Raw genomic sequence first — 57,671 nt, forward strand, 5'->3', positions numbered from 1 at the left:
AGTTCCTTTAAAACTACGTCATCAAAATTTTGCTTCTGAAGATACATTGGTACTTCATAGATCGTTTCAAGGTCTTTACATTCGATAACGTTTTCCAAAGCTACGTTACAGAATTGGGCTAATTTCGCTCTCTGATCTTTTGGAATTTTATGTTCTGTTCTGCACACTAAAACATCCGCCATAATTCCACTTTCCATCAACTGACGTACGGAATGTTGAGATGGTTTTGTCTTTAATTCTCCACTTGAAGCCAGATAAGGCAATAACGTAAGGTGAATTACCATAGAATTACTCTCGCCCAGCTCCCATTTCAACTGACGAACAGTTTCAATGTATGGTAAAGATTCAATGTCCCCAACTGTTCCACCGATCTCAGTAATAATGATATCGTAGTTTTGCTTTGAAAGGATTTTAATTCTACGTTTAATTTCGTTCGTAATATGAGGAATTACCTGAACTGTTTTTCCAAGGAAGTCTCCTTTTCTTTCTTTTTCAATTACAGTCTGGTAGATTTTTCCTGTAGTAACGTTGTTGTTTTGGGATGTAGGCGCATCCAGGTAGCGCTCGTAGTGACCTAAATCCAGATCTGTCTCCGCACCATCTTCAGTCACATAACACTCTCCGTGTTCATAAGGATTCAATGTTCCCGGGTCGATATTGATATAAGGATCAAGTTTTTGGATCGTTACGTTAAAACCGCGTGATTTTAGCAATAGTCCCAGAGAAGCAGACACGATTCCTTTTCCCAAAGATGAAGTTACACCTCCTGTCACAAAGATGTACTTTGTATTCTTTTTACTCATTAGATTAGGTTTGTGCAAAGTTAGGGGAAAAAGAAATACAAAGCAATTTTTAGATTTTGAAAATGAGAAAACAGGCTTCAAACAACCATAAAATCTAACTTTTTTTATTTGATTTTATTTTTTTTAAAACTATTCCGTTTTGAGCTTATACGAAAAAAGGGTTCTATTTACAGTAACCCTTTTAAAAGTATGATAAGTATCAACCTATTTTTTTACCAGCTCAAGATATACACTCACCTCTGCATCTTTGGCAATACCTGTCTCTTTTGAATCATAGTTGATGTTATAATCCAGACGGTCTATGATAAATTTCGCCTGCAATCCCATTACTTCCTTTCCATCTTTATTTTTCGTTATTCCGCCAAATATCACCGGAATATTCACTTCTTTGGTAATATCCTTAATGGTTAATTTTCCATGAAAAACATAAGCTCCGTTTTTATCTTTTGTGCCGGAAGTTCCTTCAAATGTCATTTCAGGATATTTACCTGCTGCAAAAAAATCATCGCTTCTCAGGTGGCTGTCTCTCATTTCTATACCGGTATTGATGCTTTCAGGAGCTATAGAAATACTCAAGGAGGCATTGTCTAAAGTCGTTCCTTTTGCTGTGAGTTTTCCGTTAAACTTATCGAATCTTCCCTGAACGAAACTGATTCCCATATGTTTAATATTGAAATTAAAAGAAGAATGCATCGGGTCTATTTGCCAGTTATTTTGTGCAAAAGCCATCACACCGAATAAGACAAACATAAAGGATAAAAAGATTTTTTTCATTGTAATTATATTTTACATTAAAATTTTATTTGAATAAAACGAAGATATGAAAGATATTCCTAGCACGAACCTATGTATATTGTTAATATTATATCAAGTTAAATTTCGAAAGAAAAATGCTTTTTTATAACTTCGCGGTATGGCAAAACTGAAAACAGCATATTTCTGTCAAAACTGCGGAAGTCAATATTCCCAATGGATGGGACAATGCAAAAACTGTGGACAATGGAATACTTTAGTAGAAGAAATTGTTGAAAAACCTTCTCATAAAACTCCTCCCTTTTCAAAATCCAAGCAACATGTTATTAATATTGTTGAAGTGGAAACCAGTGAGGAACCGAGAATAAAAACACCTTCTGAAGAACTGAACCGTGTTTTGGGTGGAGGAATTGTTCTGGGGTCGGTAACCTTAATTGGAGGGGAACCCGGAATAGGAAAATCTACACTTCTGCTTCAGCTTGCCTTAAAGATGAAGAAAAAAATCTTTTATGTCTCCGGGGAAGAAAGTGCCTCACAGATTAAAATGAGGGCAGACAGACTTACGGACATCCAAAATCCCAATTGTTTTCTTTTTACCGAAACCTCCCTTGAAAAAATACTTCACGAAGCCAAAAAACTGGAACCTGATTTCATAATCATCGACTCTATTCAGACGCTTCAGTCTCAACTGATCGAAAGCTCTCCGGGAACGGTTTCACAAATCCGCGAATGTTCCAATGAAATCATTAAATATGCCAAGGAAAACAGCACTCCCGTGTTTCTGGTAGGTCACATTACAAAAGATGGCCAGATTGCAGGCCCGAAAGTACTGGAACACATGGTTGATGTTGTCCTGAATTTTGACGGAGACAGAAATCACCTTTTCAGGCTTTTGAGAGCCAATAAAAACCGTTTCGGTTCCACTTCTGAAATCGGGATCTATGAAATGATTTCCCAGGGATTGAAAGAAATCAAAAACCCTTCGGAAATCCTGATTACGAAAAAACTTGAGGAATTATCCGGAAACTCGGTTGCTGTTACCCTCGAAGGAAACCGACCTATGCTTCTGGAAATTCAGGCTTTGGTAAGTACAGCGGTTTACGGTACACCACAAAGAAGCTGCACAGGATTTGATTCTAAAAGGCTCAATATGCTTCTTGCTGTTTTGGAAAAACGTGCCGGATTTCAACTTGGTGCAAAAGACGTTTTCTTAAACATTACCGGAGGAATCAAAACAGACGACCCGGCACTGGATCTTGCCGTTATTGCTTCAGTTTTATCATCCAATGAAGATATTGCAATTTCCGAACACTACTGCTTTGCAGGAGAAATAGGATTAAGCGGGGAAATCCGCCCGGTCGCACAAATTGAGCAACGAATTACTGAAGCTGAAAAACTGGGATACGAAAAAATATTTGTATCCAACCTTAATAAAATACCTAAAAGAAAATTTGGAATCAAGATTGAAGAAGTGAGTAAGATTGAGGATTTCCATGAAAGACTTTTTTAATTGAAAATTAATAATTGAAAATTGAAAGTGAAAAGTTGAAAGTTGAAAGTTGAAAGTTGCAAAATCGTAATTGGTATTTATCAAAAGTATCTTTTATCTTTTATCTTTTATCTTTTATCTTTTATCTTTTATCTTTTATCTTTTATTCTTTTAAATTCCTACCTTTAAAGTATGAATTACCTGGCTCATTCTTTTCTTACATATACCGACGGGCAGATTGTGGGACAATTTCTCGAGGATTTTATTCGTAACAAAGATCGTTTTACCTTTCCGAAAGATATTCAGGATGGGATAACCCTGCACCGAGCCATTGATACTTATACAGATTCCCATCCGGCAATTCATGAGGCCAAAAAGTTTTTGCTCCTTTGGTAAGATTATATGCAGGGGCATTTGTGGATGTCTCCATGGATTATTTTGTGGCCAATGACCTTTCTTTGCATTCTCTTGCCGAATGGAAAGCCCACTCTTTAAGGGTTTACAGGGTGTTGAATGCGCATGAAAAATGGCTACCTGAAAATTTTAAAAGAATGCTGGCCAAAATGGAACAGGACGATTGGTTGTATCATTACAGGGAAGACTGGGGCATCAAATTCAGCATTCAGAATGTGTTGAATAAAGCCAAGTATCTGGATAAAGACATGCCTGTTTTTGACGCCTTTCTGGAACATAAAAATGATCTTCAAAGATGTTATCATGATTTCTTTCCCGATCTGATGGACCACGTAAAGGGAATCAATGCATTGCTACAGGATTAATTATAACTGATGATACATATACCGATTGGGATACGAAAGCTTTTCACTCTTTCTCTGCCCGTTTACAATAATATGAACAATATTAATCTGATCATCAAAAAGATTATATAAAAAACTGACTGCTGTTTCTATTTTTTTGGGATTGCTGACAGGTTCTGACTCCATGAATACATTGACAGACTCCTGATCTTCCTCATAGCCCAGATAATTAATTTTTAAAAACTTATTATCGGCTTTAAGCTTAAAGTACTCCTGACAATATTTCTGTAAGGCATCATTGAGTTTCATTTTATATTTTTCATCATTAAAATGAAAAGCTCCACCATATTTCTTTCCAAGTCCATTCTCAAGATCATCTAAAAAAATCTGCCGGTCACTTCAAACGTTTTCGACTTTGAATTGTAATTAATTTCTACAGAACCCACATGATAAGGATGCTTCACTGTGGTAAAAGACAATAAAAAGAAGGCAGGAATCAGAAACAGCCAAAAATTCTTCATAAACCTGAACATAGAAATAAAATTTGTCCGAAATTAATCATTATTTTCGTACGCATTATACTTTTATACCATGATGCAGGATTTTCTTTTTTATTTACACCTCGGTTGGGAGCACATTATTTCATTAGATGCTCTGGATCACCAGTTATTTGTACTGGCATTGATTGCTGTTTATTCTTACAGTGATTGGAAAAAAATTCTGATTCTCATCACCGCATTTACCATTGGCCATTCGATTACCCTGGCTTTAAGTATTCTTGATGTTTTCAGGCTACCTTCCGATTGGGTTGAGTTTTTGATTCCCATGACAATTGTTTTGACCTCCCTGGATAATATCATTATGAAAAATCAAAAACAGACACTGATGCGTGCCAATTATTATCTGGCACTTATTTTTGGACTGATCCACGGGATGGGTTTTGCCAATACGGCAAGAGTGATGATCGCTAAGAGCCAGAGCATTGCCATTCCTTTACTGGGATTCAATATTGGGCTGGAATTGGGACAAATTGTTATTGTACTGGCAATACTGATTGTCCTGTTTATTCTGCTGAAAATTTTTAAGGTTAATAAAAAGGACTGGGTACTGTTTGTATCTTCCGGGGTCTTTGCTTTATCTCTAAAAATGGCATTAGAAAGAATTCCTTTCTAAAATTGAAATATTATGATTATTTCAGGCACTTATTACTATCTTTGACAATTATTAAATCATTTCGGTTATGAAACTAAAAGTTTGTATACTTTCACTTTCTGTATTTGCTTATACAGGTTTCACCGCACAAAATATTCAGAACAATCCCGGCAGTAACCACGGAAACAAGTTTGAACAGCTGGGAAGCATTCTTCCGACACCTAATATTTACAGAACGGCTTCAGGAGCTCCGGGACATGGCTATTGGCAAAACAGGGCAGATTATACTATTACCGCCTTCCTTGATGAAGATAAAAGGAATCTGAAAGGTTCTGAAACAATTACCTACTACAACAATTCACCCGACGAATTGGACTACATCTGGCTTCAACTTGATGAAAATGAACATTCCAGTATAAAGAATGCCGGATATGAGACATCGTCTGTCCTTCGTCCTTCTGTAAGTGATCAGCAGCTTAAAATGACTGAACTTCCTGTAAAAGATAACGGCTATGGTGTGAATCTTGAAAAGGTAACGGATGCTTCCGGTAATGCTTTAAAGTATACCGTGAATAAAACCATGATGCGTATTGATCTTCCTAAAGTCCTTAAAAAAGGAGAAAAATTCATCTTTAAAGTAGACTGGAATTACAATCTCTCCAACAGGATTAAAATGGGAGGTCGTGGCGGCTACGAAAATTTTGCGGAAGACGGCAATGATCTGTACACCATGGCTCAATGGTATCCGAGAATGTGTGTTTACAGTGATTTTCAGGGCTGGCAGAATCATCAGTTTACCGGAAGAGGAGAATTTGCCCTGGTATTCGGTGACTTTAAAGTTTCTATCAATGTACCTGCCGATCATATTGTAGGAGGTACCGGTGAATGTAAAAATTATGATCAGGTATTGACTTCTGATCAGCTTTCAAGATACAGAAAAGCAGAAAACGCTTCTGAACCTATAGAAATAGTAACGTTAGATGAGGCTAAAAAAGCGGAGAAAAACCATTCGAAACAAAGAAAAACCTGGAATTTTGAAGCCAATAATGTAAGAGATTTTGCATGGACTTCTTCAAGGAAATTTGTTTGGGACGGAATGCGTGTAACGATTCCTGAAAACAACAACAAAGTAATGGCGATGAGCTTTTATCCAAAGGAATCTTATGGTCTGTACAGAAAGTTCTCCACAAAAGCAGTAGCTCACACGATTAAAACATATTCAGAATTCACGATCCCGTATCCATATCCTGTAGCCCAATCTGTGGAGGCAGCCAATGGAATGGAGTATCCGATGATCTGCTTCAACTTCGGAAGAACAGAAAAGGACGGAACTTATTCTGAAGGAACCAAAAACGGTATGATCGGTGTAATCATCCATGAGGTAGGTCATAACTTTTTCCCGATGATCATAAATTCAGATGAAAGACAATGGGCATGGATGGATGAGGGACTGAATACATTCACAGAATATCTTACCGAAGAAAAATGGGATAATAAATTCCCTTCTAAAAGAGGACCTGCCTGGACGATTGTCGACTATATGAAACTTCCGAAAGATCAACTGGAGCCGATCATGAGTAACTCTGAAAATATTGTTCAGTATGGCCCGAATGCCTATTCAAAGCCCGCAACCGGATTAAATATTCTTCGTGAAACCATTATGGGAAGAGAGCTTTTTGATAAAGCATTTAAAACATACGCTAAAAGATGGGCTTTTAAGCATCCTGAACCCGCAGATCTTTTCCGTACCATGGAAGATGCCAGTGGTGAAGACCTTGACTGGTTCTGGAGAGGTTGGTTCTACGGTACTGATCCTGTAGATATAGCCATTGATAAAGTAACGATAGCCACTCCTAACCTGGAAGCCGATCCGAAAGCTGCAGCTGAAATAAAATATCAGGTGGAAAAACCGTTGGCAAGCAGTTTTGATGATATTTCAAAAATCAGAAACAGAGAAGACAAGAATATCACTTTTTATGCAGACAAGGATAAAGATGTTCAGGATTTCTATTACCGATATGACAGAGGGCAGGAAAAAGTGGATAACAACAAAGAATATTCTATCAGGACAGAGGCAAGCCTTCCCCTGGATACAAAGGATAAAGATAAATGGAAAAATCTCACTGCTTACCAGATCGACTTTGTCAATAAAGGCGGACTTGTAATGCCGATCATCCTTGAATTTACTTTTGAAGACGGCACAAAATTATACGACAAATCATCTGCGCAGATCTGGAGGTTAAATGAGCAAAAGGTTTCCAAAACCTATTATTTTGGTAAAAAACTGGCATCCATTCAGCTTGATCCGATGAGAGAAACTGCAGATATTGATACTGCCAACAACTTTTGGAGCAATGCAGGAGGAAATGCAGAAGTTTCAAAATTCCAGCTATTCAAGCAAAAGCAGGACGGAGGTTCTGTGAGAGGCGGCTCCACAGGAAAAGTAAATCCGATGCAGGCGGCAGGCAAAAGCTAAGATCCGAATATTGGCCGACATATTAAAAAGTCCACTTTTACTGAAGTGGACTTTTTATTTTCATAGTGACCTGAATCTTAATAATGCTATTGCCCCAGATATTCCTTCAGTAATTTTTTATAGGTCCTGCCAAGCGGGAGTTGTTCTCCCCCATTCAGATGTACGTGAAATGCATCATAGGATTTGATATGAGAAGATAACACGATATAAGATTTATGGATTCTGATAAATCCGAAACGCTGAAACTTTTCTTCAAAATTCGACATCCTTTCCAGGATCATATATTTTTTCAAAGGTGTGATCAGTGTTATATACTCTCCAAATCCCTGTATCCATAGAATGTCTTTCAAAAAGACTTTATTCATCACGTAATTGGATTTAAACATGATATAATCTTCCTGTTGGCTGGCAGAATTTTTAAAGTGTAAAAAATCCTTGGCTTTATGAATGGCTTTTTTAAAAGTTTCAAAGTCCACAGGTTTTACAAGATAATGTACAACATCGAGCTCAAATGCCTTGACAGCATATTTCACCTCCAGTGTCAGGAAAATGCAAAGAGGTTTATAAGGAAGTTGCTGAAGTAGCTCTACTCCATTGATTCTTGGCATATTGATATCGAAAATAACAAGATCTACCGGTTTTTTTGTAAGATATTCCAATGCTTTTTCAGGATCCTGAAATGATTCCAGCAGCTCTACCCCTTCAATACGGGTACAATATTGTCTGACCAGCTGCAATGCAGGATATTCGTCATCAACATTTACTACAGTCAGATTAGCCATTTACCTTAATTTTTAATACTATTTTATACTTATTATTTTCTGCCGGTCCTGAAATAAAATCAAAACTCCCCGGATAAAATTTTTCTAATATATGAATAACTGCATCATTACCCAATCCATGGTAACCGGTTTCTACAGAGTATGCCTGATGCTGAGCTACCGAATTAGTAATAGTAAAAAACAATTCTGATTCTTCTATTCTGCAGGATAACCTTATAAAACTATCCTCAGCCTCTCCTATTGCAGAATGTTTTAATGCATTTTCAAATAACGTAAGCAATACAGAAGGAGGAATTTCTACAATATCAAACTCTTCCAGGTCCGGTACATCAAATACAATATCAAGCCGGTTATTATATTTCAGCTGATATAAAGACGCAAGTGCCTTCAGAGACGAAAATTCCTGGTAGACGGTGATTTTGGTCTTTCCGCTATCGTAAATAATATATTGTAAAAGCTTACTTAACTGCAAAATAGAATCCGATGTTTTCTCGGAATAGCTAAAACTATTGGCATACATATTATTGAGGGTATTCAACAAAAAATGGGGATTCAGCTTAGATTTGAGAAGGTCCAGGTAAAGCTGTTCTTTTTCTTCACCAAGATCGATCACATCCTGTTCGATCAGAAATTTATCCTTTGTAATTCCTAAAAAGGAAGCAACAAGAATGACAATGCCCTGGGAAATATAAACATTATAAAGAAAACCAACATGATAACCTTCTCTGGAAAAATTCATTTCAAATACTGCAGGTTCCCACAAGATCCTAAAAAGGCTGGAAACCAAAAAACAGATTAAAGCGTATAATATAAACTCAGGATATTTATTGGATAAATAAAAATAAGGGACAAGATAATAATATACCAAATAATATAGCCCAATATTAAAAATTACATTCAAAATAATACTCCCGATCAGCTCATAGGAATCCAGAAAGTAATTTTCGGTAAAATAAGTCATCAGGATAAAGACAAATAAGAGAAAAAATATGCTGAAATCTCAGTAAAAATTTCCAACGGTACCGCATCAGACCTTCAAGAATTTTACCGCTAAACAAAACCCTGATAATCAATAATATAATTATAAAATTTATGATTAAAAACATATTTTAACTCCTATTTTGCGCTCAATCAAATATACCATCTTTTTACCGCAAAATGCAGTTCGTTGATAAAAACTGCCATTGATTGAAAAATTCAAAAGCCGCTGTTTCTAATAAATATATTTGAAAGACTTCAATATTAATCAAATATTATATGAAACTTAACACACGATTAACGCTTTTCTTATCATTCTGTTTAATGAGCAATCTCTTATACAGCCAAAGCAAGGATAATTATAATATGTGGTTTCAGTATCTGATGTCTGCAAAGATCACCAATAAAAGTACCTTAACAGCACTTACCCAATACCGGTCCTTTGATCTGGCTTATGATACAAGGCTCTTTCTTCTTAATGCTTATGTAGATTATGAAGTGGTTGAAAATATAAAACCGGCAGCCGGATTTATGTTTTTGACCCTTGAATCTTACAATGCCGACGATTCCAAGAAAATAAGGTATGAAAAAGACCATTCCAGCAAATAACTGCTGATTATTATATTGGCCGGACTTCAATATCCAACAGACTTAGGGTGGAAGAACGTTTTCTCAGCAATCCTGATGAATTCCAGGTCAGGATCCGATACCTGATTTCCGTCAGAATTCCGTTCAATAAAAAAGGGGAAAAAGAAAGACTCTACGGTATTCTTAAAAACGAAATAAGAATGAATATCGAAAAAGAGGAACCTTTTGACAGCAATCGTATTACAGCAGGTTTTGGAATAAAAACCGGAAAAAATTCTGCATTGGAAATTGCTTTTATCAATCAGCTGGAAACAGGAAAAACAAGTAACTACGGATTTCTAGGCTTCCGGAATACATTCGACTGGAGAAAAAAAATCAATAACAACATCATAAACACATAAATAACTATGCTAACATTTCTTGGTTTCATAATGATTTTCATTTTCATGATTCTCATTATGAACAAAAAACTGACTCCCCTTACAGCCTTGGTTCTTGTTCCGGTTCTTATTGCTTTTGTTGCCGGTTTTGGGCCGGACCTTGGCAAAATGATGAAAGAAGGGATAAAAGAAATTGCTCTCACCGGAGTGATGTTGATTTTTGCCATACTCTATTTTAGTCTGATGATTGATACCGGACTCTTTGAGCCACTGGTGAATGCTATTTTAAAAGCTGTAGGAGATAATCCAGTAAAAACAACTATCGGAACAGCCATACTCACTACATTGGTTTCTTTAGACGGAGACGGATCGTCTACTTACATTATTGTAGTAGCTGCCATGCTTCCGCTTTATAAAAAACAGGGCATGAATCCTTTGGTACTGACCTGCATCATTATGCTTTCCGGCGGGATTATGAATATTCTGCCATGGGGCGGCCCTACAGCAAGGGTAATGAGTTCTCTGAAATTGGGGCATACCGAAATCTTTGTACCGATGATTCCCGTGATGCTGATCGGTCTTGTATGGGTTTTCGTTGTAGCTTATATTCTCGGGGTAAAAGAAAGAAAGAGAATCAATACCCATGGCAAATACACCCGATACAGCCAGCAGGATATTGTGGGCAGTGATGATCCTGCATTACGTCGTCCCCAACTGATTATTGTCAACCTGATTCTTACCATCATTCTTTTAGCGGTGATGATCCTCGATATCATTCCGTTGGGCATTGCTTTTATGATTGCTTTCTGTATAGCCTCTGTCATCAACTATCCCAAGCTGAAAGATCAGCAGAAAATTATTTCCAAGCACGCAGGTAATGCATTATCGGTAGCAGGAATGATTTTCGGGGCAGGAATTTTTACGGGAATTCTTAATGGCACCGGCATTATGCAGGCGATGGGAAACAGCATCATTAATGTTGTTCCGCAAAGCTGGGGTGGTTATCTTAATATTATTACCGCTGTATTCAGTGTGCCACTTACTTTTTTCCTGACCAATGATGCTTATTACTTTGGGATCTTGCCGGTGATTACCGCTACAGGACATCAGCTCGGAATTTCACCTGAAATTCTGGGACGCGCGAGTCTTGTCGGCCAGGCATCACACTTGCTGAGCCCGTTGGTTCCTTCCACTTATTTATTGGTGTCATTAGCCGGTGTAGAATTTTCAGATCATTTAAAATTTACTTTAAAATGGGCTATAGGGTCATCCATTGTCATGCTGCTTGGTGCTTTAGTGCTGCAAATCATTTAGAACTAAGACCGGAAGTAGATATTACAATCTAAAATCACTTAAAACTAATTTCATTAAGCTAATCAGAGATTATAATGAATAACTTTCTGCCCACTTACCACCCAATAACTTCCGCTCCTTATCCGAACTATTTATTATTTTCGTAATCTACATTATAAAAAACCTGAATGAGTTCCTTACCCAAGCAAAAGACGTTTACTGATTCTTATCTGAGAAATCTTAGCCTGTATGCATTCACAGCTATTATCTGTGGAGCATTAACCGGGTATTATTTCCCGGAGGTCGGAAGGCATCTGGAGCTGGTAAGCCATTACTTTTTTGTACTTCTTGAAGTTCTTATTGTTCCCATTATTTTCATTGCTGTTACCTATGGCGTAAGCTATATTTTCAGTATTGAAAATGCTTTTAAAATTGTGGGCCGGATGATCCTCTATTTTCTGGCGATTACTTCCGTAAGTATTCTGCTGGGACTTGCCTTTGGTCTTCTCCTGAAACCCGGCGCTGATACGGGAATTTCTACAGCAGTGATCCACAAAGAGATTCCCGGACACTTTTTAAACCATCCTAACAATCCGTTGCAGATCAGTAATTATGTCATTTTCCTTTTGATCTCTATTTCTGCCGGAGTAGCGATTGGTCTTTCAGGGGCGAAAAATAAACTGATCAATATTTTAGATGAGGGTAAGAATTTGTTTTTTAAGCTTATAAAGTATCTGTATATTTTTCTTCCGATTGTTATTTTCTGCAACATCGCCTTTGGGATTTCGGTCTATGGCATCAATACCCTTCTCCCACTAAGCAAAGTGGTGGCTACCGTGTATCTTGCCAGCCTTGTTTTTATTTTCGGAATATTAGGGCTTGTCACTTCCTTATTCAGGATCAGTCTTTGGGATTTTTTAATCAGCATCAAAGAAGAAATTATACTCGTAGTAGCGACTTCTTCCTCCAAAACAGCTTTTCCCATCATTTTTGATAAAATGGAATCTCAGGGATATGACCGGAAAATTCTTCGTTTTGTGATTCCTTTAGGATACAATTTTAATCTTGCAGGAGCCTGTATCTATCTTTCGATCTCCTGTATATTCCTGGTACAGTTTTACAATATTTCTTTAGGTACTTCGGATTATATCTGGCTTTTCATCATTATTTCCATGGCGTCGAAAACAGCATCGGGAGTTCCCGGATCTGGTTTTTTGGCCCTTATGTTTACCTTAAGCAGATTTGGAAAAATTCCCGTTACAGATCTTGCGTTGTTGTACAGTGTAGACCGTTTCATGAACGAAGCACGGTCGGTAACCAATTTTATAGGCATTGCAGTTTCAGCGGCTGTTATCTCAAAGCTTAATCAGCATCATAAAGACATAGTCTGATCGGTTTAGCGATAGTATATTTTCAAAGCGACATCAAAAATAAAATGTAACTTTCTGAATGCTCGTAAAAACAATTCACTAAAAAAGGTCAAAATACCAATACCGGCCTCCCGTCTACCAACAACCTAACTACCTGTTTTAAAAAATATTACCTTTGAAAAATAATAAGACACCAACTGTCAAAAAACCTGATTGACATAAAATGCTCAGGAATCAATCAAAACTATTACTTATGAAAAATGCTAAACTATTAAGCAGAGAAGCCCAAAAATCCATCATTGGAGGAGCTGCTGCAAGACTTGTGTGTTGTGACTATGATGACAACATGAAATGTATCCGTTGGATCGGACCGGGACAATACTGTCCGTGACCTGATTATCCCATAACCATTACAATAAAGGCCGGAAATTTCCGGCTTTCTTTTTTATATTTTTCTGTGCATTGTATTTTTCAGGATCCGGAAAAGGCATACTGCAAAACATTAGAATCTGACAACCAAATAATTATTAAAAAAAGACTTAAAATATTTCACCCTTAAAGGAAAAAGTTTTATATTTGAACTACTTCTTTTTACACCAAATGTCAAGAACCTGGTTGACTTTAAATTTTCAGGAATTTTGTACAAACAAAGATTATTAACTATGAAAAATGCTAATTGATTAGCAGAGATACCACAGGCAACCAATAGTAGTGCTGAATTGCGCTACTTTTGTGAAAGAGACTGCAAAGGAAAATGTGTCCTTTGGCAGAACCTGGAGAAAGTTGCCCCAGTAAAAAATCAATTCATGAGTTAGATAAAAGCCGGAAAATTTCCGGCTTTCATTTTTATTTTTCTGCCAAATTTTCACATTCGGAATAAAAAATCTGCCATTTCAGCCAACACTGTCTCATGGCATACATTTAGAGAATTCCAACACAGAAATAATTAAAAAATAAATATATTATGTCAGTAAACTTTAAACCATTGGCAGACAGAGTTCTGGTAGAGCCAATCGCAGCAGAAACTAAAACAGCTTCAGGTATTATTATCCCGGATACTGCAAAGGAAAAGCCGCAAGAAGGTACTGTAGTGGCAGTAGGTCCTGGTAAAAAGATGAGCCTACAACGGTTCAGGTAGGTGACAAAGTTCTTTATGGAAAATATTCAGGTTCTGAATTGAAGTTAGAAGGGAAAGATTACTTAATTGTAAGAGAAGCTGACTTATTGGGAATCATCGGATAAGATTTCAGATCACAGACATCAGATTTCAGATTAAAAAAAATCAAATTAAAAACTATCGTTAGTTGTCTAGTATCTGACATCTAACATCTAATATCTAATCAAAATGGCAAAAGAAATAAAATTCGATATTGAATCAAGAGACGCTCTAAAGAGAGGAGTAGATGCATTGGCTAATGCAGTAAAAGTAACTTTAGGTCCTAAAGGGAGAAACGTAGTGATTGAAAAATCGTTCGGTGCTCCGCACGTAACTAAGGACGGTGTTTCTGTTGCAAAGGAAATCGAACTTGAAGACAGAGTAGAAAATATGGGAGCGCAAATGGTAAAAGAAGTGGCTTCCAAAACCAATGATATCGCAGGAGACGGTACTACTACCGCTACTGTATTGGCACAGGCTATCGTAAGAGAAGGTCTTAAGAACGTAGCAGCAGGTGCTAACCCAATGGATCTTAAAAGAGGGATCGACAAAGCAGTAACAGCGGTTGTTGAAAATCTTAAAACACAGTCTCAGGCTGTTGGAGATTCTACAGATAAAGTAAAGCAAGTAGCTTCTGTATCTGCTAACAACGATGAAACGATCGGTGCTTTGATCGCTGAAGCTTTCGGAAAAGTTGGTAAAGAAGGAGTAATCACTGTGGAAGAAGCTAAAGGTATCGATACAACCGTTGACGTTGTAGAAGGTATGCAGTTCGACAGAGGATACCAGTCACCTTACTTCGTAACTAACCCTGAGAAAATGTTAGCTGAACTGGAAAACCCATATATCCTTTTAGTAGAGAAGAAAATTTCTTCAATGAAAGAATTGTTACCGGTTCTTGAGCCAATTGCACAAGGTGGTAAGTCTCTATTAATCATCTCTGAAGAAGTTGAAGGTGAAGCTTTAGCTACTTTGGTAGTAAACAAATTAAGAGGTTCTCTTAAAATTGCTGCTGTAAAAGCTCCGGGATTCGGAGACAGAAGAAAAGCAATGTTAGAAGATATCGCGATCCTTACAGGTGGCCAGGTGATCTCTGAAGAGCAAGGTTTCACTATGGAAAACATCTCTTTAGATATGCTTGGAACTGCTGAGAAAGTGACGATCGACAAAGACAATACAACAGTTGTAAACGGTGGTGGTGACGAAGCGAAAATCAAAGGAAGAGTAGCTCAGATCAAAGCTCAGATGGAAACTACAACTTCTGACTACGACAGAGAAAAACTTCAGGAAAGATTAGCTAAGTTAGCCGGTGGTGTTGCTGTATTGTATGTAGGTGCTGCTTCTGAAGTAGAAATGAAAGAGAAAAAAGACAGAGTTGACGATGCATTACACGCAACTAGAGCTGCTGTTGAAGAAGGTATCGTTGCAGGTGGTGGTGTTGCTTTAGTAAGAGCCATCTCTTCATTGAACGAACTTTCCGGTGCTAATGCTGACGAAAACACAGGTATCAAAATCGTGAAAAGAGCGATCGAAGAGCCATTAAGACAAATCGTTGCCAACGCAGGTGGTGAAGGTTCTGTAATCGTTGCTAAAGTAGCAGAAGGAACAGGAGACTTCGGATACAATGCGAAAACTGACGAGTATGTTCAAATGCTTGAAGCAGGTATCATTGACCCAACTAAAGTAACAAGAGTTGCCCTTGAAAACGCAGCTTCCGTATCAGGTATGCTTCTTACCACTGAATGTGTAATCACTGAAGTGAAAAAAGACGAACCAGCTATGCCAATGGGTGGTGGAATGCCAGGAATGATGTAAAAACGTGTCGTTGAGACAATTTAATATATTAACCGTTCTACTTTGTAGGACGGTTTTTTTATTATATTTGATGACTCACTATGACCCCATGAAAAAATCTACAATGAAGATCAGTTTCCTTTCTGGCGTATTTATTTGGTTGCTGCTAACAGCTTTACCCCAAATGGCCTTTTCACAATCCACAGGTTTAACCATTCAGGATGTAAAATTTGAAAGCCAGGGGATCACTCTTGCAGGCTCTATTTTAGAACCTGAAAAACCAGTGGCAGCCGTGGTAATTGTTCACGGGTCTGATCCCGTAAAAAGGGAAATGGAGTTTGCAAAACGTCTTGCTAAAGAAGGTATTGCCGTACTAACCTATGATAAACGCGGAGTTGGAGAATCCGGAGGTGTGTATGTAGGGCCGTCTGTAGGTACGAATAATATTGACACGGCTAATCTTGATCTATTGGCCCAGGATGCCAATGCAGCTGTAACAACATTCCAGGCTTATTTGAAACAGAAAAAACTCCCAATCGGGCTGGTAGAATTCAGCCAGGCAGGATGGATCATCCCGATTGTAGCAAGCAAAAACCCAGGTATTGAGTTTATGGTTTTATTCAGCGGCCCTACCATTACAACACTGGAACAGCTTCGCTTTCAGTTCTATACCAACGGAAACCATAGTTTTTGGGAAAACCATACAGAAGCAGACGCCATTGAACATACCCTAAAAGATCCGGACAGGTACCAGTTTGCAGCGACTGATCCTAAAACCTATTTGAATACCCTTTCAATTCCCGGGCTTTGGCTTTTTGGCGAAAAAGACATACAGATCCCGGTAAAGTTGTGTATAGAGCAATTGAATACACTCAAAGCCCAAGGCAAGCCCTTTAACTATATGTCTTTTCCTCAATTGGGCCACAATACGTCTTCCGGCACCGATACTGCCCCCGTTGACGCAGCTATCCAATGGATAAAGCAGAAAGTGAAGAGTAAAAAACCTAAATCTTCACAATAAAGCATGTGTAAACATGCTTGAAGCAGACATCCCCCGCAAGCCCCGCTGCGCAAAGTCTCCAGACTTTGCGCAAAAACAATCCAAAGTCAGGAGACTTCGGATAGCGGAGAGAAAAATGCTTTTATAAAATGGAATCAAGATTCCAAGTTTCAATATATCCTTTCAATATGTAGAAATAAAAAAATTAAATTACATCAAAAAGAAATTTTAACTTTTTTGAAAAAATACCGCCGATAGTATTGAACCAGATATTCCAATGGGTAGTGGAATGCTAAGAATGATGTAGTCATAACAATTATATAAATTAAAACCGTTCTATTTTTATGGGATGTTTTTTGAATATGGTTTCCGGTAAGGAATATTTACTCTATTACTATGTTTTACAACAAAAAATTAAAATTCAACTAAATATTAGAGTTTTTTCTTTAATTTCACATAAAACAATAACACGAAGATCGTATATAAATAATAACATGAGTTTAGAAGAAAATAATATAAATGAAAGATATAAATCAGCTATTGATTCTTTAACAAATAATTCATCAAGAATTTCAGAAATGACTAAACAAATTTCTTTATTCTCTACACCAATCTCTAGCCAACTTCAAAGTTCTTTAAAAGAAAATCTAGATAAAAACCTTCTTATTTTTGGTAGTATCACAAAATTACTTCCACAAATCCTTACATACGAAAATCATCAATCACTGGCTAATTTATCTAGAACGGCAATTGCATCTATTACCCAATTAAACTCCATACCTTTTTTATCAGAATACGAAAAAAATATTCAACAAAATCCAATATCTAATACTGCAAGACTTCTTTCAGCAAGTCTAACGGCTAATGATTTTTTAAAAAACTATGATTCTAGTAGATTATCTAGTATAATTGGAACAGATATTACATCTAGACTATTAATTCATAACGATATAATAAAAGCTACAGAGTTGTCAATTTATGCTGAAAAATCAATTGTCAATTTAAGTGTACAAAATATTGGAAGTAAATTAAATGCAAATCTTATTCAGCGATCAAAATTATTTACAAATTTTATAGAGTTATCTCAAAGTTATAACTCATTATATGAATCTTTTGAAAGAAACCCTTTATATTATAGTCAATTAGATCCTGTAATAAAAAATGTAATTCCATCAGAATATTATACTTGTGCAGATACACTTGAAATTCTATCGTTAGAGCAAGAAAGTGAAACTAGAGAGGAAATTTTAATAAAAGACGAAATTAAGTATGAGAATGAAATTTTATTAAGTACTCATCTCCCAAAATTAAATTCTGATTTATATGATTTATGGAAAGGTGCAATTCAGGCATATACTTCTGATAATGTAGAGAAACCAAGACATTTTATCACGTCTATTCGTGAACTATACACTCATGTTTTTCAAATTATATCACCTAATAAAGATATAGAAGCGTGGAATAAGTCTCCTGAATTATATCATAACGGGAAACCTACAAGAAAAGCAAGATTATTATATTTATGTAGAAAGTTCAATAATGAAGAAATGAAAGATTTTGTAGATAAAGACATCACATCAACCCTAGAATTAATTAACTTATTTCAAAAAGGAACTCATTCTATTAAATCAAAATTAGGAGATAAAGAACTTGCAATTATTAAAAGTAAAGCTGAAAACACTTTAAAATTTTTGCTAGAGATACATTTTTCAAATTTTTAATAAATTATTTGTTTTTTATAATCTATTCTAACCAATTGTATAAACTAAGGAGTTTTATAGCAAGTAAAAATTCTCACCGCTGCGCAAAGTCTCCCGACTTTTGCGCAAAAAAATCCAAAGTCAGGAGACTTCGGATAGCGGAATGCTTTTAACAACTGAATGTGTTATCACTGAAGTAAAGAGCGCTGAACCAGCTATGCCAATGGGTGGTGGAATGCCAGGAATGATGTAATAGCAAGTCGCTAAGACAAATTTAATATATAAACCGTTGTGCTTTTTGTGGAGCGTTTTTTTGTTTTATGGGTTCCCGTAAGGAAATAGTTGTTTAATATAATAATTTTGTAAGCAAATCATTATAACGAGGAATAAAACATCACAAAAAATACTAAATTTGACTAATAAATAAAACTATACTAATAAACCATGCTAACTCAAAAAGAAAAATATGAATCCGATCTTAATTGAATTTTATTTTGATAAAACTCTACCAATTTTCCCTGTATATAGATGGAACTATGAAAAATATCAAAAAATATATAGCATTGAATCTTTTGATATAAATTTTGAAAATGAAGTTTTCAATGTATTTAAAAGACCTTTACAATATTTTTATAAAGAATCAATTCCAGGAGATTTCTTTGCATCAAATGTTTTAGAAGTTAACGAAAGTGAACTAGCATTCCATGCCGAGTTTGATAATGTATTATTTTTTTATTTATATAGCTCTATCAGAACATATCTAGAAAGTTTTTATGAAATCATTGAAGCTAATTTTAGTGAATATAGAAATGATATTGGAAATTATAGAGTACCTATTTACTTTTATAATGATCGTTATACGTATATAAAGCAAAATCATTCAATATTTCAAGTTTTTAAATTTTTGATAGAAACTAGAACAAATACTATTGAAAGAATTGATGATGATATGTTTATAAATATTTTTCAAATAAAGAATTTTGAAGAACAATTTAAAAAATACAACTTTATATAATTACTTGAAAATAGGAAATTCTAATTTTATATATGCAAAATTCAAATCAAAAATGGTATCAAATACCAGAGGTAATTATAACTTTAATTTCCACAGTTTGTATAATGTTAACGACCATTTTTACTCCGATTTTTACAAACGAAAAAGATATTAGAGAAGTATTCATAAATACACCAAATCTTGATAAAATAAATTTTTTAGATTATTTTGGAATTAAAAAAAACAAAATATTCACCTACGAAATTATAGAAAAAAGTATTGATGACGGAGCTGAATATGATAGTTTATATGTTGTAGATGTTAGAGTAATAAATATACAAACTAAAGATAATATATCTTTAGTTGAATTTGACAACGATATTCTCTTTCCTCGAAAACAAAAACAAAAATTTTATTTATTATTCATATCTAATATGGTTTACGGTATTCCACAAGAACAACAAATAAGAGTAACAGAAATGTTTAGCAAGGGTAATTATAAATTGAGAGATAGTGATTTTAATGTATTTCCAGACTATAATTTGCCATTTTTTCATAAACAAATATTTTCTTCAACAATTCCTCATTCCTTACGAGGAGATAAACTATATATAAATCATGTACAATTTGAAGGAACAACAAATTATTTTGATGGCAAAAAAATGACTGAAAGAATGATTTATCGTATCTACAATCAGACATTAAGTGATCAAGTATATTCCGAATTCATACCATATATAGGATTTACAAAACATTCCTATCATCATAATGGCCCTAGAATCGAGTATAATATCGAGCTCAAAAATACCGAAAACTAAAAACATAACAACGCTAAGTGTTTTGAAAGCAACTATTGCTTTCAACCAAAATTCCATATAAATTAAATCCTCTAAATGATAAAAGATACATCAACAAATCCCAACTATGATTATCCGCAAGACTATATTGGCAGGATAGATGAAAATATGCTAAAAGTAATTGTGAATTTGGAAAGGCCAATAGGTTCTACAGGTACAGGGTTTCTTGTAAATAAAGATAATAATGTTTTTTTAGTTACTAATAAACATATGATCGGTGAATACTCACTTGTAGATCCTTTTATATTGGATGATTCAATATCTGTCTACTTCTACCCAGAAGAACCTAACACAAGTATTAAGAAAACCATAAGTTTAAAAGATTCGACTGGAAGTCTTACTAGAGAAGTTAGATTGCATCCATCAGAAGACGTAGATATAGCAGTTATAGATATCACTTCAATATTTGATACAGATAATGACATATCACGAAATTATGTTAGTACAGGATTTTTAATTCCGATAAAAGATATTAGTAAAGAGGCTTTTTTAGGATTTGGTTCACAAGTTTTTACCATCGGCTATCCAGGAGGTTTTAAATTAGCCACTTCTAATTACCCAATCGCAAAATCAGGTTTTATAGCTTCATCTTTATCAGGGAATCTAGAAATCATAACAAATTGGGTAAATAAAAGCTTGGTCACAGTCTCTAAAACCCTAAGTGAAAAATTTTATTTAGTTGATGGATTGATCATTGGAGGAAATAGTGGAGGTCCAATAATTTGTCCAAAGGATTTTTATTATAAAGTAAGTGAAAGTCACGAATTACAATCTGTAAATTATAAGGTATCGAACCTCATAATAGGAATAGTTTCATTTGGTTGGCCAAACACAGGCCTTACTGTTATTTATCCTTGCGACTATATTTTAGAATTAATATAATTCATATTACAAAAAGTTTCAGACTTTGAGCCAATAAAACATAAGTTTAGATGTACATACCAATATTTTCAAACAGCTCAAATAAATGATTGAAGGAAAAAATCTCAATTTAGAAGAATTTCTAGAATATCTTCTATCTAAAAAATACAATGACCTTTACCCCAACAATTTCTTTCCTACAGAAGAAATGGCAAATGAATTTATATCGAAAATCAATACTTATGATGATAAAAAGATAAAGGCTATTCTCAGAAAATTTTTAATTCAGAACAGTACTTTTGGAAAGGATTATTATACTGCACAGTGGATCTCTAGAGAATTTAAAAATAAAAAAAATATTGAAAAAATTCTTTCATATGAGTATTATAGAAAGATAATTGCTCGAACTAAATCAGATAAGGTTTATGTCTGGGAAGGATTAACTTGGATTTTAGATTTATTACCAGATTCTCCTAAACTAGCAATCAATATAATAGATACATATTTTTATGTCAATTGTCAATTTTTACCCGATAATTATCTGAATGCATTAAGTGATTGTTCTATGATAATAAGAGCAAAATATATTGATTATAAACATAAAGAAGATATATTCAATGAACTCTCTCCAACTGATTTCGAAAAGTTAGTGGGAAAATTATATAAGGAAATTGGATATGAAATCCAATTAACATCAAAAAGTTATGATAATGGAATTGATATAATTGCTAAGAGGCAAAAGAAATCACAAAAACAAGAACTACTTATTCAATGTAAAAGATATACAAAATCTAAAATCGGAGTTTCTGAAATACGGAACTTACTCGGAGTAGTAGCAAATGAAAAATCAACAAAAGGAGTTTTAGTAACCTCCTCAACTTTTACAAATGAGGCTAAAAAATTAGCTGAGAAAAATCCAAGTATTGAATTAATTGATAACTTAGACTTAGTAAAGCTTCTAAATTCAAGTTTTGGACCATATTGGACTTCTCGGATTAAAAAAATAATAAGTGATAAATTTGAATTAAAATATGCTTTTGAATAAAGCAATTCTTTTAAAACAATCTCCAAAGTCTGAAGACTTTGGAGATTGTTTTTCATTCTATTTTAAAATCAAACAATTCCTGAGGGTGAACTTCCAACCCTTTAGCTAGTTCCTGTATTGTTGAAATTCTCAAATCAACTTCTCCTTTTTCAATTTTACTGATATTACTATGGTCTACATCACATTTCTGAGCTAACTCCCGATAGCTTAATCCCAACTTCTTTCTAAATTTTTCAACTCTTTTCCCAAAAGCGATTCGAAACTCAATTTTATCCATTGCAATACCATTATCAGAGCAATTTGGAAAGTTTACAATAAAAAATTGTAGTTGAATTAACCTACAGTAGAGAAATTATATTATATTTGTACAATAAGCTACAATAAATGTAGCTTTGCGATACTTCAAAGAAATATAGAAGCTATTGCTTAGAATCTTGCTTTTGAAAACTGGTAATTTTTAATAGGAACAAGACTATAAGCAGGAAGCTCACGACCTAGGCGTGGGCTCTCTTATCTGTTCCAATGGTATACCAGTGCCTCAAAAGCGGATATTGTAGAGTCTCATGCCGTTTTTATTTTCATGCTGTTCTGCTTTCTGCAATTATCATTTTCTAAGCCTGCTTTACCACATCAAGTATCATGATACGGTACAATGGGGTGTACAATCCATTGCGGCTTTCGGGCTTTTAGAAAAACACAAATTCTACCCTATTCAATAGGCTTGTATGCGAGGGATTTCCTCTATACGGCCGGTAAAACCGTACAATAAAAAATACAGACTCATGCAAAAAATCAGAACAGACTTTCAGTCCCGGCTCGGGAAAAGTCACAAAAAGTATTACGGCTTGCAGATGATGGAGACTTACTTCCAGCTCAATGACCTTACAGCATCCAAAGGCCACCTGAACAGCATAATGAACTATGCCATCAAAAGAAATAGCTGCATACGGGAAGACCCGTCCGTCATTCTCCATTTTCACCAGTCAATGCGGTCGTTCATCCGTGCAGGCTACGCGATAGCAATAAAGGAAAAGAAAGGCACCTTCAATACTGTCACGGAAGAGGTCCCTCCATTCGTCCTTGGCTTGCTTTCTGGGAAAGAATACCAAAATCCCCTGTTGGTTTTTAGAAAGGCATTCAGGGAGTACAGTATACAGGAGTTTGATTATTTTATGTCCGGTATGGTCTATTTCTCACTGGGAATGTATGACAACCTTCCGGAAAGGAATATCATAAACCCATACATCCATCTGGTCAAAATGCTGGATGCAGCCTACCTCCTTGTACAAAGGAAAAAGAAGCCATAAAAAAACATTGCACCCAAAAAATACATCATCCGGAAACGTCAGATTCGGGACAATAAAACATCCGTTACCTGCTCCGGAAGCCCCTCCAGCTAATCTTATACCCGTCTCGGGCCACTTCATCAAGGGGCTCCGGCCACTTTTGTAATCACTATAAACACTTCATACAATACCTTTATACACTTGTATAAATGCCTGAAGGCCCTTGGGTAAGTGGTTATAGGCTCTTCCGGGCGGCCCGCAGACCGTTGAACAACAAAGTATAGCCCCATACACAACTCCATTTACCCCCTTACCTAAGGGGGGGTATACCCATACTGAAAATAAAATGCAAAACATCGGTGAAGCCGCAGTGCGTGTAGGAAAATAACCCGATGCTCATCTGATTACAAGCGATTTTAGAAAATACTCTTCAACTTTTTCCTATCTTTAAACCACGGTTATCCAATTCAATTCCGTCACAAAAAACAAACACTAAAGCCCATACCCTTGAAAACAAAATTAGTCTTCCTTTTATTTTTCGGCTCACTGCTCACCCGCGCACAAACGCTTAATTTTAAGAGTCTCGCCAATATGTCTGCCGGCAGAGGTGCCATCACCAGTGTAATTGTGGATGATAATATATACGTAAGCAACGGATATCAGGAAAACGGCGGCAGTGCCAATTATATTGAAAAATATAATATTACGGATAACAAATGGAGCATCCTCAACGCTACCCTGCTCCCCAAAAAATTTGCGAATTCGGAAACGTACGATCACAAAATCTATATTTTTAACGGCTGGGGAAACAGCCATCTTGAAATTGTAGACCTTGCTACCAATACAATAAAGAAAGGCGCTGTGAATCGTTCGTATACAGGAAATGCAGGGTCGGCCATCTATAACGGCAAAATATATGTCTTCGGCGGCAGCGGGCTAAACGGCGCTGCAACCACCAAATTTTCTGACAGGTTTCAATACTACGATATCGCTTCCGATACATGGCATCCGTTACCCGACATGCCCACAGCCAGAGAAACAAAAGGCAAAATCGTGAATGATAAGCTGTATGTGATTGGTGGCTTCAACGGTACATCATCCCGCCTGATCAATGTATACGACCTCAAAACCGACCGCTGGACCAACCAATATACGATGCCTTCGGGGATATCGGGACATGCATTAGCCGTATCCGGCGATAAGATTTTCATCGCAGGAGGCTATAATAATCAAACTTTTCTGGCCTATTTTGATACGACAACCCATAAGTTCCATCCGTTATCATCCAATATGATCCCCAGGAGGCATGCTGCCGCAGAAATCTATAACAATAAGCTATACATCATCGGCGGTAGTACAACTTCTCTAACCAAATCAGCTATTAAAAGCATACAGGCAGCAGATATTACGGAAAGTGCCCTCTCCTCAAATACCGCTGCTGAAAATTATGAAACTAAAACAAGAGTCTATACCAATGCAGCCAGAGACGGCTTCATCATCAGCAATAAAAATAACAGCAATCAGTTTGAATATACCGTTTACTCCCCTGATGGACGGGAAATAAGCAAAGGTTTTGCTTATTATAATAAAGCGATAGACCTGTCTAAAGTGCAGCCCGGGAAGTACATTTTTAGTTTTAAAGATGAGAAAGGGATGCTGCAGCAGATTAAAGTTTTCAGATAATTTATCATACATTTTTGTAAAACTTGTGGGGGGATATTTTTAAAGAAAATCCCGACCTTACAAAATAAAAATAGGGTTTGCACTACTATGGCAACATTCATCAAAAATAGAAATTCAGGACTTAAAATTGGGGCCACTTTCAGTTTACTATCTTTCTTATTAACATTCACTTACCTCGTTCCTGTTTTCACCGTGATCCCGGGAAGCATCATAGAACTAATTGCAGAGAATTTTGTAAACAAAAATCCATACTCTAATGTGGGAAAGGTAACGATTCTAATTTTTGTTTTAATATTAATCATCTTTCTTCTCTTAGTGTTAACTGGGATCAAAAATATGGCTAATAAGGGAATTCATTTGACGTGGGTTGAAGTAGTTATAGAGATGCTTATCTTTTATTTTATTATTCATCCACTGGGATTTTATATATATTGGGGTTTATTTTTAGATTTCAGGAGTGACGGGCAACTCATTTTTTCGGCTATTACAAGCTTTCCTTATTCAAGTATTGGATTTATCATTTTCGGAATACTTATAGATCAGGTTTGGAAAAAAGAATTTAAAAATTCAAATTAAGTTTATAACGTGCCCCTTAAATGATTATACTATTTTTACAAAACGGAATAATGATTCTATTTTTTGAGTCTGAAATTAAAGATATCATTACTGATGAGAATATCTTCAGAGATGACAGAAAATCTTTATGCTTGCGAATAAAAAAGGGAAACCAGATATAATGATACTCTTTCTGGTTTAAAAAAATTATAATAAAAACGATTTTATCTTTCATCTAAAATAAAACTGCAAAGTACCCTCTCCAATGAAAAAAGCCTTCGACTTCCTTACCCAATTAAGAGAAAACAACAACCGTGAATGGTTTTCTGCCCACAAACCGGAATATGATTCGATTGTGAAAGAAAACAAAACCTTTTTACCCGGATTTATAATGAACTTCAGGAATATGACAAGTTAAAAGGAATTCATATTTTCAGGATTTACAGGGATGTTCGTTTTTCTAAAGATAAAACACCTTATAAAACTGATTTCGGGGTTGGATATTCCCGTTCAAAACCCATGTTGAGGGGCGGATATTATATTCAGCTGGAACCCGGCAACAGTTTTGTGGGAGGCGGATTCTGGGGACCTGAGGCTAATGATCTGCTTCGTATCCGCAAAGAATTTGAAATCAGCACTACAGAAATCGAAAAGATAACTTCCGACAGGACCTTTGTAAAATATTTCGGCGAGCTTCAAGGTGATTCCGTAAAAACGGCTCCGCGGGGGTTTGATAAAAATCATCCGGCCATACACCTGATCAGGAAAAAGCAATTTGTGGTGATGAGAAAATTTACGGATAAGGAAGTAGTATCAGACAATTTTCAAAAAGAAGTTTTGCAAACTCTGCTGGCGATGCGTCCGTTCTTTGATTATATGAGTGAGGTACTGACTACGGACCTCAACGGAGAGCCTCTGTTTTAAAAGCATCTTTAGACGTACCAGAATGAAATTAAAAATTGTAATCCTTCTATTTACCTTTTCCATCATAAAAATTTTTCCAACGGCCCAGGCACCGGACAGAATCATCATCAACGACAAAGAATACAGCCTGCTGAATAATCCGCTGGAAAAATACTTTAAGGATCATCCGGAATATCATCCTGTCTACGGCCCCCACCTGGCTATGTTCAAAAGATACAGGACTGAAGCCATCCCCCTTCCGTTTAGCACGGGAAATTACCGTGGATATATAGCCACCTTCAAACTTGAAAATAATAATCTGGTTTTAGCCGATCTTGAAATTCAAAATATCAATTCGACAAAACGCAACTATATTTCGGTGTACAAGCAGTTATTTAAAAATAAAAAAGTCGTTCTGAATTATTCGGGTGTGCTTGTTATTCCGGATGGAAAATTAGTTGAGTTTTCCAATTTCAGCTATTCGTCTCTATACGACCGGTATAAACTGATCACGATAAAAAACGATACTGTGGTTAAAGAAAAGGCGCTGGATAAAGATGAATTCGTAAAATTCAAACTCAACCGGTTTGAAGAATACAAAAAAACAGATACCTATAAAACGGCATTAAAAGAATTCATCAGAGATTGGGAAAACGACAAGAAAACGGAATTGTCTGAGAATAATACCAAAAAAATGTCCAAAAAAGAAATTGAGGCCTTACAAAAAGAATATGCACAGCCACCATCTGAAGATTATATGGACATGTTTTTCCTGATGAATAAAAAGCTGGATTTCGTCATTGTTGATTACTGATTTACAGAATACCACCTTCCCCCAAAAAAACATTTTACTTTTCTCACTTCAAATGAATAAAAAAATGGGTGTAATGGTCAACATTAAATAAACGTTAACCTTTACTGAACCTCATTTTTCATGTCTGCTTTTTTGTAATTTCACTGTTGAAAAACTAATCAGAACCGCTCAAAACAGACATTGCATGAAGTTGTATATTTTCGCTTGTATCTTTTTTATCTACAATATACTGAACGGGCAGAAAAAAGAGTACCAGTCTTTCAGAAAGGGAGATTTTCCGGAAGGCATTTATATGACCCTGGAAGATGTTTTAAACAAAACCCCTACTTCAACCACAGAAGTATATTATAAAAGTCCAGCAAAATCTGAATCTGACCATCTGCCGGAGAAGGTTTACTTTTATGAGAAGCAAAATAATGAGAAAATAAGAAAACCATTAGCTGTTTCGTATCAGGGAGAACTGTATTTTCAAACCTATAAAAAATACACCAACAAAGACGACCGGGGGTTTTTGCCCGATCAGTTTTCAAGATTTTGTAAGGTTACAGGCTACGGCCGGTTTCTATATTTTGAAGAGAATATGAGCGATGGCTGGGCCAAAGCACTCATCAGTACTTCTATCACCAGCAGACCCAAAGCCGTGGTACTGGATGCCGAAAAAAAGAATTTAATATTCTCCCGGATTGTGACGACCTGAATGATTTTTTATTTGATCACGAGATCCCTTCTGTTCCGTGTGATCCGGACAAATTTAATATTGAAGAGGCAAGAAATAAAATAAAAAAGGTTAATGAGCCGTATCAATAAGATCTGCTTCGGTATCGGCAAGGCTCATGTATAAAAAGATGCACCATTTCTCCGGCTGCGTCCTTTCGTATCAATGAAATTCGTAAATTGGAGCAGCGGCAATCCGCTGCAATAAAAAATAAAAACTATACTCATGACAGATTATACACTCCCTCATTTCGGAAAGGTAGCCCTGCAAAATTTAGAAGAATATTACGATGTCAACATCGACTTTAAAGGCAATGAGATCCAGCTCGATCTGAATTTTGAAAACCCAAGCATTGATCCTGCCAAACTGGACAAAGTAAAAAACTTCCTGGAGAATATTGAAAAATTCGATAAGCAAAACAAAGCATACATCACTGAAGACTATCACGATCAGGACGGCGATACGGTAAAATCTTACCTGGAACACCATCTTGAAGAAATCGACAGAGAAGAACTTTCAGCACTGATTAACTTTAATGATCCAAACATCGAACCTGAACAGCAATTATTAACAAAACTGGAACTGGTAAGGGTAGGATTTTATCCCGACAGTGAAGATACCTTTGCCATCCTGGATTATTCTATCGGGCAGGATCTCACCGATTATCTGGTGGTCATCAATACGGATGAAAACGGGCAATTGGATTATATGGCTATGGAAAGTTAAAAAAATCACTTATTAAAAAATGTCAAACACAGAAAAGATAATTGATAAAATTGATCCATTCTATTTTTTAGAATGGTTTTTTGTTTTATAAGGTTTATGAATGTAATATTGTAAAAAATTATTTCCATGTATATTCAAGTTTCTGAGGATTTCAAAAAGAAAAGTAAATCCGCTATTGTGGCCATTACTATTTTCGTGGTCGTTTATATTCTTTTGTTTCTTTTTACTCTTTTAGTAACGATAGCCTGTGTAGTAGGAGGAATCGCTCTGATCATTGCAAAGCCGATGTTTCTGACCTTAATGCTAGGTGTCGGAGCTATAGGAACCGGAGTATTTATCTTCTTTTTATCATTAAATTTCTATTCAAAAAACACATTACCGACAGAAGTCATCTTACGGAAATCACAAGATCAGAAGAGCCGGAGCTTTTCAAAATGATTGATGAAATTGTAAAAGAAACAGGAACAGATTTTCCTAAAAAGACATATCTATCTTACGATGTAAATGCGAGTGTATTTTATGATTCAAGTTTCTGGAGTATGTTCCTTCCCATCAAAAAGAATCTGACCATCGGCGTCGGGCTTGTCAACACCTCTACAAAACAAGAACTGAAAGCGATCCTCTCCCATGAGTTCGGTCATTTTTCTCAACGTTCTATGAAAGTAGGAAGTTATGTTTATAATGTGAACAAAATTATTTTCAATCTGGTGAATGATGATGAATCTTATCGTAATTCGATAGAAAGCTGGGCAAATATGAGTGGTTATTTCTCCATTTTTGCGGCTATTTCACTTTTCATTACTCAGAAAATTCAATGGGTCCTTACCAAAATGTATTCCTTTGTTAATATCCGTCATATGGCACTTTCCAGAGAAATGGAGTTCCATGCCGACGAAGTAGCTGCACATATTGCAGGTTCTCTGGCGTTAGAAGAATCCCTTTTAAGAATAGAGCTGGCCAGTAGCTCCTATAATAATGTGCTTAGTTTTTATGATCATAAAATTTCCAAGAATCAATCCAGCAAAAACATTTACAAAGAACAATTTTTTGTGATGAATTTTTTTGCTCAGTTAAACGAATTGGAGATAAAGCATAATCTTCCGAATGTTAAGCTATCTGAATCCGGACTTTTTAATAAATCAAAACTGGTGATTGAAAATCAGTGGGCTTCACATCCATCTCATGAAGAACGTATTGCAAAACTCAGAGCACTAAATATTACCAAAGAAACAGATGATGGACCTGCAAGAAATTTGTTTCATAATTTTGAACAGATAGAAGAAAAACTGACAGCAAAACTTTTCTCAAGAGTAAAATATCAGAAAGGAAGAACCGATCTGGAGCTCGATATTTTCAAAACGGAATTTGAAGAAAATTATAAGAAGGACTCTTTTGATAAAATATTCAACAATTATTATGACAATAAAAACCCAGACTTTACAGTTCAGGAAAACACTTCTTCCGGAAGGTTTTCTTTTGATGAACTTTTCAGTAAAGAGAAAGTAGAATGGGTGTATACAATTATAGCCCTGGAAAGTGATAAAAAAATGATTGAAGCCATTATCAATAAAGAATTGGTTCTTAAGACATTTGATTATGACGGAGAGAAATACACTTCCGGAGAAGCCAAAAAACTGATTCCTATGCTGGAAAAATCTATCATAGAAATCAAAGCCAGGATCCAGCAAAACGACCTGAATATATACAATCACTTTCTGATGTCCGCAGCTGATTCGGGGAAAAAATCAGAATTTATCAGCCGTTACAAACTTCTTGCTGATCTGGACAGTCAATACGACCAAAAGCTTCAGGTTTATACAGATATTGCCAATGCAACAGCTTTTATTAATACAAAAACAACGTTTGACCAGATCAAACGAAATTTCATAAATCTTAAGCCTTTTGAAGAAATGCTGAAAAATGAAATCAAGCCTTATCTGGAAAGCAATACAATTGGTCTTGATCTGGAAGAGCAGGATATAAAAGATCTTAATTATTATCTGATCAATGATCTGATCTATTTTAATAATGATCAATATATGGAATCTCATCTGCAGATCATGATGAAAGCAATTAACATATATCCTTACCTTTTGAGCAGAAAATATTTCCGCCTGAAAAAAGATGTATTGGCCATCATGAAGGAATTGAAAACTGCATCCGAAATTGAAAAAGCAGAACTATGAATGTTACATTAGACACCATCATCCTTTATGTACAAAATGTTGAATTGCTCAAAAATTTCTACGCTGAACATTTCAATCTGAAAATTATTGAAGAAGGCCCGATCTGGGTTTTACTGGATGCCGGAGCAGCAAGGATTGGTTTACATAGAATCGGTGATCAGTACATGGAAAAAATAAATACAAATCATATATTTGACAGTAATACCAAATTAGTTTTCGAAATTGATATCGATATCGAATCGGCAAGAGCAGAGCTTCTGTCCAAAAATGTAGGAATGAGAGATATTAAAACATTTGAAAACTATAATTTCTGGCTGTGCGACGGTACAGATCCAGAAGGAAATGTATTTCAGCTGAAATGTAAAAAATAAAATAACCAATCTGCACAATGAAAAAAGTAATACTGGATTTAGCCACCACTTTAGACGGATTTATAGAAGGCCCCAACGGAGAAATCGATTGGTGCATCATGGATGACGACATGGATTTTGATGGATTTCTATCCGGTATCGATACCATTTTCTACGGAAGAAAAAGCTACGACCTATGGGGAAACTACCAGCCGGAGGAAAATGCAGCTCCCGCAGAGCAACAGCTCTGGAAAGGGGTGCATGCAAAAGATAAATTTGTCTTTTCAAGCCAGCACAGGGAAGATGAAAATGCTACTTTTATTACCTCCGATATCATTGAAAAGGTTACTGAAATAAAAAATCAGGGTGGAAAAGATATCTGGCTGTACGGCGGGGCGAGCCTTATCAACACTTTTATTCAAAATAATCTGGTGGATGTCTATAGAATATCAGTTCATCCGGTTGCTTTAGGAACGGGAAAACCCCTTTTGAAGAGTTAAAAGAAAGATTAAATCTGAAGCTTATCAAAACCAATGTTTTTAAATCGGGTGTAGTACAGCTTATCTACGAAGTATAAGTATGAAAAGACTTTAAAAAATTAAAAAAAATAACCGTTCATGATAAGAATGGTTATTTTTTTGACCACAGATTTATATTTTTATTACTTTTATCTACCACAAAATCAATCAATGAAATAATATTTATGCCCCACTTTATCATAGATTGTTCAGAAGATATTCTCCAGCTAAAAACAGCCGGAGAAATCATGAATGTAGTATATGAAGCTGCTGATGCTACAGGTTTATTTGCCCCTAATGATATTAAGGTAAGACTGCAGCCTTATCAATATTACCGGTTGGCAGAACATAAAAAAAACTTCCTGCATGTCTTCGGATACATTATGGAAGGACGAACCACGAAACAGAAAGCCGGCTTATCAAGACAGATCAGTCTCCGGCTTACGGAATTGCTTCCCGATATTTCTTTTCTGTCGGTCAACATCAGTGAATTCGAAGCCGCAACTTACAGCAATAAAGCCCTGATCAATCCCGAAAATAAAGGTAAAGACAGGCATTTTGGACTATAATATCAAATCAACAAAATAGTAATCATCATGAGTTTAAAAACATTAACCGTAAAAAGCGTTCAGTACAACAATTGGGTAGTCAACAAATATATTGACTGGTTATCCACAAAATCGGATGAACAGCTTAATCAGGAAACCATATCAAGCTTCCCGACTATTTTAAAAACGTTACATCACATCTGGCAAACTCAAGAGTACTGGTGGAGCCATATTGCAGAAAATAATGAATTCGATTTTGAAAAGACAGCGGCAGCAAGCAGTAAGGAAGAAGTTTTCAATGCCATTAAAAACAATTCACAAAAATTAGTAGATTATGTAGAAAGTCTATCTGAAGAAGATCTTTCTAAAAATGTAAAAATTGAATCCCAATGGTTTCAATGTGATTTCTCCAAATACGAATACATCCAGCATGCTATTCTTCACAGCACCTATCACAGAGGCCAAATTGTAACGATGGGAAGAAATGTAGGAATTACTGATGCTCCGATGACTGATTTTAACTTCTGGAATATTTATAAAGATCAGAAGTAAAAAATTCATTAACGAAATATTAAAAACGGAATAATAAAATACATCAGGATCATGAGAAAACAGCTTCTAAAACCTGTAAATTTTTCCGTTTTTAATCCTTTTTATACATTTCCCTTGCCAGAAAATATTGTATTAAAGTATCGCGGAAACACCATATCTGAAACAAAAATGGCAATACCGGAAATACGAAAAATACATATAAAACCGATACTTATCCACAATATCATAATTTTAAAAAATTCTCCCACTCACTCACAGAGATGATTTTTCCGGTTTCCAGTACGTACATTATGGCAACCTGATCTTATTTGTACGTTATAAAAGATGTGGATAACTTTTATTACACTTATAACTATTGTGGATAAAATATGGATAAGTTTTTTTCAAAACAATTCGAAACATCCCATAAACACATAATAAACTGCACTTTGACTCTGGAAAAAGCATATTTCAACAATGGATAATACCATGTGGATATTTTTTGTGGATAACTTTTCCTGATCCTTTTTTCCCAAAAGTGTTTCCTGAAGGCACTTCATTTTATGAATATTTATTCATACTCATTTATGATTTATTTTTTGTAAATTGCATCAGATTAATAAGTCACCAACTAATGAAATACAAACCATGAAAAATACACCAACCATGAGAAAGAAAGGCTAATCTCTCCTATCCAAAACAGCCGGCCACTCATCTCAATGAGCTTGTGAAAAAACAGCTCAGCCTGTCCGGATAATTATTCCACTCAAAACATTACGTCCTATACTCACAGCATGATCATGTTGTGATAAGCAATTTTTATATCCATAAACTAAATAATTCAAAAAAAATCCCTCATTCAAATGACAACAACAGACACCCAAGAACTCATCATTCCTTATATCGGGGAAACATCTCCTTACACCATCATCCCGGAACACATCATCTTAAAAGATAACAGTATAGAAACAGAACTTAACAACTGTAATTTTGAGAATGAAAATTTCCTTAAATTTTTGAAAACACTGGCATCTTTAGCAAGCTGCAGTTTGCACCAGGTTTTAAGCAATTCTGCAAAAGAAAAAACATACTTTATCGGAGAAAAACTCCGTATAAAAAAGATATCTTACAAAGATTCGCCAGCCTCTGTGACCATCACAGGAGAGAGCATACTGGAATCCGGAAGAAGAGGGAAAACCCATCTCACAGTAAAAGATAAAGTGTCGGAGGAAACAGTATATTCTTTCGAACTGGATCATTATATCATCACCAAGGAAACATTTAAGGCATTGTATAAAAATTATTTTGAACCGGATGTCATTATGTATTATGATGAAAAACTTCCGAAGACACAGATTATCAAGACATCCGCTGACCATCAGTTTATTATATCGATAGACCCTTTTACTCCCAATCAATGTAAAGGCCATTTTGAAAATTATCCGATAGTTCCATTTTTGTTTGTTATCAAATGTATCTTAAGAGAAATCTTCCGTTTTTTCGGCGCTGACAATTGCCACGAAATCAACAACCTCGAAGGACATCCCACCAAAGCGATTCCCATTGAAACAAAATTGGAAGTGGATGTTTTTTACCAGACATTCCTAAAAGATCAAACGTATATAAAGTGTGAAATAAAAGATGCTTCAGGGTATTCTTACGCTGTTCTTATGGTTAACCTTAAATCAAAATACACTAAATAAACAGTAGAACACATCAAATCCCTGCATCACATCAATGCAGGGATTATTAAATTTAATGTCATGAGACAGCCCTATGATACAAGCAAAATAATGTGGATAACTTTTTAAATATCTTATTTGACACATAGGTAAAATGTGGATAACTTTTCCCCACAACAAATAAATAAACAGAATACATTATTTATCAATAGATTATATTTAAATACAAAATATCCACCAATTAAAATTGTTGTGGATAAGTTATGTTGATAAGTTATCCGCATAGCATTTTAAAGTTTTTCATTATCAGAAACAGAAGGGCATTTATCTTCACCGGTCTTTTTGTACATTAGTTCCTCTAAAACTTCAATAAAAACAGACCCATGGAAAAATATACAAAGTCATCAGACCATCAGAAAATATATTATAAAGAATCCGGCAGCGGAAAAACAGCTCTTATCTTCGTTCATGGATGGCTGGGGAATTCAACATGGTGGGACCATCAACAGGAATATTTCGATCATAAGTACCACGTCATCCAAATGGATCTGGCGGGCCACGGAAAGTCTGATTCCTCCAGGCAAAACTGGACAAGCGGATCGTATGCGGACGATATCAAAGCAGTAGTTGATGATATAGGTTCTTCGGAAATTATTCTTATCGGCCATTCCATGTCGGGCGCTTATGTCCTTGAGGCAGCATTGAAAATACCGAACGTAAAAGCAGTTGTCCTGATCGACACACTAAAGAATTTAGACGAATCTTATACTGAAGAACAAATAGAACAAACGCTCACCTATTACCGTAAAGACTTCAGAGATGCGGTAGAAAACTTCCTCCCTCAACATCTTTTTGCAGAACAGACGCCACCTGCCATAAGAGAGAAAATACAGCATGAATTTCTTCGGAATGAACCGGAACTGGCAGTTGATCTGCTCAGCCCGTTATACAAAACTGATTCAAAGGATATTGCCAAGCATCTCAAAGTACCGGTGGTTGCCATCAATTCTGACGCCTCTCCTACCCATAGAGATGCTAACCGTAAGTATTTTAAAGAATACGATTATGTAACTATAGAGGGTGTCGGGCATTATCCTATGCTGGAAAAGCCTGAAGAATTCAATATTCTACTTGAGAATGCCATCAAAAACCTCATTTGATCATGCAGAATACCAAAATCTTCACAACAGCTTTCGCCAGTGTTTATCCACATTATATTCAAAAAGCAGAAAAAAGGGACGCACCCGGGAAGAGGTACATGAAATTATATTCTGGCTGACCGGCTATGATGAGACAGCTTTGCAGGAAATACTGGATAACAGGACAGATTTTAAAACTTTTTTTGAAAATGCCCCGCAAATAAATCCTAATACCTCATTGATAACCGGAGTTATCTGTGGGTATCGCGTAGAAGAGATTGAAGATCAACTGATGCGAAACATCCGTTACTTAGACAAACTCATCGACGAGCTCGCCAAAGGCAAACCCATGGAGAAAATATTGAGAAAATAATATCATTCAAAATATCTGCAGAATACCATTCCTTACCGGGATGGTTTTTGTATCACCCCTTCGTACCTATCGAAAAATACTATCACAAAACTCTTCCTCAATTCAAAAAACTTCCCGAAATTAGCGCCCTGTGCGTTAAATACTATTCAATGAAATAAAAATTTAAATTACAACATACAGCAAAACTTAGTATAAGTTTTCTTCGGGGCAGGGTGCAATTCCCTACCGGCGGTTACAGTCCGCGACTCCTTTCTTTTGAAGGGACTGATCTGGTGAAATTCCGGAACCGACAGTTACAGTCTGGATGGGAGAAGAAAATGAGATGATCGATAAGATTCCTTAGGGGCTCTTATGGAATCGTATTTCATTTCCATGTACCGAAGACTATTTTAACTTTTAAAAGTAAAATAACATGGAAAAATTATTAGAACAATTCGGAGCAACCTCCAAAGAACGTGTAGAAAAGGCACTTTCAACATTACAACAAGGAAAAGGCATTCTACTGGTAGATGACGAAAACCGTGAGAACGAAGGTGACATCATCTATCCCGCTTCCACCATTACAGAACAAGACATGGCACTTCTGATCCGCGAATGCAGCGGTATTGTTTGTTTATGTATTTCTGAGGAAAAAAGTAAGCACCTCAACCTCCGTCCGATGGTGGAAAACAACAATTCGAAAAATCAAACCGCATTCACCATTACGATCGAAGCTAAGGAAGGCGTAGAGTCCGGGGTTTCTGCAAAAGACCGGGTGACTACCATAAGAACGGCCGTAGCACCCAATGCCCTGGCAGAACATATTGCCAGCCCGGGACATGTTTTCCCTTTAATAGCCAAAAAAGGAGGCGTATTTGAAAGACGTGGCCATACCGAAGGCAGCGTTGATCTTGTAAAAATGGCAAACCTTGGCGATGATGCCGTACTTTGTGAGCTTACTAATGAAGACGGCTCTATGGCAAGACTCCCGGAAATTGCAGAATTCGCCGTTAAAAAAGGAATGACCGTCGTTACGATTGAAGATATATATGCGTACCGCAAAATGATTCTCAGCAACTAAAGTCACATCAGTTATTTAACGCACAATACGAATCCGTCTTACAAATTGTTTTGAGACGGATTTTTTTATTTTGGTTAAACAGTATAAATTTTAAAAAGTAGCTGCCGGCGCTGTTTCATTATTCAGTTTTCTTTGTATTTCCGTTTTTTTACCCTTTGAAAAATCATAACTGAGCCCCAGAATAAACATTGATTTATTATTCATGATCTGCGTGTGTAATCGATAGTCCACAAGGCTTTCCGGTAAACTTTTCGTTTTATATTCCGAAGGCATTCCTATCCAGTACATTCCTGTAGAAAAGGTCCAGTTTTTTAATTTATAACTGACAAAAATGTGATTCTGATTCTCATTGGTATTAAGAAAGGCCCCACTCAGGCTATATACAGGAATATTGAACATATATTGAAATGAAAACAACTTATATTCCGAAGATAATATAAACGAATTTCCTAAATAATTATTCTTAATCAATGCTCCCGAACTTGTTTTTATCGTCTCCGAAGTAGGCGTCAACACAAGCTTTACCACAAGAAGGCTATTGCCAAAAGGCTTATAAGAACCTGTTATCTGAGCTCCATACCTTTGCCCATTCTGTCCGTTTTCATAGGTCAAAGCATATCCTCCGCGTTCCTCATCCAGTACATAATACTGATTAATTACCCGATCCGTATACCTGTAAAATAAACCTGCATTAAAATCAAAATGTTTATTGTTAAAAGAATAAGTCAAAGCATTAGAAAAAACCTGCTGGGATTTTAAAAAGGATTTCCCCGCTGTACGATATTGGGAGCCAGCTGTACAACATTACTGCTTAACGCATTACTTACAGGACTTACCGGACTAAAACTTCCCGTAAAGCGAAGGGTCTGATTATTTTTCAACTGATAACTTACAATAACTTTAGGAGTAAAAGTCCATTCATTAAAAGTATTCTCTGCACTCTTATTATGAATATTGGTGAGCCCAGCACCAATGCGATAGCTCAACTGACCAGCCTTACCTGAAAATTCAGAATAAAAATACTGCTCAAGATAATTGACATTATATCGGGAAAAGCCGCTCAGATTATTCAAATCATTGGAAATTGAGGTATTCGAAACCCGATATCCCGATGACAGTTTCCCTGCTTTAAAATCATGGGTATGTGCCAGCTCTCCTACCCAACTGGTTTGTTTAGCTTTAAGCGTCATATCATTATCATATACGGAAAGTCCGGAACCGATAACCCATTCCTGAGCGGTTTCTGAAGTACCAGTTGTATAATGAGATCCAACCAGATTAATGCTCAGCTCGTCTTTTTCACCGACCTTTTTAGAATAATAAAGATCCAGCTTAGGAATAACGTAGTCGGAGCCGTTATTTTTAAACATGGCATGTTCTTCGATAAGATTATCCTTTGTAAAAACACTTTGCCCTGTGCCTTTTGAAAATCTGCTGAAAATATTCATATCCAGCTTCGCCTGAAAAGCATAATCATCAGGGACCAGGCGTGTATAACGTAATGCCATATTCTGGTTGGTATATCCAAAATGATCTTTTCTGTTTTCATTAGAACGGTAATGCAATCCGCTTAACTGATAATCGTAAATACTGTTGACTCTCCTATCATTATAATCTCTTACATTTATAGAATATTCAAACCCGAAATCATTGCTACCTTTTGTAAAATTGGCATATGCAGAACCATTAACAAATCCAGTATTTAAAGCTGACGAAACATCTGCACCAAAAATATATCCTGTTTCCGTAGACTTTGTTAAAATGTTCACAACGGTATCTGCTCTTGCCGACCAGCGAGCGGGAGGAATATCATAATACTCTACTTTCACTACTTCGCCGGGAGCAATACTACGGATTTGCAGGTCGGTAGCTTCTATGCCGTTGATCAGAAATAGTGTGGTACCCCCCTTCGTACTCGTAATGGTATTGGATACAGGATCAAGCTGTAATTCAGGAAGAGTTTTCAGTAAATCTTTAGCATATCGCGCTCTTTCGAGCGCTTCCTTATCAAATGTATACACCGCTTTATCCGCAAACTGTTTTTTACGTTGTGATTTTATAATGACTTCCTGAATGTCTTTCGTCTGTGAAGCTGCCGCAGTGTCTTTGCTTTTTTCCTGTGAAAACAATAGGTTTCCGCAAAGAACAAATAGGGTGTATAACGTTTTTTTCATGTCAGGCAGATTATACCTTTAGGACAATTCACTTTTAAAATTTGTTACACTTTATTATTCCATATCAAATAAAAAACAGATCAATTATGATTTTGTAATAGAATTTTTTTCGTTAATTATTTTTATTATGTTAAATTCAGCCCGTTTTTTGCTGGTACTTTTTAACACCACAAAACAAATAGAACATGAAAAAAGCAATCATACCTGTCCTCTGCTTCCTTTTTTCAGAAGTAAGTGCACAGGAAATTTCTGGTCCCACAGGGGAAAGGATGAATATCGTCAAGACCAATGTCACCGGCTATGTATTCAGAAATATCAATCTGTCTTATGAGAGAGCTTTCACCCAATGGTTTTCTATTAATATCGGTTTCGGAACAATGCCCGAAGGAAAAGTACCGTTCATTAATGCCTTTCTGAAAGATAAAGATGAGAAGAGATTTGAAAATCTTCGGGTAAAAGCAACCAACTTTACCATTGAACCCAGATTCTACCTGGGACAAGGTTATGGAAAAGGATTTTATATTGCTCCTTATTACCGGTATTCTGATGTTTCATCGAATACTTTCGATTTTTATTACGATTATAATGGCCCTGATGGAAACACCTATCAGATTCCCCTTAAAGGCGGAGGAAGTGCCAAAGGAAACAGCGGCGGAGTAATGGTTGGGGTACAGTTTTTCCTCACCAGAAGCCAGAACCTTGTTCTTGATTTCTGGATCGCAGGAGCCCATTACGGAGGCGGAAAAGGTGATTTCAGTATGACCTCCGATTATGTACTTACCCCGGATATGCAGGCACAGCTTAAAAAAGAAATTGAAAACCTCGACATCCCTTTTGTAAAATATACCGTAGAAACCGATGCCAATGGTGCCAGAATAAAAGTAGACGGACCATGGGCCGGCTTCAGAAGCGGACTTTCCCTGGGGTATAGATTTTAAAAAGATTATCGAAGGCCTTTACAACCGTTCTTTTTTCAGGGCGGTTTTGTTTTTCATCGAAATTTGTATTTTAGCTGTCATCAGACTAAAATTTTGGGGATTATAAAACCATGGACACATCCACTATCACCACCGCTCAGAGAATCAAAGCCATCATTGGCGGTTCTATCGGAAACCTTGTAGAATGGTACGACTGGTACGCATATGCTGCCTTTGCCATTTATTTTTCACATTCGTTTTTCCCGGATTCCGATCTTAATGCGCAGTTGATGAATACCGCAGGAATCTTCGCTGTTGGTTTTCTGATGCGCCCTATCGGTGGCTGGCTGTTTGGGAGTATTGCGGATAAAGTCGGAAGAAAAAAAAGCCATGACGCTTTCTGTTCTTCTCATGTCATTTGGTTCGTTACTTATTGCGCTTACTCCAACTTATAATTCAATAGGTATTTTAGCGCCTCTCCTTCTATTGCTTGCCAGATTACTCCAGGGATTGAGTGTTGGTGGCGAATATGGTGTTTCTGCCACTTATCTTAGTGAAATGGCCACCCGGGACCGGAGAGGATTTTATTCAAGCTTTCAGTACGTCACTTTAATTGGCGGACAACTTATCGCCCTGGGCATCCAGCTTATTTTACAAAAACTATTATTAACAGAGGCTCAGCTAGAAGACTGGGGATGGAGAATTCCTTTTGTAATCGGCGCTATATTATCTGTTATTGCGTTATATCTTCGGGCTAATCTTCATGAAACGGAGGCTTTTGAAAATAAAAAAGAAGTCAGTGAAAAGAAAAAGGGACGGTAAAAGAACTTTTCAAACATCCTAAGGCTTTGCTTACTGTGGTAGGACTTACATTAGGAGGTACCCTGGCATTCTATACCTACACCACTTACATGCAGAAGTTTCTGGTCAATACAGTACAACTGACCAAGGAGGAATCTACTTTAATTTCATTTATTTCCTTATTTATTTTTGCCTGTCTACAACCTATCTTCGGGGCTTTATCTGATAAAATCGGAAGACGACCACTCCTTTTAGGTTTTGGAATCCTGGGAACCCTTTTCACAGTACCGCTTCTCACCGCATTAAGCACGACAACATCTATGTGGGGCGCATTTTTACTGATCATGGCAGCATTAATTATCGTGAGTGGCTATACTTCTATCAACGCAGTGGTAAAGGCAGAGCTTTTCCCTTCTGAAATAAGGGCTCTCGGTGTGGGTCTTCCCTATGCGGTTACTGTTGCCGTATTTGGAGGAACGGCAGAATACATTGCCCTCTGGTTTAAGAAAATCGGGTCCGAAGAATATTTCTACTGGTACATTACAGGATGTATTTTATTTTCCCTGATTGTGTATGCAAGAATGAAAGATACCAAAAAGACCTCGGCACTTGATAAAGATGTATAAAAAACTTATACAATCGGCGCCGCAGATTCTCTGCGGCGCCGATATATTTTAATGGTAGGCTTGTTTAAATTTTTCAATCATACTATCCAGCGTATGGCGTTGGACGTATATACTTTTTACCTCTTCGTACCTCGGTGATTTGTAGAAAACCTCGTGAAAATCCATACTTCCGTTTCCTACTTTCACTACTTTTTGTACTTCGATATTCAACTTTTTCAACTCGTCTTTAAAGACTTTAAATTCATCTTGGATACTACTGCTCATTTATATTTTCTGATTTAATTAAAATTCCAATTTTATTCTGTTTACCCCTGTCAATCTTAGGGGTTACGTTTCAAATTCCGAATAAAGTTACTAAATTTATCAATACAAAATAAGACTTTATCAATATTTTACTACTTTTTTTACCAATAGATAATTCATTTCTTCCTATGAATGTATATTTCGTATTTTCAAGGTGGTAAAAAAAGTGATAACAACTCACCGAAAACTATGAATACTAAAGCATTTTTCACATTATTCTTCGTCGGTCTTCTTACGATTATCCAGGCGCAGAAGCCGGAACTCAAAGCACCCGATTATTCTTCAATTCAAAAGAATATTGAGGATAAAAATTCAGAATTTTATTATCCCATTCTTTTAAAAAGACTCAAAGAGAATGATCCTTCGCTTACCGGCAGTGAATACCGTCACCTTTATTTTGGATATACTTTTCAAAAAGGATACAAGCCTTACAAAACAGGAAAGAAAGCTGAAGAAGTTTCAAAATATTATCGCGGGGAAGGTATTTCTGAAAAAGATCTTTCAAAAGGAATTCAGCTGTTCCGGGATGTTTTGGATGAAAACCCGATGGATCTGCGAGCCATGAATTACCTGGCTTACCTGTATCATTTAAATAAAGATGATGCTACAGCAGAAAAAATTGCAGGAAGCTTCCACGGTTTATTAAATGCCATTCTTACTTCGGGAGATGGCTTACAATGTGAAACAGGTTTCCATGTTATTTCTGTGACTGATGAATATGTGGTTTTGAACAGGTTTCAGATGGAGTCTGCGTCACAAAGCTCAAACTCAAAATGTGACTATCACCAATTTGAGCAAGGAAAATATAAAATTCAGGGATTCTACTTTAACATCAGTAGATTTTATGGAAAAATATTAGATTAATATAATAATGAATAGTCACGAACAATCTGAAGGCATCAGGGAAAACCTGACGGATTAATTAATAAATTTGAAGGGCTCAATAATCAATTAAAAAAGTCTAACGATGAACAATCAGAAAAGCCACTGGGAAAACGTATATGAAACCAAGAATCCGGATCAGGTAAGCTGGACGCAGACTAAACCAAAAACATCAATTGATTTTATTATTTCCTGCGGATTAGGAAAAGAAGCAAAAATTATTGATATCGGTGGCGGTGACAGTAATCTTGTTGATTTTCTTCTTGAAGAAGGATACGAAAACATTACGGTTCTTGATATTTCGTCCAAAGCTTTAGAAAAAGCCAAAGAAAGACTGGGCACAGCCGCTGAAAAAGTGCAATGGATCGCAACTGACATCACTGAGTTCACTCCAACCGAAACGTATGACATCTGGCATGACAGAGCCGCTTTCCATTTTCTGACAACCCCTGAACAGGTCTCAAAATATATTGATATCGCGAAAAAAATGTCACCGGATGTCTGATCATTGGAACTTTTTCTAAAAACGGTCCTACAAAATGCAGCGGTCTGGATATTAAGCAATATGATGAAGAATCACTATCCCATGTATTCGGGAATGATTTTGAAAAAATAAAATGTATTACTGAAGATCATACCACTCCTTTCGGAACCACACAAAATTTTGTTTTCTGCAATTTTAAAAAGCGGTCATAAAATGTATGTTTTTTTAATTTATTTTTCGCTTCCCCCCTTAAATAAAAAAGAAATCTCTTCAGTACATATTTACGATGCTTCCGGAAGGTTGTTAATGAGAAAACGGACATTAAATCAGCGGAGTTCAAATATCCGGTTGATCAGAAAAATATAATCATCACTGTAACGGCAGTACTGAAGACGGAAAAGCAATAATTAAAAAATTAAGATTCTCAGTATCATTCATAAAAAAGAGAGCTTCGCGCTCTCTTTTTCAGTATTTGTTTTATTTTTGTTCTTCCTCCATTTCCACTTCATGACGAAGCTGCGCTTTGTATAAGGTAGCATAATACCCGTTCTTGTCTAAAAGATCTAAATGCTTTCCTTCCTCTACAATTTTACCATGCTCCATGACGATGATTTTATCTGCCTTCTCAATAGTGGAAAGTCTGTGGGCAATAATAATGGATGTTCTGTTTTTGGTAATTTTTTCGGTAGCCCGCTGGATTAATTTTTCACTTTCGTGGTCAATCGATGACGTTGCTTCATCGAGGATTAATATTTTAGGATCTGATAAGTAAGCTCTTAAGAAAGACAACAACTGTCTCTGACCTAATGAAATAGATGAACCTCTTTCACTTACTACGTAATCATATCCGCCGGGAAGCTGCTCAATAAACTGATCGACTTCAATTTCTTTAGCACCTGCCTTTATCTTTTCCAGGGTAATCGTATCATCTCCAAAAGAAAGATTTTCAAAAATACTTCCATGGAAAAGGAAAACATCCTGCAGTACAACTCCGATATGACTTCTCAGGTTGTACAGTTCATAATCTTTTAAAGCGACATCATCAATCAGGATATTTCCGGAATTGATATCATATAATCTTGTAATCAGGCTGATAATCGTAGATTTTCCCGCACCAGTAGCTCCAACAATAGCTACAGTCTCTCCGGGGTTTACTTTAAAATCTATTCCTTTCAATACTTCCTGCTTATCATCGTAAGCAAAATGTACTTTCTGGAATTCTATTTTCCCGTCAAACTGATCTTTTGTACTGTTCCCGTATTCGGCATTGCATTATCTTCATCCATCAGACCCAACACTCTTTCTGCCCCCACAATACCTCTCTGGATATTATTGAAACGGTCTGCAATCTGTCTGAGAGGACGGATCAGCATTGAAATATATTGAATAAACGCAATCACCACTCCGGCACTGATGGTTATATACCCTCCATAGAACAGGATAAATCCGATAAACAAAGAGGAAATAAGTTCCACAACAGGAAAAAACAAAGAGAATATGAAAACCGTTCTCAACAATGCTCCTTTCAACGTAATGTTGATATCATCAAATTTTTTAAACTCTGCATCTTGCCTGTTGAAAACCTGAATAATAGACATTCCGGCTAATCTTTCCTGGACGAAAGAGTTTTGATTGGCCGTCCAGTTCCTCTCATCCCCGAATGCTTTTTTCAGTCTCTTCTGGAAAAACCGGGTTATCACTACCATCAGAGGTAAAATTGCCAGGGTAATATAACTGAGATGAACATTGGTGCTGAACATCATCACCAAAACAAATACAATTCTCAGGATATCCCCAAATACCATCAGGAATCCGTCTGTATATACGGTCGCAATGGTCTCTACATCACCTACAGCACGGGTTACCAGCTGCCCGATCGGCGTTTTATCAAAAAATGAGGTTTTAAAATAGATCAGCTTGGCATATAATCTCTCTCTGATATCACGGATTACATTTTGGGAAATAAAGTTTGAAAAATAAACCAGGAAAAAGTTTAAAATCGTTTCAGCAAATACCAGTCCCACCAAAATGTAGATATGCTTCATCATTAAAGCCTTATCTTTCAGCTTTGTGATATCATTATCTACAACTTGCATCGTCAGATAGGGCCTGTATGTAGAAACTATTGAAAGGATGATGGAAATTACTAATGTAAGGATGAACCAAGAACGAAATTTCATTCCAATAAAGAACAGCCTTTTTATAATTCCCCAGGTATCTTGTTTTTTCATTGTTCGGATCGAAGAAAAGAATTAAAATTCTATGCAAAAATAAGACTTTATAACCGGACTGCCTTTACAAGTTGAGTAATTCGTGATAGAAAATTTCTGATACCTATTATTTACAGAATGAATAGCATAGGGACTTCAACCAGGAAAATAATATCAGAATCCTAACAGCTCTGCCCTACTGTCATTCATCAAACTCATATCCCACATCCACCAGATACAATCCGTGCCCGGGAGCTGAGGTTCCTGCTGCATTACGGTTCTTGTCTTCAATCACCTTTCTCATATCTGCGGGTTTTAGTTTTCCGGTACCGATCTCCACCATGGTTCCTACGATGGCACGCACCATATTTCTGAGAAAACGATTGGCAGAAACGGTAAATTTCAGTTCTGTTCCGTTTTGCTCCCACTCTGCCTTGTACATTTTGCAGATATTGGTTTTGTTGTCTGTTTTTAACTTTGCAAAACTTGTAAAATCTTCATATTCAAATAAAATCTTACAGGCTTCGTTCATTTTATCGATATCCAGAGATCTTTTCCAGTGCTGCCATGCAGATTCCTGCGTAAACGGATTTTTTTCCAGCGAAATATAGTATTCATAGGTTCTGTAGGTGGCATCAAAACGGGCATGGAAATCATCCCTTACCTTAAAAATTCTTTTAATAGAAATATCTGGGGGTAAAAAGCTATTCAGCCTGCGTGGAAGCTCAGAGTTAAGCTCTTGCTCCGTATCAAAATGGGCAAATATTTTCTTGGCATGAACTCCGGTATCCGTTCTTCCGGCACCGGTTGTTTTAATCTCTTCTCTTAAAATGGTGGAAAGTGCTTTTTCCAGTTCTTCCTGCACGGAAACGGCGTCCGGCTGTACCTGGTAGCCGAAATAATTCTTTCCGTTGTAAGAAAATTCAATAAAGTATCTCAAAGTATAATAATAACTCCACAAAAATACTTTAATTTAACGAAATATTTGTTGAAAAGTCTTTGAGAATATTACACCAAATGCTTATGAAAATTCCTATTTTTGCATTCGTATGAAAAGATGGTACCTTTATCCTTTTTCCCTCGGTTATCATTTGGTAACGGGTATCCGGAACACAATGTATGATCTGGGAATTTTTAAGTCGACAAAATTTAAGACACCGATAATCAATGTCGGGAACCTGTCTGTGGGTGGAAGCGGAAAATCGCCGATGGTGATGTATCTTGCCCAGTATTTATCCAAACATTACAGGACCGGAGTCCTTTCACGAGGTTACGGAAGGCTCACCAAAGGCTATGAAGTGACCAACTACGAAAGTAATTATAAAATCGTGGGAGATGAAGCGATGCAGTTATTTGAACGTTTCAAGAACCGTTTCGTCATCGCTGTTTCCGAAGAACGTGTGCCCGGTGCCAAAAAGGTGATCGAAGATATGGATCTGAATGTACTGGTATTGGATGACGCTATGCAGCACAGAGCTATAAAAGCCGGCTTCAATATTTTGATGACCGATTTTAATGATCCTTATTTTAAAGACTATCTTCTTCCTGCCGGAGACCTTAGAGAATCCAGAGCAGGGGCAAAGAGAGCTGATATCATCATGGTCAGTAAATGTCCTGATGAGCTGACAGAAGAAACGAAAAGATATTATATCTCGAGAATCCGTCCTTCATATAACCAAAAAGTATTCTTTTCATCCATCGGGTATGATGAGAATGTGTACGGAAAAGACAAAATGCTTCCCGACAATAACCTGAATTATTACGATATTCTTTTAATCACAGGAATTGCCAACCCCAAACCTCTTTTGGAGCATCTGTCAAAATTCTCAAAAAGAGTGACCCATCTGAAGTTCAGGGACCATCATAATTTCACGGATGATGATATTAAAAAAATCCTTGCGGAGTATAAAAAATTAGGAGAATATAAACTGATATTAACCACAGAGAAAGACTATGTCCGTCTGAAAACTTTTGACTATCTTAGAGAAATCGTTTACTACTGGCCTATCAATGTTTTAATTGATAAAAAGAAGAATTCGATAAAATCATATTGGATTATGTTAAAAAAAATTAGAGAGACAGCGGATTTCATCAAAAATATCATTCACGAAACGCCTGATTTTGCTGTCGTTTTAGGATCAGGACTTGGAAAACTGCAGCATGAAGTAGAAGCTATTCATGTTTTAGAATACAAAGACATTCCCAATTTTCCGCAAACCACCGTTGCCGGACATAGTGGAAAATTAATTTACGGCACCCTGGAAGGTAAAAAAGTTCTGATGATGAGCGGCCGTTTTCACTATTATGAAGGTCATTCTATGGAAACCGTGACATTCCCAATCCGGGTATTTCATCTTCTGGGAATTCAGAATCTCATTCTATCAAATGCCTGTGGCGGGGTAAATCCTGCATACAGCGTTGCTGACATCGTTATTGTAAAAGATCATATCAACATGATGCCTGAGCATCCGCTTCGCGGTAAGAATATCGATGAGCTCGGTCCCCGTTTTGTGGACATGAGCGAACCTTATAACAAAAAAATGATTGCTGTGGCTGAACAAGCCGCTTCTGACCATACTATCAAAATCCACCAGGGAGTTTACGTAGCCCTACAAGGCCCCACATTTGAGACTCCTGCCGAATATGGTATGATAAAGGCCATTGGCGGTGATATGGTAGGAATGAGTACGGTTCCCGAAGTCATTGTAGCCAGACATATGGGAATGGATGCCTTCTGTATTTCCGTGATCACAGATTTAGGCGGGCCGGATATTGCCTTTGCCGTTTCTCACGAAGAAGTTTTAAATGCAGCCAATAAAGCCATGCCGAATGTAATTGCAGTGGTAAAAGGCTTGATCAGAAATTACTCTTAATTACCACATTAATATTTAATTTTTCAGCTTACAAGTCTATTCAATCAGGATGTTTAAGTTTCTGATATTTCAGTTTTCTCCAATTCGTGTAGATTCGAGATATTATTGGCAAAACAAGTATTCATAGAATTTTTCAATCGATCAATTTTCCGTGGCATCAATTGCAATTCATTGTTTAGCTTTGTATAAATGAAATTGTACAAAATGAGAAAGTTCTTATTAATTTTTATGATAGGTATCTTTGGATTAAGTTATTCACAAAAGGTACCCACCGTTCTTAAAAAAGGCTTTTCAAAAGAAGCTTTGAAACAAAAACTGGAAGATGAAGATGGAAAAGCAATTACTATCCAACAGATCCTGGATCAGCATAAAGGCAAAGTAATGGTGATCGACTTTTGGGCAGGATGGTGCAGAGACTGTCTTCAGGCCCTCCCAAAAGCTGAGGAATTAGAAAAAAACAATCCAAATGTAGATTTTGTATTCCTTTCATTGGAGAGATCAAAAGAAGGTTTTGATAAAAGCCTGACAAGATTCAATATGAAGGATAAGGATAACTATTGGTTTGCGTCAGGATGGAAAAATGATTTCAACAATTATGTGGATCTTAACTGGATACCAAGATATATGGTAATTGACCAGAAATCAGCCATAGCAAAATATTATGCCATTTCTCCTGAAGATCCGGAAATTCAACAGACCATCGACCGTCTATTAAAATAATTGAGATGTAGCTTTTAGCCCATAATAGGACATGTGCTAAAACGATATCTTTCACACCATATTCAACCATTCAACACCATGATCATAAGAGAAGCCACAGAGCAGGATTTGGAAATTTTATTAGAATTTGAGCAGGGAATAGTTTCAGCAGAACGACCTTTTAACATTACCCTTATTGATGGAGAAATCCATTACTATGATTTGAACCATTTTATAAAGTCTCCTGATGCGACACTGATTGTAGCAGAAGAGAACAATGAAATTATTGGCTCGGGGTATGCCCTGATTAAAAAAGCCGAAAAATATTATTATACTTTTGAGCAATATGCTTATCTGGGGTTTATGTATGTAAAGCCTGAATACAGAGGAAAAGGCATTAATAAAGTCATCACCGACGAACTGATCAGTTGGGCAAAGTCCAGAGATATTCCGGAAGTACGGCTGGATGTGTATGCTGAAAATGAATCTGCTGTAAAAGCCTATGAAAAGGCAGGTTTTGAACCTCATCTTCTCACGATGAGACTGAAGCAGTAAAAAGCTGAAAGCACGGAGACGAAAGATCGAAGTAATTGCTGCGAAGGTATAATCCGTTATTTTTTAACTAATTTTCAGGAAACAGTTATTAATTTTTATAACATACTATAAAAATTTACCGTCAATACAGGAATCCATATCTTTGTGATATGGATTTTTCTTTGCCGCTTCGTAAAATTATACATGTAGATATGGACGCATTCTATGCCTCCGTGGAGCAGCATGATAATCCCAGCCTTAAGGGGCAGCCCATTGCTGTAGGTGGTGAGCATCGTGGCGTGGTTGCAGCAGCCAGTTATGAAGCCAGAAAATACGGTGTGCGATCTGCCATGCCCAGTAAGACTGCCAAAGAAAAATGTCCGCATCTTATTTTCGTTCCTCCCCGTTTTGCCCGGTATAAGGAAATATCAAAAAAGATCAGAGAGATTTTCTATGAATATACTGATCTTGTAGAACCTTTATCACTGGACGAGGCGTATCTGGATGTTACGGAGAATAAAAAAGGAATGGAGTCTGCCAATGCCATTGCCAGAGAAATTCGTCAGAAAATATTTGAAGAAACCGGCTTAACAGCTTCTGCAGGGATTTCTGTGAATAAATTCCTTGCCAAGGTCGCTTCAGACATCAATAAACCTAATGGGCAGAAAACCATTCATCCGGATAAAGTAGAAGGTTTTCTTGAAGAATTGCCTGTTGAAAAATTTTATGGTGTAGGAAAGGTTACTGCTAACAAAATGTTCAGTTTAGGGATTTATAAAGGAAAAGATTTAAAGAAAAGATCCCTGGAAGATCTGGTAAGGATTTTTGGTAAATCCGGAAAGCATTATTATAACGTCGTGCGTGGGATTCATACTTCTGAAGTGAAGCCTCATCGGATCCAGAAAAGCGTTGCAGTGGAGAGAACTTTTTTGAAGATCTTTTTGATGAACAACAAATTAATGAAAAATTGGAAAGCCTGGGAAATGAACTTCATCAAAGGCTGCAGAAAAATAATATCCTGGGAAGAACATTAACCTTAAAAATTAAGTATAAAGATTTCTCTCTTTTCACAAGAAGTATTACGAGAGACGAATATTTTACTTCGCCTGAGCAATACTTAAATACAGGGAAAAAGCTTTGGGAACTTCGCCCCTACGATAAAGCGGTCCGCCTTCTGGGACTGTCTCTCTCCCACCTTAACACGGAAGAAAAAAAACGGGTATCTGTTCAACTAAAAATCCCGTTTGAAGAATTCGAGAGTGAATAGGTTATATTTTTTCACTACCTTGTATCCACCAAATCTTCAAAATATATGAACCCGACAATGATTCAATTCTTCCACTGGTATTCCGAAGGGGATGGAAAGCTATGGAAGGAAGCCGAAAAACAAGCCCAATATTTAGCAAAACTGGGAATTACTTCCGTATGGTTTCCTCCCGCCTATAAAGGGACAAATGGTGGCTTTTCCACAGGATATGATGCCTATGATCTGTATGACCTCGGAGAATTTGACCAGAAAGGAACCATCGCCACAAAATATGGTACCAAAAATGATTACATAAAAGCGATCAAGGCACTAAAAAAACAAAATATCAAAGTCATTGTAGATATTGTATTGGGGCATAAAGCCGGTGGTGATGAGCTTGAAAAGTTCAAGGTGGTAAAAGTGGATGAAGAGAACCGGGAAAAAATTATTTCCGATGTTATCGAAATTGAATCTTACACCAAATTTACTTTTCCGGGGGAGAGGAAAAAAATACTCAGATTTCGAATGGAATTTTACCTGCTTCAGCGGAGTAGATTATGCTGAAGGGATGGAATCTCACATTTATAAGATCCTGTCTGAATACGGAGACGACTGGGAAGAAATGATCCATGATGAGAAAGGCAATTACGATTACCTGATGTATAACGACATTGAGCACCGAAATCCTTTTGTAAGGGAAGAACTCAACAAATGGGCGAAATGGTATTTTGATCAGACCGACTTTGACGGAGTAAGGCTTGACGCCCTGAAGCATATATCTTTTGACTTTTATAAAGAATGGCTTACCCTTCTTCGTTCCAATTCAGAAAAAAATATATTTGCCGTCGGTGAATATTGGGCTCCGGGTTACCTTCATCTTCTGCAAAAATACATTGAAGTCACGGAAGGATGTATGAGTCTATTCGACAGCTCCTTACAAAACAATTTCCATAATGCATCTAAGGAAGGAAGCAGCTATGATCTGCGAAGAATTTTTGATGAAACGCTTACCCAGGCAGATCCTCTTCATTCGGTAAGTATTGTTGCCAACCATGATACACAGCCTCTTCAGGATTTGGAAGCTCCTGTTGACTCATGGTTTAAACCTCTGGCTTATGCTTTAATTTTATTAAGAAAAGACGGCTATCCATGTGTTTTTTATCCGGATCTGTACGGTGCTCATTATATAGATAAAGATTCAGGAGGCCACGATCAGGAGATTTTTATGCCTAAAGTAGATGGCATTGAAGAGCTGCTTACTGCACGAAAAGACTATGCATATGGGGAGCAGCGTGACTACTTTGAGGATGTCAATTGTCTTGGATGGGTGCGTGAAGGCGACGAAGAACACGCCGGATGTGCTGTGGTTTTAAGCAATAAAGATGCCTATAACAAACCTATGGAAATGGGAAAATCATATGCCGGGAAACAATTCAGAGACCTTTTGAAAAGATATAAAGAAACAGTTACCATTGATGAAAACGGATGGGGAGATTTTCCTGTACCAGCCGGAAATGTAAGTGTCTGGATTCCTGAATAGAATAATGCAAACACGATTTAAAATAACAAAAGCGTACAAAATGATGTACGCTTTATTGTTTTTATTATTTCCATTAACATCTGATACCCCGGCAGCTCCACGGATCCGGAGCCCATTCACAGCAAAAATTGCTTTCGTCAGAAAAGCAACATATATTATCCCTGATAATGATCCCTCCTGTTAAGTGTTTAAGTTCCTGTCGTTCGATTTTCTTCGCGTTTTTGAGATTTGTTTTTTTCATAATTATTATATTTTGAATTTAAATACTATTAAATATACAAAAAAAAGCACTTATAACTACATGAAATATAACAATGACAGGATTTCGTCTATTAATAAGATGAGATTAAAGTTTCTGAAGCTGGAGAATGTCAGGTCTTTCAGACTTATCAGAAATAGTACCCGTTCTTGCAAATTCTGCCCACAGCGCTCTTAATTTCCGGCCGTTCTCATGAATATTTTTCCATGGAATATCCTTGAGCATTTCTGAATCTTTCCAGGCATGCTCATTACCAAAAATCAAAGGAAGATCGATACAATGAGGGGCCCCGATATGGTTTTCTTTTAAACGTGAATGAATTCTGAACAAGTATACATTACCTCCGCCCTGTTTATGGTTTTCTGCAAATTTTCTGGCCGGTGTTCCGTAAATAAATTCTGTAGTGGTTTCCACTGTTTTATCCATAATCTTTAATCCCCAGCCTTTCCCGAAATATTTATTCAAAGCTTCGGAGGTTTTAAGGTAAAAAGCCGTTTCATTATTATTGAGCCCAATCAAAACATCATATTTTTTAGCATCAGACCTCCATTTATCCAGAGCTTCTTCTTCTGAACATAGCGGATAATATCCATATTGAGGGCCAAAAGGCATCGCTGCTTTCAAACCATACTTCATGACGGAAGGCACGTATTTTTTATAATCTTCCATCATTGTATAGACATTTGTTTCACCTTTCAGGATTTCTGTTTTCTGCAGAAATTCAGCCGCCATCTTTTTCCTGTTATGGCGCAGACCCAGTGGTGCGCTTTGGATGATTACCCGCTGAAACAAATGATCTACATCATCAGAAATCATGAGGTGAGCAATAGCATCTCCGCCGGAAGACTGTCCTAAAAGAGTAATATTATCCGGATCACCACCAAAATCACTGATATATTTTTTTATCCATTTCAGAGCTTCAATGATATCCAACAGTCCAAGATTCGGAGGTCTTTGATCGCTACCTCCTAAAAAGCCAAAAAGCCCCAGTCGGTATGAAACTGTGACGACAATGATCTCTTGCTCCCTTACCCATTCTGTAGGATCAGCGGTAGGCAGATCTCCACAGCCTATTTCATGAGAACCTCCGTGAATCCAGACAACAACAGGAAATTTACTGTTTTCAATGTTATTCTCAGGGCGATATACCGAAAGATACTGAGTAGCTTCGTCTGGTTCAAAACTTTCAACCGGTGTGGGGGCAATCATTTTTTCAACAAGAGGGCTTAATGCCTGCGGGCACACAGGAATTTTATCAGGAAAAACAAATTCTGAAAAGGAATCTGCCGGAACCGGTCTCTGAAATCTTTCAGAATGGGCATAGCGAATGCTTTTAGCCTTAATAATTCCGTTTTCTTTTATGGCCGGAATGTTCCCGAAACGTGTTTTAAAGACATAGCTTCCTCGGTGATTGGGTGTCATTTTTAAAAATGTTAAAAATTCTTACCCTTAAAATTACCTTTGTTTTTTGACAACAGAAAATAATTTAAACATAAATATCCGTTCATCACCATTGTCCTATGCATTTTAGTTCAGGGTTTTGTATTCACTCGGAGAGAGACCTACTTTGGTTTTAAATAACCTTGTAAAGTGTTGTGGATATTTGAAGCCTAACTCATAAGAAATTTCACTGATGGATTTTCCGTGCGCTACAATTTGTTCCTTAGCCACGTCGATCAGTTTATTGTGAATAAATTCCTGCGGGGAAATTCCCAATTCTTTTTTAATCAGGTCTCCAAAATAATTCGCAGAAAGGTTCAGTTTTTCGGCGAAGTAATTCACCATGGGAAAGCCGATATTTTTAGGGTTTTCAGATTTCAGATACTCATCGACCAGATTTTCAAATTTTCCGATAAGTCCCTGGTTAATATGATCTCTGGTGATAAACTGGCGGTCATAGAAACGCATACAGTAGTTTAAAAACAGTTCTATATTATTAACAATTAATGACTTGCTGTGTTTATCAATGGATTGTTCGAGTTCATGCTTTATATTTTTAAAACATTCCAGGATAATTTCTCTTTCTTTTTCTGAAAGATGCAGGGCTTCATGAACATCATAGGAAAAGAAATTATATTCCTTTATATTTTTACCAAGATTGGTTCCTTTCAGCAAATCCGGATGAAAGATCAAAGCAAAACCGGCCGGCTGAATATATTTCCCCCGGTTATAAATTCCATAGGTTTGTCCGGGAGCAATAAATACCAATGTTCCTTCCTGGTAATCGTAGCTATGTTTTCCGTACAACATATCTCCACACATTACATCTTTCAGGAAAACAGTGTAAAAACCGAATGTTCTTCTGTGCTGACAAATGGGATCTGATTTGGAAAAATCAATGATACTGACCATTGGATGCAATGTTTCATGATTGGCCATTTTATTATATTCCGAGACGCTGTTATAGATTTCAACCTCCTGATTTTCCATGAAGTATATTTTTATTATTCAAAATTACCAATTTCCTGATGAACTCACAGGATGTCTGTAAAATTGGTAAGTAATTCGGTAATCTGTATAAGCAAGGTTTATCCGAAAGTATCGAATTTTGTACCGTTATAGAAACTTTTTCAACGTATTAACTTAAAATCAAATACAACAATGACCACATTTACAGTAAAAGCTTATGGTGCAGAAAACACCACTGCAGACCTGAAAGAAATGAATATTGAAAGAAGAGAGGTAACATCCAAAGATGTAGAAATTGATATTCTATACTGTGGGGTATGTCACTCTGACCTTCATACGGCAAGAAACGACTGGGGCGGAACAATCTATCCTGCAGTTCCGGGACATGAAATTATCGGAAGAATCACAAAAATAGGCAGCGAGGTTTCTAAATTTAAAGTTGGGGACCTTGCAGGTGTAGGATGTATTGTAGACTCCTGCGGACACTGCGAAAGCTGTCAGCACGATCTTGAGCAATATTGTCTGAACGGATTTACGGGAACTTATAACGGACATGATAAGCATTCGGGAGGGCATACTTTCGGTGGATACTCTCAAAAAGTAGTGGTAGATTCCCATCATGTTTTAAAGGTTCCTGAAAACCTTGACCCTGCAGCTGTGGCTCCTGTTCTTTGTGCCGGAATCACTACGTGGTCTCCTTTAAGACATTGGAACGTAGGCCCCAACTCCAAAGTTGCCGTTGTAGGGCTAGGAGGATTAGGGCATATGGCTATTAAGCTGGCTAAAGGACTTGGAGCTGAAGTAACTTTATTTTCAAGAACTCCGGGAAAAACCGAGGATGCTAAACAATTAGGAGCTGATCATGTAATCATTTCTACAGATGAAGATCAAATGAAATCAGTGAAAGGGAAATTTGATGTGATCATCGACACCGTTCCTTACGTTCATGATGTAAATCCGTACGTAGCTACTCTTACTATCAACGGAACTCATGTGCTTGTGGGATATCTTGGAGGTCTGGAACCTATTCTTAATACCGTTCCTATGATTATGGGCAGAAAATCAGTTGCAGGATCTGTTATCGGCGGTATTGCTGAAACTCAGGAGCTCTTGGATTTCTGCGGTGAGCATAATATCGTTTCGGAGATTGAAATGATCAAAATGCAGGAAATTAATGAGGCTTATGAAAGAATGCTGAAAAGCGATGTAAAATACCGTTTTGTGATTGATATGAAGTCACTATAATTCTTCTCTTTTTAATAAGGTAAGCAGGTTCTTTGAGGACCTGCTTTTTTTTGCTTTGGAAGGTTTGAGCCTATTACTATCGATGTTGTATCGAACAGCAAGCTATACAGTATAGGTATTTTTGCACTGTATATCATTCCTTTCCATATCCTGAAATGCCCATTCGGCCATGGCTTCAATCACCGTTCCAAGTTCCTGTCCTGCTTCACTCAGCCTATAGGTTACATGTGGAGGGACTACAGGTTTCGCCGTTCTGATGATCAGGCCGTCTGCTTCCAGCTGTTTTAAGTGCTGAATCAGCATTTTCTCTGTGACTGCAGGAATTGCTCTTTTCAATTCGCTGTATCTTTTTTCACCGGTGGCTAGGTTGAACAGAATAATAGGTTTCCAGAAACCACCAATTCTCTCCATCACATACATTACAGGACAGTCCTGTACTCCCTTCCTGTTCTCCTGAATGGTTGAGCTTTCTTTAATTGCTGTCATAATTCTACATACTTTAGGGTAAGTACTTGCATAAAAGTAAGTGCAAATATAACTTTGTCTTCGGAAAGAAAAAAATATTTATTATGAAATCGCAGTCACTTGATCAATGTGTACAAAATAATCAATGCATAGCGACTTCATATGACAGTAAAAATCAATAAAAAATTGACATATGAAAATTGTAATCACAGGATCGTTAGGAAATGTTGCTAAACCACTAACTGAACAATTAGCAGCAAACGGACACCAAATTACTGTAATCAGCAGTAATGAAGCCAAAAAACAGGATATTGAATCATTGGGGGCAACTGCAGCTATCGGATCTATTACGGATGCAGACTTTTTAACCAAAACTTTTGAAGGAGCGGATGCCGTTTTTGTAATGACCCCTCCGGCAATCAGTGCAACGAATATTGTTCAGAATACCATTAATGCAGGGAAGAATTATGCTGAGGCATTAAAAAAGACAGGAGTAAAAAGAGCTGTCATGCTTAGCAGTGTCGGAGCAGGCTCTCCCGTAGAAAACGGACCTATTAAAGGACTTCACGCTATTGAAAATCTTTATAAGGATGTTGAGAACACTTCATTTACATTCCTGAGGGCAGGTTATTTTTATAATAATTTCTTCAATGATATTCCTTTAATTCAGAATGCAGGAATCATTGGGGGCAACTACCCTGAAGGT

The 57,671-nt window shown here is 36.7% G+C and carries 43 protein-coding genes, 15 pseudogenes and 1 riboswitch (2 of these 59 cut by a window edge); of the genes and pseudogenes, 45 read left to right on the plus strand and 13 right to left on the minus strand.

The features are described 5' to 3' along the window. Together H3Z85_04345 and H3Z85_04350 are read right to left on the minus strand one after the other, a co-directional pair. A protein-coding gene (locus tag H3Z85_04345; protein QPQ52684.1) for a CTP synthase crosses the window boundary here: on the minus strand, positions 1-803 show its 5' portion. Its footprint begins 805 nt before the window's first position; 803 of the gene's 1,608 nt are visible here — the first part of the coding sequence; its start codon is at positions 801-803; the stop codon falls past the left edge of the window. 204 nt (positions 804-1,007) lie between these two features. Further along, on the minus strand, positions 1,008-1,577 hold the full coding sequence (locus H3Z85_04350) for a YceI family protein (protein QPQ52685.1): 570 nt from the start codon (positions 1,575-1,577) through the stop codon (positions 1,008-1,010). A 139-nt stretch (positions 1,578-1,716) separates the two neighbouring features. On the opposite strand from H3Z85_04350, the gene radA reads away from it, so the two are divergent. Then, positions 1,717-3,066, plus strand: coding sequence for a DNA repair protein RadA (gene radA / locus H3Z85_04355; GenBank protein QPQ52686.1), 1,350 nt, complete (start codon positions 1,717-1,719; stop codon positions 3,064-3,066). 171 nt (positions 3,067-3,237) lie between these two features. Further along, positions 3,238-3,824: pseudogene (locus tag H3Z85_04360) on the plus strand (DUF479 domain-containing protein). Here H3Z85_04360 and H3Z85_04365 read toward each other — a convergent pair. After that, positions 3,825-4,324, minus strand: a pseudogene (locus tag H3Z85_04365) (hypothetical protein). It abuts the pseudogene before it with no gap. A gap of 73 nt (positions 4,325-4,397) precedes the next feature. On the opposite strand from H3Z85_04365, the gene H3Z85_04370 reads away from it, so the two are divergent. Next, positions 4,398-4,976 carry a HupE/UreJ family protein gene (locus tag H3Z85_04370; protein ID QPQ53836.1) on the plus strand — a complete coding sequence of 193 codons (579 nt, stop codon included), beginning with the start codon at positions 4,398-4,400 and terminating at the stop codon, positions 4,974-4,976. Positions 4,977-5,043: 67 nt separating this feature from the next. Continuing rightward, positions 5,044-7,431 (plus strand): M1 family metallopeptidase, encoded by a 2,388-nt coding sequence (locus H3Z85_04375; protein ID QPQ52687.1) that lies wholly within the window; start codon positions 5,044-5,046, stop codon positions 7,429-7,431. 86 nt (positions 7,432-7,517) lie between these two features. Here the strand turns inward: H3Z85_04375 and H3Z85_04380 are convergent, their stop codons facing one another. Both H3Z85_04380 and H3Z85_04385 read right to left on the minus strand, forming a co-directional pair. Further along, positions 7,518-8,213 (minus strand): response regulator transcription factor, encoded by a 696-nt coding sequence (locus H3Z85_04380; protein ID QPQ52688.1) that lies wholly within the window; start codon positions 8,211-8,213, stop codon positions 7,518-7,520. Beyond that, positions 8,206-9,241 (minus strand): annotated as a pseudogene (locus H3Z85_04385) (histidine kinase). The gene H3Z85_04380 and the pseudogene H3Z85_04385 overlap by 8 nt, the downstream one beginning before the upstream one ends. Positions 9,242-9,470: 229 nt before the next feature. Here H3Z85_04385 and H3Z85_04390 point away from each other — a divergent pair. The 12 genes and pseudogenes from H3Z85_04390 to H3Z85_04445 all read left to right on the plus strand — a co-directional run bounded on the left by H3Z85_04390 (position 9,471) and on the right by H3Z85_04445 (position 22,229). Next, a pseudogene (locus tag H3Z85_04390) lies at positions 9,471-10,180 on the plus strand (DUF2490 domain-containing protein). A gap of 6 nt (positions 10,181-10,186) precedes the next feature. Next, on the plus strand, positions 10,187-11,473 hold the full coding sequence (locus tag H3Z85_04395; GenBank protein ID QPQ52689.1) for a TRAP transporter large permease subunit: 1,287 nt from the start codon (positions 10,187-10,189) through the stop codon (positions 11,471-11,473). Positions 11,474-11,640: 167 nt separating this feature from the next. Then, entirely contained in the window at positions 11,641-12,843 is a 1,203-nt protein-coding gene (locus H3Z85_04400) for a cation:dicarboxylase symporter family transporter (protein QPQ52690.1), read from the plus strand. 232 nt (positions 12,844-13,075) lie between these two features. Further along, positions 13,076-13,213 (plus strand): hypothetical protein, encoded by a 138-nt coding sequence (locus H3Z85_04405; GenBank protein QPQ52691.1) that lies wholly within the window; start codon positions 13,076-13,078, stop codon positions 13,211-13,213. A 573-nt stretch (positions 13,214-13,786) separates the two neighbouring features. Next, positions 13,787-14,064 (plus strand): annotated as a pseudogene (locus H3Z85_04410) (co-chaperone GroES). 103 nt (positions 14,065-14,167) lie between these two features. Beyond that, positions 14,168-15,793: a chaperonin GroEL gene (groL, locus tag H3Z85_04415; protein QPQ52692.1), complete on the plus strand. Its 1,626-nt coding sequence runs from the start codon at positions 14,168-14,170 to the stop codon at positions 15,791-15,793. A 103-nt stretch (positions 15,794-15,896) separates the two neighbouring features. Continuing rightward, positions 15,897-16,793 (plus strand): alpha/beta hydrolase, encoded by an 897-nt coding sequence (locus H3Z85_04420; protein QPQ52693.1) that lies wholly within the window; start codon positions 15,897-15,899, stop codon positions 16,791-16,793. Between the two features lie 473 nt (positions 16,794-17,266). Continuing rightward, positions 17,267-18,493, plus strand: a complete 1,227-nt coding sequence (locus H3Z85_04425; GenBank protein ID QPQ52694.1) for a hypothetical protein — start codon at positions 17,267-17,269, stop codon at positions 18,491-18,493. A gap of 445 nt (positions 18,494-18,938) precedes the next feature. Then, positions 18,939-19,487, plus strand: a complete 549-nt coding sequence (locus H3Z85_04430; protein ID QPQ52695.1) for a hypothetical protein — start codon at positions 18,939-18,941, stop codon at positions 19,485-19,487. Positions 19,488-19,519: 32 nt separating this feature from the next. Then, positions 19,520-20,284, plus strand: a complete 765-nt coding sequence (locus H3Z85_04435) for a hypothetical protein (protein QPQ52696.1) — start codon at positions 19,520-19,522, stop codon at positions 20,282-20,284. A gap of 75 nt (positions 20,285-20,359) precedes the next feature. After that, positions 20,360-21,205 (plus strand): trypsin-like peptidase domain-containing protein, encoded by an 846-nt coding sequence (locus H3Z85_04440; protein QPQ52697.1) that lies wholly within the window; start codon positions 20,360-20,362, stop codon positions 21,203-21,205. Between the two features lie 85 nt (positions 21,206-21,290). Next, positions 21,291-22,229 (plus strand): restriction endonuclease, encoded by a 939-nt coding sequence (locus tag H3Z85_04445; protein ID QPQ52698.1) that lies wholly within the window; start codon positions 21,291-21,293, stop codon positions 22,227-22,229. Between the two features lie 52 nt (positions 22,230-22,281). On the opposite strand, the gene H3Z85_04450 is transcribed toward H3Z85_04445, so the two are convergent. Continuing rightward, positions 22,282-22,506: a helix-turn-helix transcriptional regulator gene (locus tag H3Z85_04450; protein QPQ52699.1), complete on the minus strand. Its 225-nt coding sequence runs from the start codon at positions 22,504-22,506 to the stop codon at positions 22,282-22,284. Between the two features lie 505 nt (positions 22,507-23,011). On the opposite strand from H3Z85_04450, the gene H3Z85_04455 reads away from it, so the two are divergent. The 17 genes and pseudogenes from H3Z85_04455 (at position 23,012) to ribB (ending at position 37,298) form a co-directional block, all read left to right on the plus strand. Continuing rightward, positions 23,012-23,536, plus strand: a complete 525-nt coding sequence (locus H3Z85_04455) for a hypothetical protein (protein ID QPQ52700.1) — start codon at positions 23,012-23,014, stop codon at positions 23,534-23,536. Between the two features lie 486 nt (positions 23,537-24,022). Then, entirely contained in the window at positions 24,023-25,198 is a 1,176-nt protein-coding gene (locus H3Z85_04460) for a T9SS type A sorting domain-containing protein (GenBank protein ID QPQ52701.1), read from the plus strand. 87 nt (positions 25,199-25,285) lie between these two features. After that, the gene (locus H3Z85_04465) at positions 25,286-25,774 is read left to right on the plus strand and encodes a hypothetical protein (GenBank protein ID QPQ52702.1); all 489 of its coding nucleotides are present in this window, start codon (positions 25,286-25,288) and stop codon (positions 25,772-25,774) included. A 244-nt stretch (positions 25,775-26,018) separates the two neighbouring features. Next, positions 26,019-26,677, plus strand: a pseudogene (locus H3Z85_04470) (DUF2461 domain-containing protein). Between the two features lie 22 nt (positions 26,678-26,699). Then, positions 26,700-27,470: a hypothetical protein gene (locus tag H3Z85_04475; GenBank protein ID QPQ52703.1), complete on the plus strand. Its 771-nt coding sequence runs from the start codon at positions 26,700-26,702 to the stop codon at positions 27,468-27,470. A 184-nt stretch (positions 27,471-27,654) separates the two neighbouring features. Beyond that, positions 27,655-28,167, plus strand: coding sequence for a hypothetical protein (locus H3Z85_04480; protein QPQ52704.1), 513 nt, complete (start codon positions 27,655-27,657; stop codon positions 28,165-28,167). Between the two features lie 243 nt (positions 28,168-28,410). After that, entirely contained in the window at positions 28,411-28,911 is a 501-nt protein-coding gene (locus H3Z85_04485) for a DUF2004 domain-containing protein (protein QPQ52705.1), read from the plus strand. A 126-nt stretch (positions 28,912-29,037) separates the two neighbouring features. Then, positions 29,038-29,349 carry a hypothetical protein gene (locus H3Z85_04490; GenBank protein QPQ52706.1) on the plus strand — a complete coding sequence of 104 codons (312 nt, stop codon included), beginning with the start codon at positions 29,038-29,040 and terminating at the stop codon, positions 29,347-29,349. Beyond that, positions 29,346-31,097: a M48 family metalloprotease gene (locus H3Z85_04495; GenBank protein QPQ52707.1), complete on the plus strand. Its 1,752-nt coding sequence runs from the start codon at positions 29,346-29,348 to the stop codon at positions 31,095-31,097. The genes H3Z85_04490 and H3Z85_04495 overlap by 4 nt, the downstream gene beginning before the upstream one ends. After that, positions 31,094-31,468 (plus strand): glyoxalase/bleomycin resistance/dioxygenase family protein, encoded by a 375-nt coding sequence (locus H3Z85_04500; GenBank protein ID QPQ52708.1) that lies wholly within the window; start codon positions 31,094-31,096, stop codon positions 31,466-31,468. The genes H3Z85_04495 and H3Z85_04500 overlap by 4 nt, the downstream gene beginning before the upstream one ends. A 17-nt stretch (positions 31,469-31,485) precedes the next feature. Continuing rightward, a pseudogene (locus tag H3Z85_04505) lies at positions 31,486-32,024 on the plus strand (dihydrofolate reductase). 126 nt (positions 32,025-32,150) lie between these two features. Continuing rightward, positions 32,151-32,534, plus strand: a complete 384-nt coding sequence (locus H3Z85_04510) for a 5-carboxymethyl-2-hydroxymuconate Delta-isomerase (GenBank protein QPQ52709.1) — start codon at positions 32,151-32,153, stop codon at positions 32,532-32,534. A 27-nt stretch (positions 32,535-32,561) separates the two neighbouring features. Continuing rightward, a complete protein-coding gene (locus tag H3Z85_04515; protein QPQ52710.1) occupies positions 32,562-33,065 on the plus strand; it encodes a DinB family protein in 504 nt (167 codons plus the stop codon). An 842-nt stretch (positions 33,066-33,907) separates the two neighbouring features. Then, positions 33,908-34,747 (plus strand): hypothetical protein, encoded by an 840-nt coding sequence (locus tag H3Z85_04520; GenBank protein QPQ52711.1) that lies wholly within the window; start codon positions 33,908-33,910, stop codon positions 34,745-34,747. Positions 34,748-35,109: 362 nt separating this feature from the next. Continuing rightward, the gene (locus H3Z85_04525; protein ID QPQ52712.1) at positions 35,110-35,886 is read left to right on the plus strand and encodes an alpha/beta hydrolase; all 777 of its coding nucleotides are present in this window, start codon (positions 35,110-35,112) and stop codon (positions 35,884-35,886) included. A 2-nt stretch (positions 35,887-35,888) separates the two neighbouring features. Next, positions 35,889-36,238 (plus strand): annotated as a pseudogene (locus tag H3Z85_04530) (DUF2200 domain-containing protein). A 194-nt stretch (positions 36,239-36,432) separates the two neighbouring features. Then, a riboswitch (FMN riboswitch) is annotated at positions 36,433-36,558 on the plus strand. Positions 36,559-36,650: 92 nt separating this feature from the next. Continuing rightward, entirely contained in the window at positions 36,651-37,298 is a 648-nt protein-coding gene (gene ribB / locus H3Z85_04535; GenBank protein ID QPQ52713.1) for a 3,4-dihydroxy-2-butanone-4-phosphate synthase, read from the plus strand. Between the two features lie 90 nt (positions 37,299-37,388). Here ribB and H3Z85_04540 read toward each other — a convergent pair. Continuing rightward, positions 37,389-39,472 (minus strand): annotated as a pseudogene (locus H3Z85_04540) (TonB-dependent receptor). Positions 39,473-39,657: 185 nt separating this feature from the next. Here H3Z85_04540 and H3Z85_04545 point away from each other — a divergent pair. Both H3Z85_04545 and H3Z85_04550 read left to right on the plus strand, forming a co-directional pair. Beyond that, a complete protein-coding gene (locus H3Z85_04545) occupies positions 39,658-40,410 on the plus strand; it encodes a DUF3575 domain-containing protein (GenBank protein ID QPQ52714.1) in 753 nt (250 codons plus the stop codon). A gap of 110 nt (positions 40,411-40,520) precedes the next feature. Next, positions 40,521-41,816: pseudogene (locus tag H3Z85_04550) on the plus strand (MFS transporter). 48 nt (positions 41,817-41,864) lie between these two features. Here the strand turns inward: H3Z85_04550 and H3Z85_04555 are convergent. Next, positions 41,865-42,080: a hypothetical protein gene (locus H3Z85_04555; GenBank protein QPQ52715.1), complete on the minus strand. Its 216-nt coding sequence runs from the start codon at positions 42,078-42,080 to the stop codon at positions 41,865-41,867. 228 nt (positions 42,081-42,308) lie between these two features. On the opposite strand from H3Z85_04555, the gene H3Z85_04560 reads away from it, so the two are divergent. Both H3Z85_04560 and H3Z85_04565 read left to right on the plus strand, forming a co-directional pair. Further along, complete coding sequence (locus H3Z85_04560; protein QPQ52716.1) at positions 42,309-42,983, plus strand: DUF4919 domain-containing protein; 675 nt, start codon at positions 42,309-42,311, stop codon at positions 42,981-42,983. A 103-nt stretch (positions 42,984-43,086) separates the two neighbouring features. Next, positions 43,087-43,697 (plus strand): annotated as a pseudogene (locus H3Z85_04565) (class I SAM-dependent methyltransferase). 265 nt (positions 43,698-43,962) lie between these two features. Here H3Z85_04565 and H3Z85_04570 read toward each other — a convergent pair. Both H3Z85_04570 and truA read right to left on the minus strand, forming a co-directional pair. Beyond that, a pseudogene (locus tag H3Z85_04570) lies at positions 43,963-45,716 on the minus strand (ABC transporter ATP-binding protein). Between the two features lie 181 nt (positions 45,717-45,897). Further along, positions 45,898-46,635, minus strand: a complete 738-nt coding sequence (truA, locus tag H3Z85_04575; protein QPQ53837.1) for a tRNA pseudouridine(38-40) synthase TruA — start codon at positions 46,633-46,635, stop codon at positions 45,898-45,900. Between the two features lie 109 nt (positions 46,636-46,744). Between truA and lpxK the strand changes: the two are divergent. The 6 genes and pseudogenes from lpxK (at position 46,745) to H3Z85_04605 (ending at position 52,587) form a co-directional block, all read left to right on the plus strand. Further along, positions 46,745-47,728: pseudogene (gene lpxK, locus H3Z85_04580) on the plus strand (tetraacyldisaccharide 4'-kinase). A 24-nt stretch (positions 47,729-47,752) separates the two neighbouring features. Then, positions 47,753-48,568: a purine-nucleoside phosphorylase gene (locus H3Z85_04585; GenBank protein ID QPQ53838.1), complete on the plus strand. Its 816-nt coding sequence runs from the start codon at positions 47,753-47,755 to the stop codon at positions 48,566-48,568. Positions 48,569-48,772: 204 nt separating this feature from the next. Next, positions 48,773-49,288, plus strand: coding sequence for a redoxin family protein (locus tag H3Z85_04590; GenBank protein ID QPQ52717.1), 516 nt, complete (start codon positions 48,773-48,775; stop codon positions 49,286-49,288). Between the two features lie 78 nt (positions 49,289-49,366). Beyond that, positions 49,367-49,822 (plus strand): GNAT family N-acetyltransferase, encoded by a 456-nt coding sequence (locus H3Z85_04595; protein ID QPQ52718.1) that lies wholly within the window; start codon positions 49,367-49,369, stop codon positions 49,820-49,822. A 149-nt stretch (positions 49,823-49,971) separates the two neighbouring features. Continuing rightward, a pseudogene (gene dinB, locus H3Z85_04600) lies at positions 49,972-51,068 on the plus strand (DNA polymerase IV). Positions 51,069-51,113: 45 nt separating this feature from the next. Beyond that, positions 51,114-52,587 (plus strand): annotated as a pseudogene (locus tag H3Z85_04605) (alpha-amylase). A gap of 346 nt (positions 52,588-52,933) precedes the next feature. Here H3Z85_04605 and H3Z85_04610 read toward each other — a convergent pair. Together H3Z85_04610 and H3Z85_04615 are read right to left on the minus strand one after the other, a co-directional pair. Then, entirely contained in the window at positions 52,934-54,268 is a 1,335-nt protein-coding gene (locus H3Z85_04610) for a carboxylesterase/lipase family protein (protein ID QPQ52719.1), read from the minus strand. Positions 54,269-54,373: 105 nt separating this feature from the next. Beyond that, entirely contained in the window at positions 54,374-55,276 is a 903-nt protein-coding gene (locus tag H3Z85_04615; GenBank protein QPQ52720.1) for a helix-turn-helix domain-containing protein, read from the minus strand. A 171-nt stretch (positions 55,277-55,447) separates the two neighbouring features. Between H3Z85_04615 and H3Z85_04620 the strand changes: the two genes are divergently transcribed. Beyond that, a complete protein-coding gene (locus tag H3Z85_04620) occupies positions 55,448-56,500 on the plus strand; it encodes an NAD(P)-dependent alcohol dehydrogenase (protein ID QPQ52721.1) in 1,053 nt (350 codons plus the stop codon). Positions 56,501-56,602: 102 nt separating this feature from the next. Here the strand turns inward: H3Z85_04620 and H3Z85_04625 are convergent, their stop codons facing one another. After that, positions 56,603-56,986 (minus strand): helix-turn-helix transcriptional regulator, encoded by a 384-nt coding sequence (locus tag H3Z85_04625; protein ID QPQ52722.1) that lies wholly within the window; start codon positions 56,984-56,986, stop codon positions 56,603-56,605. A 172-nt stretch (positions 56,987-57,158) separates the two neighbouring features. Between H3Z85_04625 and H3Z85_04630 the strand changes: the two genes are divergently transcribed. Continuing rightward, positions 57,159-57,671: the 5' portion of an NAD(P)H-binding protein gene (locus H3Z85_04630; GenBank protein ID QPQ52723.1), read on the plus strand. It continues 366 nt past the right edge of the window; 513 of the gene's 879 nt are visible here — the first part of the coding sequence; it begins with the start codon at positions 57,159-57,161; the stop codon falls past the right edge of the window.

Source organism: Chryseobacterium indologenes (assembly GCA_016025055.1).
Taxonomy (GTDB): domain Bacteria; phylum Bacteroidota; class Bacteroidia; order Flavobacteriales; family Weeksellaceae; genus Chryseobacterium; species Chryseobacterium indologenes.

Bases quoted from the DNA above. Each gene is read 5' to 3' on its own strand.
- H3Z85_04615 (QPQ52720.1), bottom strand. From the start codon at position 55,276: ATGGAAAATCAGGAGGTTGAAATCTATAACAGCGTCTCGGAATATAAT.
- H3Z85_04475 (QPQ52703.1), top strand. From the start codon at position 26,700: ATGAAATTAAAAATTGTAATCCTTCTATTTACCTTTTCCATCATAAAA.
- H3Z85_04465 (QPQ52702.1), top strand. From the start codon at position 25,286: ATGGCAACATTCATCAAAAATAGAAATTCAGGACTTAAAATTGGGGCC.
- H3Z85_04520 (QPQ52711.1), top strand. From the start codon at position 33,908: ATGACAACAACAGACACCCAAGAACTCATCATTCCTTATATCGGGGAA.
- H3Z85_04490 (QPQ52706.1), top strand. From the start codon at position 29,038: ATGTATATTCAAGTTTCTGAGGATTTCAAAAAGAAAAGTAAATCCGCT.
- H3Z85_04610 (QPQ52719.1), bottom strand. From the start codon at position 54,268: ATGACACCCAATCACCGAGGAAGCTATGTCTTTAAAACACGTTTCGGG.
- ribB (QPQ52713.1), top strand. From the start codon at position 36,651: ATGGAAAAATTATTAGAACAATTCGGAGCAACCTCCAAAGAACGTGTA.
- H3Z85_04500 (QPQ52708.1), top strand. From the start codon at position 31,094: ATGAATGTTACATTAGACACCATCATCCTTTATGTACAAAATGTTGAA.
- H3Z85_04350 (QPQ52685.1), bottom strand. From the start codon at position 1,577: ATGAAAAAAATCTTTTTATCCTTTATGTTTGTCTTATTCGGTGTGATG.
- H3Z85_04430 (QPQ52695.1), top strand. From the start codon at position 18,939: ATGAATCCGATCTTAATTGAATTTTATTTTGATAAAACTCTACCAATT.
- H3Z85_04590 (QPQ52717.1), top strand. From the start codon at position 48,773: ATGAGAAAGTTCTTATTAATTTTTATGATAGGTATCTTTGGATTAAGT.
- H3Z85_04485 (QPQ52705.1), top strand. From the start codon at position 28,411: ATGACAGATTATACACTCCCTCATTTCGGAAAGGTAGCCCTGCAAAAT.
- H3Z85_04545 (QPQ52714.1), top strand. From the start codon at position 39,658: ATGAAAAAAGCAATCATACCTGTCCTCTGCTTCCTTTTTTCAGAAGTA.
- H3Z85_04450 (QPQ52699.1), bottom strand. From the start codon at position 22,506: ATGGATAAAATTGAGTTTCGAATCGCTTTTGGGAAAAGAGTTGAAAAA.
- H3Z85_04420 (QPQ52693.1), top strand. From the start codon at position 15,897: ATGAAGATCAGTTTCCTTTCTGGCGTATTTATTTGGTTGCTGCTAACA.
- H3Z85_04480 (QPQ52704.1), top strand. From the start codon at position 27,655: ATGAAGTTGTATATTTTCGCTTGTATCTTTTTTATCTACAATATACTG.
- H3Z85_04585 (QPQ53838.1), top strand. From the start codon at position 47,753: ATGTTAAAAAAAATTAGAGAGACAGCGGATTTCATCAAAAATATCATT.
- H3Z85_04425 (QPQ52694.1), top strand. From the start codon at position 17,267: ATGAGTTTAGAAGAAAATAATATAAATGAAAGATATAAATCAGCTATT.
- H3Z85_04370 (QPQ53836.1), top strand. From the start codon at position 4,398: ATGCAGGATTTTCTTTTTTATTTACACCTCGGTTGGGAGCACATTATT.
- H3Z85_04620 (QPQ52721.1), top strand. From the start codon at position 55,448: ATGACCACATTTACAGTAAAAGCTTATGGTGCAGAAAACACCACTGCA.
- H3Z85_04555 (QPQ52715.1), bottom strand. From the start codon at position 42,080: ATGAGCAGTAGTATCCAAGATGAATTTAAAGTCTTTAAAGACGAGTTG.
- H3Z85_04560 (QPQ52716.1), top strand. From the start codon at position 42,309: ATGAATACTAAAGCATTTTTCACATTATTCTTCGTCGGTCTTCTTACG.
- H3Z85_04525 (QPQ52712.1), top strand. From the start codon at position 35,110: ATGGAAAAATATACAAAGTCATCAGACCATCAGAAAATATATTATAAA.
- radA (QPQ52686.1), top strand. From the start codon at position 1,717: ATGGCAAAACTGAAAACAGCATATTTCTGTCAAAACTGCGGAAGTCAA.
- H3Z85_04515 (QPQ52710.1), top strand. From the start codon at position 32,562: ATGAGTTTAAAAACATTAACCGTAAAAAGCGTTCAGTACAACAATTGG.
- H3Z85_04435 (QPQ52696.1), top strand. From the start codon at position 19,520: ATGCAAAATTCAAATCAAAAATGGTATCAAATACCAGAGGTAATTATA.
- H3Z85_04625 (QPQ52722.1), bottom strand. From the start codon at position 56,986: ATGACAGCAATTAAAGAAAGCTCAACCATTCAGGAGAACAGGAAGGGA.
- groL (QPQ52692.1), top strand. From the start codon at position 14,168: ATGGCAAAAGAAATAAAATTCGATATTGAATCAAGAGACGCTCTAAAG.
- H3Z85_04395 (QPQ52689.1), top strand. From the start codon at position 10,187: ATGCTAACATTTCTTGGTTTCATAATGATTTTCATTTTCATGATTCTC.
- H3Z85_04375 (QPQ52687.1), top strand. From the start codon at position 5,044: ATGAAACTAAAAGTTTGTATACTTTCACTTTCTGTATTTGCTTATACA.
- H3Z85_04595 (QPQ52718.1), top strand. From the start codon at position 49,367: ATGATCATAAGAGAAGCCACAGAGCAGGATTTGGAAATTTTATTAGAA.
- H3Z85_04445 (QPQ52698.1), top strand. From the start codon at position 21,291: ATGATTGAAGGAAAAAATCTCAATTTAGAAGAATTTCTAGAATATCTT.
- H3Z85_04440 (QPQ52697.1), top strand. From the start codon at position 20,360: ATGATAAAAGATACATCAACAAATCCCAACTATGATTATCCGCAAGAC.
- H3Z85_04495 (QPQ52707.1), top strand. From the start codon at position 29,346: ATGATTGATGAAATTGTAAAAGAAACAGGAACAGATTTTCCTAAAAAG.
- H3Z85_04400 (QPQ52690.1), top strand. From the start codon at position 11,641: ATGAGTTCCTTACCCAAGCAAAAGACGTTTACTGATTCTTATCTGAGA.
- H3Z85_04405 (QPQ52691.1), top strand. From the start codon at position 13,076: ATGAAAAATGCTAAACTATTAAGCAGAGAAGCCCAAAAATCCATCATT.
- H3Z85_04455 (QPQ52700.1), top strand. From the start codon at position 23,012: ATGCAAAAAATCAGAACAGACTTTCAGTCCCGGCTCGGGAAAAGTCAC.
- H3Z85_04510 (QPQ52709.1), top strand. From the start codon at position 32,151: ATGCCCCACTTTATCATAGATTGTTCAGAAGATATTCTCCAGCTAAAA.
- H3Z85_04380 (QPQ52688.1), bottom strand. From the start codon at position 8,213: ATGGCTAATCTGACTGTAGTAAATGTTGATGACGAATATCCTGCATTG.